General features: G+C 55.4%; 45 protein-coding genes and 4 tRNA genes (1 of these 49 running past the window's edge). 14 read left to right on the top strand and 35 right to left on the bottom strand.

What is annotated here, in order from left to right:
- The 9 genes from corA to CTZ24_RS00850 all read right to left on the bottom strand — a co-directional run.
- Window positions 1-917 carry the 5' portion of a magnesium/cobalt transporter CorA gene (gene corA / locus CTZ24_RS00885; RefSeq protein ID WP_021183798.1) on the bottom strand. Its footprint begins 37 nt before the window's first position, so 917 of the gene's 954 nt are visible here — the first part of the coding sequence; its start codon is at window positions 915-917; its stop codon lies beyond the left edge, outside the window.
- A gap of 184 nt (window positions 918-1,101) precedes the next feature.
- Entirely contained in the window at window positions 1,102-1,158 is a 57-nt protein-coding gene (gene ysgD, locus CTZ24_RS26890) for a YsgD/CorL family protein (RefSeq protein ID WP_367617716.1), read from the bottom strand.
- Between the two features lie 75 nt (window positions 1,159-1,233).
- Window positions 1,234-3,396 (bottom strand): DNA helicase II, encoded by a 2,163-nt coding sequence (gene uvrD, locus CTZ24_RS00880; protein WP_021183797.1) that lies wholly within the window; start codon window positions 3,394-3,396, stop codon window positions 1,234-1,236.
- A gap of 53 nt (window positions 3,397-3,449) precedes the next feature.
- The gene (gene yigB, locus CTZ24_RS00875; protein WP_021183796.1) at window positions 3,450-4,166 is read right to left on the bottom strand and encodes a 5-amino-6-(5-phospho-D-ribitylamino)uracil phosphatase YigB; all 717 of its coding nucleotides are present in this window, start codon (window positions 4,164-4,166) and stop codon (window positions 3,450-3,452) included.
- Window positions 4,166-5,074, bottom strand: coding sequence for a tyrosine recombinase XerC (gene xerC, locus CTZ24_RS00870; RefSeq protein WP_208724546.1), 909 nt, complete (start codon window positions 5,072-5,074; stop codon window positions 4,166-4,168). Before xerC ends, yigB begins: the two co-directional genes overlap by 1 nt.
- Entirely contained in the window at window positions 5,071-5,775 is a 705-nt protein-coding gene (locus tag CTZ24_RS00865; protein ID WP_208724545.1) for a DUF484 domain-containing protein, read from the bottom strand. The genes xerC and CTZ24_RS00865 overlap by 4 nt, the downstream gene beginning before the upstream one ends.
- The gene (gene dapF / locus CTZ24_RS00860; protein WP_036625919.1) at window positions 5,772-6,596 is read right to left on the bottom strand and encodes a diaminopimelate epimerase; all 825 of its coding nucleotides are present in this window, start codon (window positions 6,594-6,596) and stop codon (window positions 5,772-5,774) included. Before dapF ends, CTZ24_RS00865 begins: the two co-directional genes overlap by 4 nt.
- Before the next feature lie 30 nt (window positions 6,597-6,626).
- The gene (gene lptM / locus CTZ24_RS00855) at window positions 6,627-6,830 is read right to left on the bottom strand and encodes an LPS translocon maturation chaperone LptM (protein ID WP_208724544.1); all 204 of its coding nucleotides are present in this window, start codon (window positions 6,828-6,830) and stop codon (window positions 6,627-6,629) included.
- A 121-nt stretch (window positions 6,831-6,951) separates the two neighbouring features.
- Window positions 6,952-9,510, bottom strand: a complete 2,559-nt coding sequence (locus tag CTZ24_RS00850; protein WP_021183791.1) for a class I adenylate cyclase — start codon at window positions 9,508-9,510, stop codon at window positions 6,952-6,954.
- Between the two features lie 314 nt (window positions 9,511-9,824).
- Between CTZ24_RS00850 and hemC the strand changes: the two genes are divergently transcribed.
- The 4 genes from hemC to hemY are packed head-to-tail and all read left to right on the top strand — an operon-like array spanning window position 9,825 to window position 13,859.
- The gene (gene hemC / locus CTZ24_RS00845; RefSeq protein WP_208724543.1) at window positions 9,825-10,766 is read left to right on the top strand and encodes a hydroxymethylbilane synthase; all 942 of its coding nucleotides are present in this window, start codon (window positions 9,825-9,827) and stop codon (window positions 10,764-10,766) included.
- On the top strand, window positions 10,763-11,503 hold the full coding sequence (hemD, locus tag CTZ24_RS00840) for a uroporphyrinogen-III synthase (RefSeq protein ID WP_021183789.1): 741 nt from the start codon (window positions 10,763-10,765) through the stop codon (window positions 11,501-11,503). Before hemC ends, hemD begins: the two co-directional genes overlap by 4 nt.
- 23 nt (window positions 11,504-11,526) lie before the next feature.
- The gene (gene hemX / locus CTZ24_RS00835; RefSeq protein WP_208724542.1) at window positions 11,527-12,660 is read left to right on the top strand and encodes a uroporphyrinogen-III C-methyltransferase; all 1,134 of its coding nucleotides are present in this window, start codon (window positions 11,527-11,529) and stop codon (window positions 12,658-12,660) included.
- A gap of 2 nt (window positions 12,661-12,662) precedes the next feature.
- A complete protein-coding gene (gene hemY, locus CTZ24_RS00830) occupies window positions 12,663-13,859 on the top strand; it encodes a protoheme IX biogenesis protein HemY (protein ID WP_208724541.1) in 1,197 nt (398 codons plus the stop codon).
- Window positions 13,860-14,480: 621 nt separating this feature from the next.
- Here hemY and CTZ24_RS00825 read toward each other — a convergent pair.
- From CTZ24_RS00825 to trxA, 16 genes are all read right to left on the bottom strand, one after another.
- A tRNA-Pro gene (locus CTZ24_RS00825) sits at window positions 14,481-14,557 on the bottom strand.
- Between the two features lie 25 nt (window positions 14,558-14,582).
- Window positions 14,583-14,669, bottom strand: a tRNA-Leu gene (locus CTZ24_RS00820).
- A gap of 16 nt (window positions 14,670-14,685) precedes the next feature.
- A tRNA-His gene (locus CTZ24_RS00815) sits at window positions 14,686-14,761 on the bottom strand.
- Between the two features lie 64 nt (window positions 14,762-14,825).
- Window positions 14,826-14,902 (bottom strand) — tRNA-Arg (locus CTZ24_RS00810).
- 158 nt (window positions 14,903-15,060) lie between these two features.
- A complete protein-coding gene (gene wecG, locus CTZ24_RS00805; protein WP_437180268.1) occupies window positions 15,061-15,810 on the bottom strand; it encodes a lipopolysaccharide N-acetylmannosaminouronosyltransferase in 750 nt (249 codons plus the stop codon).
- Window positions 15,811-15,834: 24 nt separating this feature from the next.
- Entirely contained in the window at window positions 15,835-17,178 is a 1,344-nt protein-coding gene (wzyE, locus tag CTZ24_RS00800; protein WP_208724539.1) for an ECA oligosaccharide polymerase, read from the bottom strand.
- Complete coding sequence (gene wecF, locus CTZ24_RS00795) at window positions 17,175-18,245, bottom strand: TDP-N-acetylfucosamine:lipid II N-acetylfucosaminyltransferase (protein WP_208724538.1); 1,071 nt, start codon at window positions 18,243-18,245, stop codon at window positions 17,175-17,177. Before wecF ends, wzyE begins: the two co-directional genes overlap by 4 nt.
- Window positions 18,242-19,495, bottom strand: coding sequence for a lipid III flippase WzxE (gene wzxE, locus CTZ24_RS00790; protein WP_208724537.1), 1,254 nt, complete (start codon window positions 19,493-19,495; stop codon window positions 18,242-18,244). Before wzxE ends, wecF begins: the two co-directional genes overlap by 4 nt.
- Window positions 19,495-20,625, bottom strand: coding sequence for a dTDP-4-amino-4,6-dideoxygalactose transaminase (gene rffA, locus CTZ24_RS00785; protein ID WP_208724536.1), 1,131 nt, complete (start codon window positions 20,623-20,625; stop codon window positions 19,495-19,497). Before rffA ends, wzxE begins: the two co-directional genes overlap by 1 nt.
- A complete protein-coding gene (rffC, locus tag CTZ24_RS00780) occupies window positions 20,612-21,319 on the bottom strand; it encodes a dTDP-4-amino-4,6-dideoxy-D-galactose acyltransferase (RefSeq protein ID WP_208724535.1) in 708 nt (235 codons plus the stop codon). Before rffC ends, rffA begins: the two co-directional genes overlap by 14 nt.
- Window positions 21,320-21,340: 21 nt before the next feature.
- On the bottom strand, window positions 21,341-22,600 hold the full coding sequence (gene wecC / locus CTZ24_RS00775; RefSeq protein ID WP_208724534.1) for a UDP-N-acetyl-D-mannosamine dehydrogenase: 1,260 nt from the start codon (window positions 22,598-22,600) through the stop codon (window positions 21,341-21,343).
- Window positions 22,601-22,602: 2 nt separating this feature from the next.
- Window positions 22,603-23,727 carry a non-hydrolyzing UDP-N-acetylglucosamine 2-epimerase gene (wecB, locus tag CTZ24_RS00770; protein ID WP_208724533.1) on the bottom strand — a complete coding sequence of 375 codons (1,125 nt, stop codon included), beginning with the start codon at window positions 23,725-23,727 and terminating at the stop codon, window positions 22,603-22,605.
- Window positions 23,728-23,737: 10 nt separating this feature from the next.
- A complete protein-coding gene (gene wzzE / locus CTZ24_RS00765) occupies window positions 23,738-24,787 on the bottom strand; it encodes an ECA polysaccharide chain length modulation protein (RefSeq protein ID WP_208724532.1) in 1,050 nt (349 codons plus the stop codon).
- Between the two features lie 28 nt (window positions 24,788-24,815).
- Window positions 24,816-25,892, bottom strand: coding sequence for a UDP-N-acetylglucosamine--undecaprenyl-phosphate N-acetylglucosaminephosphotransferase (gene wecA, locus CTZ24_RS00760; RefSeq protein WP_208724531.1), 1,077 nt, complete (start codon window positions 25,890-25,892; stop codon window positions 24,816-24,818).
- A 275-nt stretch (window positions 25,893-26,167) separates the two neighbouring features.
- Window positions 26,168-27,427 (bottom strand): transcription termination factor Rho, encoded by a 1,260-nt coding sequence (gene rho / locus CTZ24_RS00755; protein ID WP_021183776.1) that lies wholly within the window; start codon window positions 27,425-27,427, stop codon window positions 26,168-26,170.
- A gap of 347 nt (window positions 27,428-27,774) precedes the next feature.
- Window positions 27,775-28,107 (bottom strand): thioredoxin TrxA, encoded by a 333-nt coding sequence (gene trxA, locus CTZ24_RS00750; protein ID WP_021183775.1) that lies wholly within the window; start codon window positions 28,105-28,107, stop codon window positions 27,775-27,777.
- Between the two features lie 116 nt (window positions 28,108-28,223).
- Between trxA and rhlB the strand changes: the two genes are divergently transcribed.
- Together rhlB and ppx are read left to right on the top strand one after the other, a co-directional pair.
- Window positions 28,224-29,519 (top strand): ATP-dependent RNA helicase RhlB, encoded by a 1,296-nt coding sequence (rhlB, locus tag CTZ24_RS00745; protein ID WP_021183774.1) that lies wholly within the window; start codon window positions 28,224-28,226, stop codon window positions 29,517-29,519.
- A 7-nt stretch (window positions 29,520-29,526) separates the two neighbouring features.
- Window positions 29,527-31,011, top strand: coding sequence for an exopolyphosphatase (gene ppx / locus CTZ24_RS00740; protein WP_208724530.1), 1,485 nt, complete (start codon window positions 29,527-29,529; stop codon window positions 31,009-31,011).
- A gap of 61 nt (window positions 31,012-31,072) precedes the next feature.
- On the opposite strand, the gene rep is transcribed toward ppx, so the two are convergent.
- Window positions 31,073-33,097, bottom strand: coding sequence for a DNA helicase Rep (gene rep / locus CTZ24_RS00735; protein WP_208724529.1), 2,025 nt, complete (start codon window positions 33,095-33,097; stop codon window positions 31,073-31,075).
- Window positions 33,098-33,261: 164 nt separating this feature from the next.
- Here rep and ppiC point away from each other — a divergent pair, with 164 nt between their 5' ends.
- Window positions 33,262-33,543, top strand: coding sequence for a peptidylprolyl isomerase PpiC (gene ppiC / locus CTZ24_RS00730; RefSeq protein ID WP_013507331.1), 282 nt, complete (start codon window positions 33,262-33,264; stop codon window positions 33,541-33,543).
- On the opposite strand, the gene CTZ24_RS00725 is transcribed toward ppiC, so the two are convergent.
- Entirely contained in the window at window positions 33,544-35,604 is a 2,061-nt protein-coding gene (locus tag CTZ24_RS00725) for an AsmA family protein (protein WP_208724528.1), read from the bottom strand.
- A gap of 62 nt (window positions 35,605-35,666) precedes the next feature.
- Complete coding sequence (pdeH, locus tag CTZ24_RS00720; RefSeq protein ID WP_036625915.1) at window positions 35,667-36,440, bottom strand: cyclic-guanylate-specific phosphodiesterase; 774 nt, start codon at window positions 36,438-36,440, stop codon at window positions 35,667-35,669.
- Window positions 36,441-36,687: 247 nt separating this feature from the next.
- Here pdeH and kdgK point away from each other — a divergent pair, with 247 nt between their 5' ends.
- Together kdgK and CTZ24_RS00710 are read left to right on the top strand one after the other, a co-directional pair.
- Window positions 36,688-37,620, top strand: coding sequence for a 2-dehydro-3-deoxygluconokinase (kdgK, locus tag CTZ24_RS00715; RefSeq protein WP_208724527.1), 933 nt, complete (start codon window positions 36,688-36,690; stop codon window positions 37,618-37,620).
- 356 nt (window positions 37,621-37,976) lie between these two features.
- Window positions 37,977-38,849 carry an alpha/beta hydrolase gene (locus tag CTZ24_RS00710; RefSeq protein WP_021183768.1) on the top strand — a complete coding sequence of 291 codons (873 nt, stop codon included), beginning with the start codon at window positions 37,977-37,979 and terminating at the stop codon, window positions 38,847-38,849.
- Between the two features lie 3 nt (window positions 38,850-38,852).
- On the opposite strand, the gene CTZ24_RS00705 is transcribed toward CTZ24_RS00710, so the two are convergent.
- The 6 genes from CTZ24_RS00705 to bcsE form a co-directional block, all read right to left on the bottom strand.
- On the bottom strand, window positions 38,853-40,361 hold the full coding sequence (locus tag CTZ24_RS00705; protein WP_021183767.1) for a M16 family metallopeptidase: 1,509 nt from the start codon (window positions 40,359-40,361) through the stop codon (window positions 38,853-38,855).
- A gap of 244 nt (window positions 40,362-40,605) precedes the next feature.
- The gene (locus CTZ24_RS00700; RefSeq protein WP_208724526.1) at window positions 40,606-41,892 is read right to left on the bottom strand and encodes a dicarboxylate/amino acid:cation symporter; all 1,287 of its coding nucleotides are present in this window, start codon (window positions 41,890-41,892) and stop codon (window positions 40,606-40,608) included.
- A gap of 233 nt (window positions 41,893-42,125) precedes the next feature.
- Window positions 42,126-44,138, bottom strand: coding sequence for a biofilm formation regulator HmsP (gene hmsP, locus CTZ24_RS00695; RefSeq protein ID WP_200864661.1), 2,013 nt, complete (start codon window positions 44,136-44,138; stop codon window positions 42,126-42,128).
- A gap of 240 nt (window positions 44,139-44,378) precedes the next feature.
- Window positions 44,379-46,034: a cellulose biosynthesis protein BcsG gene (bcsG, locus tag CTZ24_RS00690; RefSeq protein WP_208724525.1), complete on the bottom strand. Its 1,656-nt coding sequence runs from the start codon at window positions 46,032-46,034 to the stop codon at window positions 44,379-44,381.
- Entirely contained in the window at window positions 46,031-46,222 is a 192-nt protein-coding gene (gene bcsF / locus CTZ24_RS00685) for a cellulose biosynthesis protein BcsF (protein ID WP_208724524.1), read from the bottom strand. The genes bcsG and bcsF overlap by 4 nt, the downstream gene beginning before the upstream one ends.
- A complete protein-coding gene (gene bcsE, locus CTZ24_RS00680) occupies window positions 46,222-47,769 on the bottom strand; it encodes a cellulose biosynthesis protein BcsE (protein WP_208724523.1) in 1,548 nt (515 codons plus the stop codon). The genes bcsF and bcsE overlap by 1 nt, the downstream gene beginning before the upstream one ends.
- A 197-nt stretch (window positions 47,770-47,966) precedes the next feature.
- Here bcsE and bcsR point away from each other — a divergent pair, with 197 nt between their 5' ends.
- The 5 genes from bcsR to bcsC are packed head-to-tail and all read left to right on the top strand — an operon-like array spanning window position 47,967 to window position 57,295.
- Entirely contained in the window at window positions 47,967-48,161 is a 195-nt protein-coding gene (gene bcsR, locus CTZ24_RS00675) for a cellulose biosynthesis protein BcsR (RefSeq protein WP_021183761.1), read from the top strand.
- Window positions 48,161-48,892: a cellulose biosynthesis protein BcsQ gene (gene bcsQ / locus CTZ24_RS00670; RefSeq protein WP_208724522.1), complete on the top strand. Its 732-nt coding sequence runs from the start codon at window positions 48,161-48,163 to the stop codon at window positions 48,890-48,892. Before bcsR ends, bcsQ begins: the two co-directional genes overlap by 1 nt.
- Window positions 48,889-51,498 carry a UDP-forming cellulose synthase catalytic subunit gene (gene bcsA / locus CTZ24_RS00665; RefSeq protein ID WP_208724521.1) on the top strand — a complete coding sequence of 870 codons (2,610 nt, stop codon included), beginning with the start codon at window positions 48,889-48,891 and terminating at the stop codon, window positions 51,496-51,498. Before bcsQ ends, bcsA begins: the two co-directional genes overlap by 4 nt.
- Window positions 51,499-51,513: 15 nt before the next feature.
- Complete coding sequence (bcsB, locus tag CTZ24_RS00660) at window positions 51,514-53,811, top strand: cellulose biosynthesis cyclic di-GMP-binding regulatory protein BcsB (RefSeq protein ID WP_036625822.1); 2,298 nt, start codon at window positions 51,514-51,516, stop codon at window positions 53,809-53,811.
- On the top strand, window positions 53,804-57,295 hold the full coding sequence (gene bcsC, locus CTZ24_RS00655; protein ID WP_208724520.1) for a cellulose synthase complex outer membrane protein BcsC: 3,492 nt from the start codon (window positions 53,804-53,806) through the stop codon (window positions 57,293-57,295). The genes bcsB and bcsC overlap by 8 nt, the downstream gene beginning before the upstream one ends.
- A gap of 138 nt (window positions 57,296-57,433) precedes the next feature.
- Here bcsC and CTZ24_RS00650 read toward each other — a convergent pair.
- Window positions 57,434-57,671, bottom strand: a 238-nt coding sequence (locus CTZ24_RS00650; RefSeq protein ID WP_208724519.1) for a transposase, incomplete at its 5' end; no start/stop codon positions are given.

The following is a 57,671-nucleotide window of genomic DNA, read 5'->3' as shown; positions in this document are numbered from 1 at the left end:
GCCAGACCCGCGAGAATCATCAACCCAATCGCCGCCGGGTAGCCAAAGCTCCACTTCAGTTCTGGCATAAATTCGAAGTTCATCCCATAGCTGGACGCCACCAGCGTGGGCGGCAGAAACACCACCGACACTACCGAGAAGATTTTGATGATGCGGTTCTGCTCGATGTTGATAAAGCCCATCGCCGCCTGCATCAGGAAGTTAACCTTCTGGAACAGCGATTCGTTGTGCGGCAGCAGAGACTCGATATCGCGCAGGATCTCACGCGCCTGCTCCAGTTGGTTCGCCGGTAGACGCGCTTTGCGCACCAGGAAGTTCAGCGCACGCTGGGTATCCATCAGACACAGACGGACCTTCCAGCCGATATCTTCCAGTTCCGCCAGACGCGACAGCGCTTCGTCGTACTCTTCGCCCTGCTGCCCTTCCATAATCACGCGGCTCAGCTTTTCCAGCGCGCTGTAGATGTTTTCGATCTCATCCGCCAACTGTTCGATTTTGGTTTCAAACAGATCCAGCAGCAGTTCAAACGCATTGCCGTCAATCAGGGTTTGGTTACGGGCGCGCATACGATAGAGACGAAACGCGGGCAGTTCACGCTCGCGCAGCGTATAGAGGCGATCTTCACGGATGGTGAATGCCACGGTCGAGTTACCGGCATGATCTTCCGCATCTTCATAAAAGAAGAAGGAGTGAATATGCAGGCCATCTTCGTCTTCAAAGAAACGCGCCGAGGCTTCGATGTCTTCCAGCTCCGGGCGTGTTGCCAGGCTCTGGCCCAGCTCACTTTGCACCCGTTCGCGCTCGCCTTCATCGGGCTCGATCAAATCGACCCACACGGACGCGTTGAGTTTGTCGTTATGGTCTTCCAGTTCGAGACGCGTCAGGCGGCTGCGATCCAGTTTAAATGCGCTCAGCATAGCAATACTCCCCATTGCAGACTTAATGGGACAAGGCGGTGAACCGTTGCGCTTACGCAAAACGGGCACGGCAAAGCCTGAACACCGAAACTTTCGTTCCAGGGGTAAATCAGTGCTGACTCATGCGACGGGACAAAAAGGGAGGTCGCTGATAACCGCTAAGGCTACCAGCTAAGAGGTAGCCTTAGATGTTATTCCTGTGAACCAGGGGGTTGAGCCAGCATCGACTGGGCGTGTCCAAGGCATTGTCCTCTCATGATAATAGTGGGCGCATGTTACGCTGAGACGAAAAAGTCGTCAAGGCAGCGCAACCGCGCTACACCGTTTCCAGCCGGGCATAGGCAGCAACCAGCCATTTGATGCCCTGTCCCTGAAAAGCGACCTGCAAACGGCTGTGCTCGCCGCTGCCTTCGAGGTTGATAATGGTACCTTCGCCAAATTTGGCATGGCGTACACGTTGGCCCAGCGCGAAGCCGCTGTCGTTTTGCGCGATCGGTGTTCCCATGCGCTGATGATTGACCGGACGGCTCACGCTGGCACGTAAACGTACCTCTTCCACACAATCTTCCGGCAGTTCACCAATGAAACGTGATGGCCGGTGATACACTTCCTTACCATAAAGACGCCGTGTTTCCGCATAAGTCAGCGTCAGCTTTTCCATCGCACGCGTCACGCCAACATAAGCCAGACGACGCTCCTCTTCGAGACGGCCACCCTCATCGAGTGACATCTGACTTGGGAACATGCCTTCTTCCATCCCGACGATAAACACCTGGCTGAACTCCAGACCTTTCGCCGAATGCAGCGTCATCAACTGAACAGCATCCTGCCATTTGTCGGCCTGGCCTTCTCCTGCTTCCAGCGCTGCATGGGAGAGGAAAGCCTGCAACGGCATCAGATCTTCGTCTTCATCCTGGTAGCTGAACTGACGCGTGGCCGTCACCAGTTCCTCAAGGTTTTCGATACGCGCCTGGCCTTTTTCGCCCTTCTCCTGCTCGTACATCAGCCACAGCCCGGAATCTTTGATCACCCGATCAGTTTGTACGTGCAGCGGAAGTTCCGCAGTTTCACTGGCCAACGCATCCACCAGTTCGCAGAAACGTTGTAGCGCCGAGGCTGCACGCCCCGCCAGCACCCGATTTTGTAGCAGTTCACGCGTTGCCTGCCACAGAGTCAGCTGTTGTTCGCGCGCCGTCTGACGTACCACGTCAAGGGTACGATCGCCTACGCCACGGACCGGAGTATTCACCACGCGTTCAAACGCCGCATCATCGTTGCGGTTCGCCATCAGACGCAGATAAGCCAGTGCGTCCTTGATTTCCTGACGCTCGAAGAAGCGCATGCCGCCATAGATCCGGTATGGCATGCTGCCCTGGAGCAGCGCCTCTTCCAGCACGCGTGACTGGGCGTTGCTGCGATACAGAATCGCGCAGTCGGCCAGCGCGTTACCGTTCTCATGCCAGGCTTTAATGCGGTTGACCACGAAGCGCGCTTCATCCAACTCGTTAAAGGCGCAGTAGAGGGAGATCGGTTCGCCATCGCTGCCATCGGTCCACAACTCTTTACCGAGGCGGCCATTGTTGTTGGCAATCAGGGCATTCGCCGCTTTCAGGATGTTATTGGTGGAACGGTAGTTCTGCTCCAGGCGGATGGTTTCTGCGCCAGGGAAATCCTGCAAAAACCGCTGGATGTTTTCCACCTGCGCACCACGCCAGCCGTAGATCGACTGGTCATCATCGCCAACGATAATCACCCGGCCGGTATCACCCGCCAGCATACGAATCCATGCGTATTGAATGTTGTTGGTGTCCTGGAATTCGTCCACCAGCACGTTACTGAAACGCTCGCGGTAATGATTGAGGATATGGGGTTTATTCAGCCACAGTTCGTGCGCACGCAGCAGCAGCTCGGCAAAATCCACCAGACCGGCGCGATCGCAGGCTTCCTGATACGCCTGATAAATCCGCAGCCAGGTTTGCTCCACCGGGTTGCCGTAGCTTTCAATATGTTTGGGGCGCAGACCTTCATCTTTCTTGCCGTTGATGTACCACATGCCCTGACGCGCAGGCCATTGTTTTTCATCGAGGTTCATCGCTTTGATCAGACGCTTCAGCAAGCGCAGCTGATCTTCGCTGTCGAGGATCTGAAAATCCTGCGGCAGCCCGGCATCAAGATGGTGGGCGCGCAATAAACGGTGCGCCAGGCCGTGGAACGTGCCGATCCACATGCCGCCCTGGCTGGTGCCGATCAGTTGATCGATACGATGGCGCATCTCTGCGGCGGCTTTGTTGGTAAAGGTCACCGCCATAATTGAGTAAGGCGAGCAATTCTCTACTGACAACAGCCAGGCAATGCGATGCACCAGCACACGGGTTTTGCCACTGCCTGCTCCGGCCAGCACCAGCAGGTTGCTGCGCGGTGCGGCGACCGCCTCGCGCTGTTTGTCATTTAAGCCGTTAAGCAGATCAGAAACGTCCATAAGCACCGTTTAAAAAAAGAAGATCACCCAATAGCTGGGTAAATATACAGCCATTATAGCAGCGAGGTCAGTGATGCCAACTGCGAAATTTCAACATGCGGCAGCAGACGCGCATCATCAATGTGCATCAGGTTGCCGTCGCGCAGGTTAATCCAGCACGCCTGCATCCCGGCACGTAGCGAACCGGCAACGTCGGTGGTGAGATCGTCACCCACATGCAGAATGTGTTCCGGGGCAATGCCTAAACGTTCCGACGCCAGCTGATACATATCCTGCCACGGCTTCGCGCGGCCATGTGGTCCGGCGCGCAGCGCGAACTCAAAATAGTGTGAGATCCCAAGTTTTTGCGGATCGGCATTGCCATTGGTGATCGCCACCAGCGGGACTTTATTACCGAGCGCGGTCAGGGTCGCATGCGTTTCTTCCGGCATGTCCACTTCGCTGCGCCAGCGGTGAAACACGCTCATCACTTCACTGGCGCCTGCGGTCGCTTCCGCTGTGGATAAACCGATGTTGATCAACGCCAGTTCGACCGAACGACGTCGCCACTCGGACACGTCGTGATAAATCTCCGGCTCGCGCGCCAGCAATTCATCACGCAGCGCCTGATATTCTGCCGGGGTGAAATCGCATAAGGCCGGATGATAAGCCTGTAACGCCGCATGGGATTCTGCGGTGGTTTTGCGGATCACCGGATGGTTGTCATATAAGGTGTCATCGAGATCAAAGGTGATCGCTTTGATCGCACGCAGTGGACGGTAAAACTTCATTACGACTTTCCTCGTTTGGCGCGTGGGTGTGCGGAATCGTACACCGAGGCCAGATGCTGGAAATCAAGATGGGTATAGATTTGCGTGGTCGAGAGATTAGCGTGGCCGAGCAGCTCCTGCACCGCACGTAGATCGCCGCTCGATTCCAGCAAATGCGTAGCAAAAGAGTGGCGCAGCTTATGCGGGTGGATGTGGCTGGCAACGCCTTGTTTGATGCCCCATTCGGCAAAGCGTTTTTGCACGTTACGCGCCGAAATACGACTTCCACGGCTGGAGACAAACACCGCGTCATCCTGCGGTGCAAAGCTGGCTCGCAGCGGCAGCCAGTGCTGTAACCAGGTGACTGCGGTGCCACCAATCGGCACGCGGCGTTCTTTGCTGCCTTTGCCCAGTACCCAGACTTCGCCCGCCTCCAGATCCAGATGGCGGATATCCATATGCACCAGCTCCGACAGACGCAACCCTCCGCCATACATAGTTTCCAGCATGGCGCGATCGCGTACCGCCAGCGGATCGTTGAGGTCAATTTCCAGCAGTTGATTGACCTCGTCGACATCCATATTTTTCGGCAGATGACGCGCATTACGCGGGGTGGCGATGCCTTTGGCCGGATTACCGCTCAGCATCCCCTGGCTGACCTGCCAGTCCAGGAAACTGCGCAACGCTGACAAGCGTAACGCCAGGCTACTGGCACCTAAACCCGCACGGCGACTGCGCGCGGCGATGTTACGTACCTGCGCCGGTTCAAGCTGTGTCCAGGCGGTGATTTTCATCTCATCAGCCATCGGGATGATGGCCTGAAGCTGGCGAGCATAGTTTTGCTGCGTCAACGGGCTAAGCTGGCGCTCGATTTTCAGATAACGCAGGAAGCCCTCAACGGCGGGAAGCAGCGGGCTGTCGCTGCTCATGCACGTTCGACCCAGCGTAACAGCAATTCTGGCAGCATCAGCGCCAGATGTTGCAGCAGCAACGTTCCCATGCCCGCCTGATAATGTTGGTTGTCACGGCTGCTGAAGATCAACACGCCCAGTTCACCGCGATCGCCCATCAGCGACATGGCTACGGAACCGATGGCTTTCGCCTGCGGCAGCAGCAGCAGCAACTCAGGGCCATTGAGATGACCAAGGTAATGGTGTTCATTGCCGAAGCGCTGGATACGCAACGGCTCAAACGCCTGGCGTGACAGGCCCAACTGGGTGAAATCGGACGGTGCGCCGATGTGCCATTTGTCGCTGAACAAGCGTACGTTGGCTCCGGCAAGGCCCAACTCACGCGCCCAGCGATGCAGGCGCGTCAGCATATCTTGCAGGCTATCTGCGGCGGCGAGATGCCCCTGTAACGACAGCAGGCGATCAAACAGTTGATGGTTGGCCGTTGCCTGCTCCATCAACAGCGTGATCTCCTCTTCCAGCTGCTGGATATGGTTGCGCTGCCGCGCCATATGCCATTCCACCAGCGACACGCTGCCGCGTACCGGATGCGGCACCATCATCTGTTCGACCTGGCGCGCATTGCGAATAAAAAAATCGGGGTTCTGACGCAGAAATGCGCTGACCGCCTGATCGTCCAGCAGCACCGCGCTGTCGGTCTGCTCTTCGACATTTTTCATAGATGAATAAACCCATCGTAGACGTGTGTGGCTGGCCCGGTCATAAACAGCGGTTGACCGGCCCCTTTCCAGGCAATATGCAGCGTTCCGCCGGGCAGATCAACGCGGACTTTCTCCGCCAGAATGCCCTGCTGAATACCGCAAGCAACAGCGGCACACGCGCCACTGCCACAAGCCTGGGTTTCACCCGCGCCGCGTTCATAAACGCGCAGACGAATGTGTTCTGGATTGACCACTTCCATAAAGCCGACGTTCACGCGCTCCGGAAAACGTTCATGGCTTTCCAGTACCGGGCCGAGGGTTTCCACCGGCGCGGTTTTCACGTTCTCAACCTGGATAACGCAATGCGGATTACCCATCGACACGGCGCCAAACATCACGGTCTGGTCGGCCACGCGCAGCAGATAGAGATTCTCGGCTTTGTTGGCGCGGAACGGGACCTGCTGGGGTTCGAAGTTTGGCTCACCCATATTGACGCGCACCAGCTCGTCATTGGTGACGCTCAGCACCATCCGGCCAGTTTGGGTACTGACGCGGATATCGCTTTTGTTGGTCAACCCTTTCAGACGCACGAAACGGGCGAAGCAGCGCGCACCATTGCCACACTGCGCCACTTCACTGCCATCAGCGTTGAAAATTCGATAGTGGAAATCAAGATCCGGATCGTAAGGCGGTTCGACAATCAGCAGTTGATCGAAACCGATCCCCAGATGGCGATCCGCCAGACGGCGAATCAGCTCCGGCGAAAAAAAGACGTTTTGCGTCACGGCGTCCACGACCATAAAGTCGTTGCCAAGACCGTGCATTTTCGAGAACTGCATTTTCTGCTCCGCCGGATTACTCATGGGAGATTAATTCCCCTGCATGCCTTGTTTGTCGGTAACTAAACCACCCACATCCGCACTTTTCGCTGCTTGCTGCTGCTGGTCAGTGGGCTGGGTATTGGTTTTTTTCGGTTGTTCCGGAGGCGGAAAATATAAGGGGCCTTTCAGACCACAGCCTGCTAAGCCGACCAGTGCCAGCGCCATTCCTAGCTGACGTATCATTTGTCTCATTCTGTCTGCTCTTTCTGTCCTTTCCTGGATGCTTATCATCGCAGTTGACGTTGTAAAAGCAACAGGAAATACCGGCAAACACGTTACAGGTCCGACACCTGCCACGCGAGCGCGGGCAGGATCAGTGCATTTGATAACGCGGCTGGAAATCGCCGTTGTCGTTGTCAGGCTGTGTGGCACACAGCTGCGTCAGCGTCTGACTGCGGAAGGGGATCACCTGGAAGCGATCGCCAGCATTCACAATCTGATAGAACTGCGGCAAGTTGAAGTTGATAAAGCTGGAACCGTAGGTAAAACGGTCATGCGATGACGAGTAGAAACGGCTGACGTCACGCACCAGTTCTTCTTTGCTGCCTTCGCAATGATGGTACACCTCAACGCGGTTGGTTTCGTCGAGGATATAAATGTTGAAGCCGCGATCATCATTGGTATCTTCAAAGAAGAACTGGATGATGCCTTCGCTGGCATAGCCGTTAACCACCGGTGGCAGCGGCGTCTGGTTCGACTCCACTTTTATCGACAGTCCATGCAGCTTGTTATTGGAAATCGCGCCGTAGAACTCGACCGCATTTTCCAGTTTCTGCACCGACACGCTCATGCGTTCAAAGAACAGCCCCCAGGTCTGGCCCGCCATGCGCAATGCTTTGAAGCGGCCCGGTTCCTGACGGGTACTGGAAAGACGCAACTCGATGCATTCTGACACCAACTGTTGGACGCGAGTACGAATCAGGCCGCGCAGATGCTGGCTGTAGCAGAACACCTCTACCGTATCCGGCGGGGCAGCATCCTGATGCATTTTGCCAAGGATGGTTTTCAGCGCTTCGATCATCGCCTGCTCGCCGCTGAAGTGCAGCGTACGCACCTCATTCCACGAGTTGCGGTACAACAGATCAATGCTGCCAATCAGGCATTGCTGCTGCTGACCGAAACTGAACACGTCCAGTTTACGGAAATCGAAATGCACCACCTGATTGCGGAACGCGGAGGTGGGATCGTGTTCGAGGTTAACGATAATCGCCAGGTGTCGAATTTCACACGGGCTGTAGAGCGCTTTTGGCGTCGGCGCCGGTACGCGCAGCGGGAAATGATGCGAGACATCATTCACCAGCTCCTGCAAACGCGGCAGATCGCAGAGTTCATTGCCCTTGATATGCAGCCGGGTTTTGCTGGTCATCAAACCGTTAAACCACGCCCACGCCACCAGTTTGTTCAGGTAGCGGTTATATTCCAGCGGCTGATGGCTGATGATGGAACTCATGTCCGGCGACTGGTTATACAGATACCAACCTGCGCGATTGGCGCGACCAGCCGGGACGTGAATAAAGGTCAGATTATCTTCCGACAGGTCGGGCGAAATCTGCGGGTTCACCAGCGTCACCTTGCCCGGTAGCGCTTCAAAGGCAGCATACAGTTTACGCGTCAGCACGCCGATGTCCTGCGGGCTGGCGCTGACGCTTAAATTGTTACGGCGTGCGAAACGGATCAGGTTGCGATAGCTCTGCATCATCGCATCCAGCAATTCATTGTGCGCTTCACGCACGCGCTCGATTTTCCACTGCGCGCGATTATCCAGCACCGCCAGCTTCTCGTCGTCCCAGCCCCACTCTTTCACCAGCTGCGACAGGATTTCGCGGCGCCAGCCGGAGCGGTGATGGCTCTCTTCACTGGAGAGTTTTTCACATACTTTGAGGTAGAAGCAGCGACGCACCAGATCAAGACGCGCCAAATCGTCAATGCTGGTGAGATAACGCGTTACGCGTTCCAGCATCATGCAGTAGGGATCAAGACCGAAGCAGACAATTTCGCCGTCGTGCAGGCGCTGCTTGATGTCCATCGCCAGCAGTTGGGTATTGGGATATTCCCAGCTATAGGCTTCCAGCAACAGCGTTTTCAGCACCGCTTTGTACGGTGAATCGATGCTTTTATACAGCTGCCACAGGCTGGCACCGAAATACTCTTCGGCTGACAGGGTGCCGAGGCCACCAAGATCAAGCCATTCGTTCGGTGTCAGCACGCCCTGGGCGTACAGCGACATGACGTAATCGTCGTAATGATGCTCCTCTTCACCGGGCACCATGTTCCACAGGATACGTTTACCGGCCATACGCACAGCGGTACGGTAAAATTCATCCAGCAGCAAAATATGTTGGGTCGAGCCGCAATCTTCTGCACCGAGACTGCCGCTTTCGTTATGACGGAAACGGTTCTCATCGATCAGGAAGAAGCTGACTTCCACCCCCATTGAGACACACCATTTCTGCAACAAGGTACATTTACGTTGCAGGTTGAGGCGCTCTTCATTATCCAACCAGGATTGATGACAAACCCAGATATCAAGATCGGAGACGCTGTTCTGGCCGACAGAGGAGGTGCTGCCCATTGAGTAGATGCCGGTGATCGGCATTTCGCCTTTGGCACCGGTGCTGAGATGCAGCGGCTGTTTACCCGCCAGATCCTGCAACAGTTGCTGTTGGTTTTCATCAGGCGTGTAAAAGCTGATGCCATGTGGAACGTTACCCTCAAGGTAACCCGGCATCAGCGGATGATGATAATGCAGTAATGTTGGCAGCAGACTGTAGACGTGCTGGAAAGCAGGTCCCATCGCAGCCAGCGCGCGATCTACACGCAGCTGGTTGATAGCATCCAGTCTCTGTTTCAGTGTCTCAATGTAGAGGTACAAGACGTTTCGCCTGATTGTCCCAGTGTTAAGCACCCTGTTTCCGAAACCTGCCACTTAATAATAAAGATATCGGGCAAATTATTGCTGGAAACGTGATCAATCTAACACCTGGCAGATTGACCGTAAAGAAAGTTGCGCTACTTAACAGTTTAGCACGTTCCGAACTAACCCCTGCGTTTTCGGACTATGACCTCAGATTATTCCCCGGTGATCGCGGCGAAATCTGACATCAGAGTCTTTTCAATCCGTTGAAACTGACAGCATTCCCCTATCGATGGTAGGATATTCGATGAACGATCAAAACGGTTAACAGCATGTTAGACAAAATTTTCAGAATTGCTACAAGACAAAGTCCCCTCGCACTCTGGCAGGCACAATATGTCCAGCAACGCCTGATGACGGCGCACCCTGGTCTGCGCGTAGAGCTGGTGCCAATGGTCACCAAAGGTGATGTCATCCTTGATACGCCGCTGGCTAAAGTGGGGGGAAAAGGGCTTTTCGTCAAGGAGCTGGAGTTGGCGATGCTGGAAAATCGCGCCGACCTCGCCGTGCATTCGATGAAAGATGTGCCGGTAGATTTCCCTGAAGGACTCGGCCTGGTCACCATCTGCGAGCGCGAAGACCCGCGCGACGCCTTTGTCTCCAATCATTACGATTCTATCGATGCACTGCCACAGGGCGCGGTCGTCGGCACCTCAAGCTTACGCCGTCAGTGCCAGCTCAGCGCACGCCGTCCCGACCTGGTGATTCGCTCGCTGCGCGGCAATGTCGGCACCCGCCTGGGCAAACTGGATGCCGGTGAGTATGACGCCATCATTCTGGCTGCTGCGGGCCTTAAGCGTCTTGGCCTGGAAGAGCGCATCCGCTTCGCGTTACCCGCTGAAATCTCATTACCGGCCGTCGGTCAGGGTGCAGTCGGCATTGAATGCCGCCTTGACGATGCCGAACTGATCGCCCTGCTCCAGGCGCTGAATGACGGCGATACCGCGGTTTGCGTGCGCGCTGAACGCGCCATGAACACCCGTCTGGAAGGCGGCTGTCAGGTACCGATTGGTAGCTTTGCGGTGCTGGAAGGCGATCAGCTGTGGCTGCGTGGTTTGGTGGGTTCACCAGATGGCAGCCAGATGATCACCGGCGAACGTCGTGGCTCGCGTGATCAGGCGGAGCAGATGGGTATTTCGCTGGCGGAAGAGCTACTGGAAAATGGAGCACGCGAGATTCTGCGTGAGGTTTATCAGGGGCAGCCGCCTGCATGACCATTCTCGTGACCCGTCCCGAGCCAGCAGCCAGTGAACTGGTCGCACGTTTGCGAACCCAGGGGAAACTGGCGTGGATCTTACCGCTGATTGAGTTCACACCGGGTCGCGATATTGTTCACTTGCCACAACAACTTGCCGCACTGCAACCCGGTGACCTGGTGTTCTTGTTGTCACAACAGGTGGTGACCTTTGCCCACCCGGCGTTGCAAAGTCAGGGCTTCGCCTGGCCCACGCATCTTGATTACTACGCCATTGGCCGCAGCACCGCGCTGGCGTTGCATACCGTCAGTAATCTGAAAGTAGACTATCCTCATGCGCGGGAAACCAGCGAAGAACTGGTGCGTCTCAACCGTTTACAACAGGTGAACGGCAAACGTGCCTTAATTCTGCGCGGCAGTCCCGGTCGTGAGTTGCTGGCAGATACCCTGACGGAACGCGGTGCCGATGTGCGTTACTGCGAATGCTACCAACGTTGCGAAAAAACCTACGACGGTGCCGTTGAGGGGCGTCGCTGGCGCGATCGCGGAATTACCACGCTGGTGGTGACCAGCGGTGAAATGTTACAACAACTGTTTGCGCTGTTTCCGCCAATCGATCGACGGGAATGGTTATTACACTGTCGGCTGGTGGTCGTCAGTGAACGTTTGGCTACCCTGGCAGCCACACTGGGCTGGCAGGATATTGATGTAGCCGATGGTGCCGATAACGATGCGCTGCTGCGTGCGTTACGCTGAACTTAACATTGGGATGAGCCGCAATGACGGAACAAAAAGCCTCCTCCGCCGTGGTTGACGAAACCACACCAGCGGGCGACAACGCTACTCCTCCAGCTAAAAAATCACCGCGCGACAACAAACGCGATGGCAAGGTGCTGGGTGCGGTGGCGATTGTGATTGCGCTGGCGATTGGCGCGGGCCTTTACCTGAATGGGAAACACCAGGCCGACTTACAGGCTCAGACTAACCAGAATCTGAGTGAGCAACTGAGCGCACTGCAACAGCAACTGGGCAGCGATAAACAACAGCTGACGCAGCAACTGGAAAGCGCCAACAGCGCCTTGCAGGAAGCACGTAACCAACAAGACGCCAGCGCCAAAGAGCTGGAAGCCTTACGGCAAAAAGTCGCCACTATTTCGGGTAACGATACCCGCACCTGGCTGCTGGCGCAGGCCGATTATCTGGTCAAACTGGCGGGGCGTAAGCTGTGGAGCGATCAGGATGTCACCACCGCAGCCGCGTTGCTGAAAAGCGCAGACACCAGCCTCGCGGAAATGAATGATCCGAGCGTAATGAATGTACGTCGCGCCCTGACTCAGGATATCAGCTCGCTTGCAGCCGTCAGCCAGGTCGATTACGACGGCATCATCCTCAAGCTGAACCAACTGTCGAACGGCGTGGATAACCTGCGACTGGCAGATAACGACAACGACGATTCGCCGATGGATGCCGACAGCGGCGAGCTTTCCAGCTCACTGCATGAATGGCGGCAGAATCTGGTGAAAAGCTGGCACAACTTTATGGACGGCTTTATCACCATCCGCCGCCGCGATAACACCGCGCAGCCGCTGCTGGCGCCGAACCAGGATGTCTATCTGCGAGAAAATATCCGTTCGCGTCTGCTGATCGCCGCCCAGGCCGTGCCACGCCATCAGGACGAAATCTACAAACAATCGATTGATGCCGTCTCCACCTGGGTACGTGCCTGGTATGACACCAATGATGCCGCTACCAAAGCCTTCCTTGATCAGTTGGACGAGCTGAGCCAGCAAAGTATCTCGATGGATGTCCCTGATTCGTTGGAAAGCCAGCAACTGCTGGATAAGTTGATGCAAACCCGCGTGCGTAATCTGTTGGCGCAGCCATCGGTTGCGGCTGACCAGCAGGGAGGCTAAGCATGCTAAAAGTATTGGTACTTTTTCTGCTGTTGATCGCCGGTGTGGTGCTCGGCCCAATGTTGGCCGGTCATCAGGGTTATGTGCTGATCCAGACCGACAACTGGAACATTGAAACCAGCGTTACCGGCCTGGCCATCATCCTGATCCTCAGCCTGCTGGTGATTCTGTTCGTTGAGTGGGTACTGCGCCGTCTGTTCCGTACCGGCGCACGTACCCGTGGCTGGTTTACCGGTCGTAAGCGTCGTCGCGCGCAGCGTCATACTCAAACCGCGCTGATGAAGCTGGCAGAAGGCGATTACAAGCAAGTTGAGAAACTGCTGTCGAAAGATGCCGATCACGCCGACCAGCCAGTCGCTAACTATCTGCTGGCGGCAGAAGCAGCGCAGCAGCGTGGCGACGAGCTTCGCGCTAACCAGCATCTGGAACGTGCCGCCGAGCTGTCGCAAAACGACACCATTCCGGTGGAGATTACCCGAGTTCGTCTGCAACTGGCGCGCAATGAAGACCACGCCGCCCGTCATGGCATCGACCGTTTGCTGGAAGTGGCACCACGTCACCCTGAAGTGTTACGTCTGGCTGAGCAGGCCTATATCCGTACGGGTGCCTGGGGCGCGCTGCTGGATATCCTGCCCTCGATGCAAAAAGTGCAGATCAACGATGATACCCAGCGCGCAGCGCTCCAGCAGCAAGCATGGCTGGGCCTGATGAATCAGGCGATGGCCGACCAGGGCAGCGATGGCCTGAAACGCTGGTGGCAAAATCAGAGCCGTAAAACCCGTCAGGAAACTGCGTTGCAGGTGGCAATGGCGGAACATCTGATTGAGTGCGATGACCCGGATACCGCGCAAGCTATCGTGCTGGATGGGCTGAAGCGCCAGTATGACGATCGTCTGGTGCTGCTGATGCCGCGTATCAAAAGCGGCGATCCAGAGTCGCTGGAGAAAGCGCTGCGCAATCAAATTAAACAGCATGGCGCAACACCGCTGCTGCACAGCACGCTGGGCCAGATGCTGATGCGTCACGGCGAGTGGCAGCAGGCAGCAGAAGCCTTCCAGCAGGCACTGGCGCAGCGTCCCGATGCGTTTGATTACGCATGGCTGGCGGATGTCTTCGATCGCATGCACCGGCCGGAAGAAGCGGCGAAGATGCGTCGTGAAGGACTCCTGCTGACGTTGAAGAACAACCCCAGCGCCTGATTTCTCGATTGTTATTTTTGTGCACGCCGGGCTTGCCCGGCTTTTTTTTCGCCAAATTCTATCATCAGGCGAGATAAATCACGCCACTACAGAATGTATGTGATGCATAGCGGCGCGATTTATCGCGTAGATTTTGCAGATAAAAAAACACCTGCCAGAGGCAGGTGTAAGATCAGGTCGGTAAGACAACTGATGGTATCCGACTCAACGTAATGTCCGGGTTTGCAGTAAGGCTTGCGCGATGCTGCCTGGCTGGACAACGGATACCGTAAGGGGCTCTGCATCATTCCCAGGTTTATGCAGCATCAGCAGACATAAGAGGTGGAATGAGCATCTACGAAGATATTATTGCACAAGCCGTGCCAGGTTTGCAGATGACAAATTAAATCTATATTTATCAAATGGTTATTTTAACAGGTATGGTAAAGCCAAACGATGATGTCGGGAAACAGCGACAAACCAGCTTCAGATTGTCTCCGCTGAGCGACAGACAATGCAAGGATATGTAAAATACATATAAATCATTAAGTTGCATGTCTCAGAACAGAGACAATGGCATGAAATCACTTTTCTACGGACGAAAAAAAACCTGCTCTTAGCAGGTTGTTTTTCATATTAAGATGGTCGGCGAGAGAGGATTCGAACCTCCGACCCACTGGTCCCAAACCAGTTGCGCTACCAAGCTGCGCTACTCGCCGATTTTTTTTATCTTAATATTTTGCCTGGTGCGAAGAGAGGGACTTGAACCCTCACGTCCGTTAAGACACTAACACCTGAAGCTAGCGCGTCTACCAATTCCGCCACCTTCGCATGTCCCAGCAAAATCTGGGGTGGCTAATGGGACTCGAACCCACGACAACTGGAATCACAATCCAGGGCTCTACCAACTGAGCTATAGCCACCATAAATCTTTTTACTGCCTAACGCGGTATTTAAAACCACCGAAGCTCTTGCGCACAAACTTAATGGCGCGCCCGACAGGATTCGAACCTGAGACCTCTGCCTCCGGAGGGCAGCGCTCTATCCAGCTGAGCTACGGGCGCGTAGCGCCGTTGCGGATGTGCATACTACGGACCTGATACCAGACTGTCCAGTGCTTTTTTCATAAAAAAACGCGTTTGGTTACGCTTTGTGCATTCCGTCGATAAATACTGCACTTTATGCCTGCCCCAACCAGAAATTGCTGCATTAATCAGCAATATCAGAGATCGCCGCGCCAGTGATAGCCTAAATATTTCAGCAACTTTATTTGGCGTCGCCAGCGCGAAGGCTGACGAATCAAGCGATACAGCCATTCCAGCCCAAGTTTTTGCCAGCTACGGGGCGCGCGCGCCACCCGTCCGGTAAACACATCGTAGGTGCCACCTACCCCCATATACAGCGCGTCGGGCCAATGGGCGCGGCAATCACGCATCAGCAACTCCTGACGCGGCGATCCCAGCGCGACAGTCACAATCTGCGCTTTGCTGGCAGCAATACGCGTAAATAACGCCTCGCGCTCATCCAGGGTAAAATAGCCATCCTGGCTGCCGACAATGTTCACCTGCCACTGACGGCGTAGTTTTTCGCAAGTTTCCTGCAACACGGCGTCACGACCGCCAATCAAAAAGACCGGGATGCCACTGCGGCCAGCACGTTCCATCAATGCCTCCCACAAATCGGCTCCGGCAATTCTGTTTACCCGTATCTGCGGATATTTCTTGCGTAACGAACGCACAATGCTGATGCCATCGGCATATTTAAATTCGGCTTGCTCAATCAACGCACGGACTTGTGCATCGCTTTCCAGCGTCAACATTTTTTCGGCATTGATCGCCACCAGCGTGCCACTGCGCGGCTTCTCGTCAGGCAGAAGAAAGTCGAGAAAGGACGCCCCATCCTGAAAAGCGTAGAGATCGATACCGCGTAGCGAATAACGCGGCTCCTCTTTTTTTATCGTATTCAACGTCAAACGTTTTCCTGTTGTCCCCGGAGGTTAAAAAGGGCTGGGTAACACCGGCTCACCGCGTTGTCGGATCAATCCGGCACGATCCAGCAGCCAGTAAAGCAACTTCGCCACCAATAAGCAGGCGGCAAAAATAACGCAGAAAAACACCACGCGTGAACCGAAGGCATCCAGCCCTTCACGCGCCAGCACGATCATGTTAAACACCGCACCAAAACAAAAACTTTGCAAAATGGCCCCGTTATAACGATTAGTCTCATGACGACCACGCGCGTAAAGCGTATCGAAGCCTTTCATTAACAGGCCCACCGCAACGGCACCCAGCGGAATAAACCACACGCCACCCATCACCAACAGCGACCCAAGTAACGTTGGCGAGATCGCCAGCCCGGAGTGGTTATTGAGCACTTCCCAGGTAAAGTAGTTGGCGCTGTTCAGCACCATCGACGGACGTCCCGGCCACAGCCAGCTGGGAATAAATACGTAAAAATCACGCCACATTGGGGCCAAGCCCTGAAACGAGATTTTGTCGTAATGCTGTAACAACAACGCCAGATTCTCCCACGGAGAGAAGGTATCGCGCGTCAGATAAAGGAAGGTGTAAAACGCCTCATCCCCCATCACATCGAGGTTATAACGTCGCAGCGCCAGCCAGAACATGCCGCCAATCGCCAGCACCCCCGCAGCGGCCAGCATCCACAGCGTGATCCAGCCGCGGGTAATACCGATAAACAGGAACAACGCAAAGGCGATGATGATGTTCGCGCGCGTGCCCCCCACCAACGCATAGGTCAGCAGGCCAAAAGCCACGGAAACCAGCAAAAACAGCAGCCACTGACGCAGTGTCGGGTTGAGGAAGTAACGAATCAACATCGCCGGGATGAAGAAGTAGAAGAAGCGTTTTAGCGCCACACCGGAGACTTCGCTGGAGAAGATCTGGTTATAGGCCGTCAGCCGGAACAGCAGCAGGCCATTATGCAGGAAAAACACCGTTACGGTGCCGATTGCCACCAGCGCCAACAGCAGACAGGTGAGATGGGTTTCCACCCGGTTCATCTGCAACCAGGGTTTGCGCGGCACGCGAGTGGCCGGACGCAAACGGACTTTGTAGCTCACGTAATAGATGGCATAGAAACTGGTGGCAGCCAGTAGCGCCTGCAACAGAAATTCTGCGGGCACCACCGCCATATTGAAGCGGAACACCAGAATGCTGGTCAGTGGAAAGCCAAAATAAAATGTCAGTAAAAACAGAATGGTAAAGAACAGGTGGAAGTTGAAACGCACCCGTTTAAATTCCCGCCAGGTCAGAGTCAGGATAAAACCCAGCGAGAACAAATACACCACCAGCAGACCGCTGAACTGCAAGAGGGTCATAAGTTCTCCGTTTCACTCAGAGTGAGTGCCTCGCGCCACCCTGCCAGATAGCCGGGGGCAAAGAATGCGATGGAGGCAGGATCGCACTGCATCAGCTGGCGCTGTGCCTCTGCGACCCGAGCGCTGTCCAGAGCATCGTCGCTGAACAACACCGGTAATCCCTGCTCACTAAGATCGCGCCAGAACGGGTTTTTGCGGCTGAGAACAAACGGAATGCCAGCCTGAATCAGCAGGCAAAGGGTACCAATCCCCTGCTGGCGTTCAAACATAAAATAACCCAGGTGGCAACGGCTGAGCAGCGCAAGATAGGCGTCAAAATCGATCTTATCGCGCAACAGCGTAACCTGCCCATTGGGGAAAAGTAACGCGGCTTCAGTAGCGACTTCGTTAATATATGTATCATTATTAGCGGGATAGCCAAGCGGTATCACCACCTTTATTTGGTCACCAAACTGTGACTTGATCGCCTGCAAACCCGCGATATGGCGATTGCTGCGATCGCCCGAATTACCCAACAACACGGTAAAATCATGCGGTTCTGTCGCAACAGGCACGGCACATTCCGGCATCCGTGTCGGGAAATAAAGCAAAGATGTCGGCACCCGCGGATGCCGTTGCTGATAATGGTACAGGTCGCCGCGTGTCGCGAACACGCGCGCCATACGTCCTTGGGCGAGACGCCGCAGCAGATAGAACAGCTGATACTTCAGACCGCTGCCCTCTTCATATAAATCTGCGCCCCATACATGCCAGAACGCCTGGTTGCGTCGCAGTTTGCCACTCAACAACGCCAGCCAAAGCCCGGGATTAAATTGCCCGTGGAAAAAGAAGCGCTGCTGCCGGTCTGTCGCACGGTTGATCACCGCCCGTGCCAGCGCCCGCTTGTCGGGAAAGGTTTCAATTTGCAATGCCTGATAAGCCTGTAATGCGTCTGGCGTTGGTGTGACCACCATAAATCGACGAGGCGTCTCCTGCGGCAGTTGCGCGCTGATCACATCATTAAAGAAGCGCAGCACGGTGTGATTATGATGGGGGATATCCGATCCCAGCACATGAGTTAACGTCATTTTCTTCGGCAATAAAGGGTGAAGGCGCCACAGCAGAGCGCAAAGTAGCAAATGTAGGTCGCCATGTAGGCTTGTGCGGCACCGACCGTCCCATGTAGCGGAATCAACCAGTGGGAAAACGCCATCAGTAAGATGAACTGGCTGACTTCCGTCAAAATATAGAAACGCAGCGACGCTTTAGCGATAACCAGGTAACCAAAGACATAGGCACCGACTTTGAACACGTCACCACACAGTTGCCAGACAAACAGATCGCGCATCGCGGCGAACTTTGTGGAGAAAAGCAGCCAGATGGCCACATCACGCAATAACCAGACGCAGAAGCTGGCAGCCGCCACCGCGGGCAAAACAAAGCGCAGCGCGCGCAAAATTTCCCTCGCAATCTGTGGCTTATGCTCCAGCCGGGCCAGGGTTGGCAACAGCCAGACGCTAAAGGTGGCGGTGATAAATTGCAGATACGCATCAGAAATGCTGGTGACACCTTGCCACAACCCGACCTGCGCCCAGCCTTGCTGTTGCGCCAGCAGGTTTCGCATCAACACCCAGGCCACCGGCAGCGTCACCGAGGTGATCAGCGCCATGAGGGTAAACTTCGCCAGATTGCGCACCAGTTCCGGCTCCCAGACCGGTTTTAACCAACGTAGTGGCAACACCTGCTGATGACGTCGCAACATCATCAGCGCTGGGATCACCACCAGCGCAGGCACCAGCGCTAACCCAACCAATGCTCCGGCGTAACCGCCGATCCACCAGCACAGCGCATATGCCACCACGCCAATCAGGCTACCGGCAATCAGCGCCAACGCATTACCGCGTGCATCACGAAAACCTTTCAACAATGCCAGCGTCAGATTCGCCCAAGCGATACCAAGCTGGAGAAATGCCACGATGCGTACCACGCCCTGATAATGATCGTGGCCGAATAACGCCCGGCTAATTGGTGCCGCAGCCAGCAAAAACACCACCGCCAGTAGCGTGGAGAAGCCAAGCACCAGCGCGGATGCCGTTCCGGTGACAGCCCGTAGCGACGCGGGTTGCTGCTGAAATTGCGCCACATAGGTGGTCACGCCGTTAAATATGCCGGCACCGGCCAGCACGCCGAGCACGGTAATCAGCTGACGGAAGTTTCCGGCCTGGCCGACACCTTCCGGGCCGAAACTGACGGCCAGCAATTTGACCACCAGCAACCCGGCAACAATTTTGACCAGCGTGGACGATGCGGTCCACACCGAGGCTTTAGCGAGTGACATCAGGCAAAGAAGCTCAACAGGGAATTGATCACCGTGCGCTGATTGTTGTCCGACAGATTGTAGAACAGTGGCAAACGCAGCAAACGTTCGCTCTCACGGGTGGTGACAACATCATCGCCGTGGAAGCGGCCAAAACGCGCGCCCGCCGGTGATGAATGCAGTGGGATGTAATGAAAAACGGTGAGAATTTCGGCTTCTTTCATCCAGTTGATCAGCGCCTGACGATCGCTGCTGTCACGCAGTTTGATGTAAAACATATGCGCGTTGTGGCGGCAGTCGCCTGGCACCACCGGCAAGGTAAGGCGTCCGGCAGCCGCCAGCGGCTGAAGCGCCGCATAATAGTTATTCCACAGGCGCAGGCGCTGCTGATTGATATGCTCGGCCACTTCGAGCTGCGCCCAGAGATATGCGGCCTGTAAATCCGCCATCAGATAGCTGGAGCCGATGTCGCGCCAGGTGTATTTATCCACCTGGCCGCGAAAGAACTGGCTACGATTGGTGCCTTTTTCCCGGATTATCTCGGCACGTTCGACCATTTTTGCGTCATTGATCAGCGTAGCTCCGCCTTCACCACCTGCGGTGTAGTTTTTGGTTTCATGGAAGCTAAAACAACCAATATGACCGATGGTGCCAAGCGCACGCCCTTTGTAGTTTGACATCACCCCCTGCGCTGCATCTTCAATCACGTAAAGCTGATACTTTGCCGCCAGCGCCATAATGGTGTCCATTTCGCAGGCCACACCGGCGTAATGAACTGGCACGATAGCGCGGGTTTTCTCGGTGATCGCCGCTTCAATCAGGGTTTCGTCGATGTTCAATGTATCGGGACGCACATCCACAAACACGATTGTGGCACCACGCAGCACAAAGGCATTGGCCGTGGATACAAAGGTGTAGCTCGGCATAATCACTTCATCGCCGGGCTGGATATCAATCAGCAACGCAGCCATCTCCAGCGAGGCCGTGCAGGAAGGCGTCAGCAGAACCTTTTTGCTGCCGAAATGCTGCTCCATCCATTGCTGGCAACGCCGGGTAAAGCCGCCATCGCCGCAGAGCTTGCCGCTGGCCATCGCCGATTGCATATATTCAATTTCGCTGCCCACGATCGGGGGCGCATTAAATGGGATCATGTGCGTTCCTGTAGAACCAGTAAGCCGTGCTTTCCAGCCGTGCACCGCTGCGTAAATAGAGACGCATCGCCGTCAGATTGCTGAGTTGGGTAGCAACACGTAGCCGATTAAGCTGGCGCACCCGCCCCCAGTCAGCGGCCGACAGCAGCAAGCGCTGGCCGATACCCTTACCCTGCGCTTCCGGCAACACTGCCAGCAGCCCAATGCGCGCATCACCGTCCTGCTCGCGTATCGAGACAAAACCCTGCAATTCGCCCTGTTCATCGCAGGCAATCAGGCACTGGTTATCAAACGTGCCGCGTACTGCGTTCTCAATCCACTGTGCGTAGAAACGGCTGCTGTCATCCGCCTTAAACCACGGGGTACGAAAGCGGCTCAGACGAAACGCCACTCCGGCGGCGGCACGCAATGCCGGGATCTGCGCTTCACGCGCGATGCGCACGCCAGTTTGCCGCTCGGTACGTTTGATATTGATGGCGAGATCGGCTTCCCCTTCCACCAACTGAAAACCATGCTGGCTGATGGCATCGATCACATCGTTGCGTTCAGCCGCGACCTTGATTTGCCACAAGCCACAGGGCTGCTGCAATGCGTGCGCCAGCGGTGTGTCGCCATCGATTTCGAGGCGCGCGGTATTCAGGCTAAAGAAGCCACTCTCCCACGGCAGTGGGTTAATGCTGACACAGATGGACATCGTCGTTGACCAGAATGTGTTTCATCGCCAAACCCCTTTAGTATCGACAATCCACGCTTGCGTGACCTGCGCGGCATCAATGGCGCGGAACGGCGTGTGATCAACCAGCATCACCAAAATATCAGCCTGTTGGAGTGCCTCGGTGGTCGTTACCAGCGTAGCTTTACCCGCCAGGCGGTTAGGGATCGTGTTGATATGCGGTTCAACTACCCAGGTGGCGCCGCTGTGCCAATCGGCAATCAGTTCTGCCACGGTCATGGCCGGGCTTTCACGCAGGTCATCAATATTGGGTTTAAACGCCAGGCCAAAGCAGGCGATACTCACTTCGCTGGCGCGTTTGCCACTGGCGGTCAGGCATTCGGCTAACGCCTGCTTCACCTGATCCAAAACCCAGAGCGGTTTGGCATCGTTAACTTCTCGCGCGGTGCGGATCAGACGCGCCTGCTGTGGGTTTTGCGCCACGATAAACCAGGGATCGACAGCAATGCAGTGACCGCCCACACCAGGGCCGGGTTGCAGAATGTTGACGCGTGGGTGGCGATTCGCCAGCGCAATCAGTTCCCAGACATTAATTCCCTGTTCAGCGCAGATCAGTGACAGTTCATTGGCAAACGCGATATTAACGTCACGGAAGCTGTTTTCTGTCAGCTTGCACATCTCCGCCGTGCGCGCGTGGGTTTCTACACACTCACCACGCAGGAAGATGCGGTACAACTCGCTGGCACGCGCGGAGCAAGCGGGTGTCATGCCACCGATCACGCGATCGTTTTCAATCAACTCCACCATCACTTTGCCAGGCAACACGCGCTCCGGGCAGTAGGCAATGGCGATATCGGGTGCCTCACCATGCTGCGGAAAACGCAAGTCCGGACGCGCAGCCGCCAGCCAGGCGGCCAGCTGTTCCGTCGTCCCAACCGGGGAAGTGGATTCGAGAATCACTAAATCGCCCGCTTTTAATACCGGAGCGATAGAAGACGCTGCCGCCTGGACATAGCTGAGATCCGGCTGGTGATCACCGATAAAAGGCGTGGGAACCGCAATCAGAAAGGCATCGGCTGCTTCCACCTGGGTCGTGGCGCGCAGAAAACCGCGCTGCACGGCCTCGTGGACCACCTTGTCGAGTTCCGGTTCAACAATGTGAATTTCACCACGATTGATGGTTTCGACTGCGTGGGCATTGATATCAACGCCCACCACTTTAATTTCCCGAGAGGCAAAAACGGCTGCGGTCGGCAGCCCAATGTAACCCAGTCCAATAACGGAAATGGTGTGAAAACTCATGGTTAAACTCTATGATTTTTAAGAACCTGCAAAATGCGCGCGCAGGCCTGGCCGTCGCCATAAGGATTGTGCGCATGGCTCATCGCCTGCCAGACTTCATCGTTGTCCAGCAACAGGCTGACTTCTGCCACAATTTTATCAATATCCGTACCCACCAACCTGACCGTACCAGCAGCAACCGCCTCCGGGCGTTCGGTGGTGTCTCGCATTACCAACACCGGTTTGCCAAGTGACGGCGCCTCTTCCTGAATACCACCAGAATCCGTGAGGATCAGCCATGCGCGGTTCATCAACCAGACAAATGGCAGATACTCCTGCGGCTCGATCAGAACGATATTTTCGATCCCGCTCAGAATACGATTGACCGGCTCGCTGACATTCGGATTGAGGTGCACCGGGTAGACGATCTGCGCCTGCGGGTGCCGACGGGCAATCTGCGCCAGCGCGCTGCAAATGCGTTCAAAACCGTCGCCAAAACTCTCCCGTCGATGCCCGGTGACCAGAATCAGCTTTTTCTCCGGGTCGAGGAACGGATAATGCGCCGTCAGCCGGGCGTTCAGATCGGCGTCGTCCAGTACGCGATCGCGCACCCACAACAAGGCATCAATCACCGTATTGCCGGTGACGAAAATCCGCTGTTCCGGCAGATTTTCGCGCAGCAAATTCTCTCGTGAGTTTTGTGTTGGCGTGAAGTGATAACTTGCCAGGTGCCCGGTCAGGGTACGGTTAGCCTCTTCCGGCCAGGGCGACATCAGATTCCCGGTTCGCAGACCGGCTTCCACATGCCCTACCGGGATTTGGTGATAAAACGCCGCCAGGCTGGCAGCCAGCGTCGTGGTGGTATCGCCATGTACCAGCACCACATCGGGACGGAAATCGGCCAATACGGTTTTCATGCCCTGCAAAATACGGCAGGTGATTTCCGTCAGCCCCTGCTCCGGTCGCATGATATTGAGGTCATAGTCGGGTTGCAGATTGAACAAACGAAGCACCTGATCAAGCATTTCACGATGCTGGGCGGTGACGCACAGGCGCGATTCAAACGCCGAATCCTGGGCCAGCGCTTGCACCAGCGGTGCCATTTTGATTGCCTCAGGACGAGTACCAAATACGGTCAGAACTTTCACGCGGCTTCTCTCAATGACTCGTTGGTGACATCGGGCGCGGACGGCGCACCAATGCAACCCCCGCTCCCACCAGCGCGCCGATGACGCCCCACATGATCATCATAAACAGCCGACGTGGGCTATCACGCTTCACCGGTTCTTCTGGTGTACGCAGATAGCGGTAGGTCTGAAACTGTTTATCCACACGCGGCCCGGCCTGCAATGTACTCAACATTGCTCTGTTTTGATCATAGCTTAAATCGTACGCCGGACCGCTGGCCTGCAAGGTATCGAGCTGCGCCTGCAACATTTGCTGCCCCAGCAGGAAGCGGTCGCTGTCCGGTAGCGTTTCACCCATCACCGGCGCGCGGTTTTCTTTGATACCTTGCTGGCTGGCGATTTTCAGCGCCTGCTCAATACGCTGACGCTGCCGGGCAAATACCGCCTGTGCCACATCTTCCTGACGCTTCACCTGCGCCTGCAACTGTTCGGCTCGCGCCTGCCAGGCACCTTTCAGCTCCGCATTCAAATGGCGCGCGGCCCGTTCGCTGGCGTAAGCAATGTACTGTCGCAGCAGGTTATTGGCATCACTGGCGCTTTCGGCCACCAGCCTGACGCTGTTCAGCGTATTGTGAGCCGGATCGGCAGGTGTGAACTGAATATTGTTGATCTGATCATCAAGTAACGCCGCATCTTTGTGGGCGTTACCGCTTTTGCGGCTTTTATAGTAGTCGGTCTGCAACCAGAAATCCCGTCGAGTGTCCCATGATGCCAGTTGCATGATGAATTCCTGGTAGACATCATCCATGACCGTTGGCCCAGGCGAGCTGAGATTTAGCGTGTTGTTACGCACATCAAGGTTTTTGAGCAGTTGCTGCTGGACGAAGTAATCCCCCAACATGTTGACGGTGGGTCGATCGGTGATCGCCGTGGTGCTCCATGTCTGTTTCATCAGCATAGACACCAGCCATGCCAGCAACGCGAACAGCAACGCCAGACCAACGATCCAGCGTTTACCACGCCATAGCGTACAGCACAGGCCGCGAATATCCAGTTCGTTCTCCACAACTCCAGAGGTCATAACAAGGGATCCTTTTCTGGGTACTGATTTATTTCTTATCATCGCCAACGCTTTGCCAGCGACGTTTGATTCGGCGAACTTTGCGTGCCACACGCCAGGCGTGCTTCAGGCAATAGCCATAGAAGAAAAATGCCAACAAAAACAACAACAGCATCACCCACTCCGGGATGAAGGCCAAATACTCACCGAGGACACCAATACCCGCCAGAATCGCCGCCGCCACGGTAATCAACAGGAACGCCTGTCGTGACGTAAAACCCGCACGCATGATCAGATGATGGATATGCTGGCGATCGGCAGAAAATGGGCTCATCCCTTTGCGCAGACGGCGATACATGATGGCAACCATATCCATCAGGGGAATGGCAATCAGCCACAACGCGGTGACCGGGGTTATCGGATGACTTAATCCCTGGGTGGTTTCCAGCAGGATCCAGATGATGGTGAAACCAATCATGGTACTGCCTGCATCACCCATAAACACTTTATAACGCCGTCCGAGGAAACCAAGGTTAAGCAGGATATAGGGGATGGTGGCGGCAATCATGGCAAAGCACCACATTGACAGGCTGGTTTGCCCGTCAAAGTAAAGAATGATCCCCATCGCACCGAAGGTGACTGACGACAGCCCGCCCAGCAGGCCATCAATCCCATCCACCATATTGAAGGCGTTAATTGCCGCCCAAACGGCAAACAGCGTCAGTACATAGCCAAACGGCCCGACAATCAGTTCGACCGGACCGATAATAAAACCGAGGCTAAGCAGATAGAGTTTGGCTCCGGCCATCATCACTACCGCGACCGTAGCCTGCACCGTAGCACGGATTTTCACGCTGATATCGAAGCGATCGTCCAGCGCGCCAACCAACACCAACACCCCGGCGCAGCCGAGGTACAACAAAGAATGTGGGAGATAGTAATTCGAAATGAGAAACGCGAAGCAGATCCCCGCATAGACGGAAATCCCGCCGACGAGCGGAATCGCTCCATGATGGCGTTTTCTGGAGTTTGGCGTGTCAACCAGTCCGATTTTTTTAGCCACTTTGCGAGCAAAAAACAGGAACGCTAAGGAAAACAGAAAAACTAAACCAAGCTCAGTACTCATAGTGAGTAAATTCACATTAACGCTCTCAGCTAAAATCGTGGACAACAATAGGCGAACTTTTTGCCTTTGCCGTTCATCCTTAGTCCTAATTCTGCTCCAGAGGTGCGCGTTTGGTTAAAAAACCAGCACTTCCGCCACAGTCATTATCAATACTCCCGGCTCGCATAATCCTAATGCCCGAAAATAAAAAACGCCACGTTAAGACGTGGCGTTGGCGATAAATCCTGGCAATTTGTGCGAAAAGTCTGTCTGAGAGACTTTTCGCCACTGACACGTCAGGAACGCTTCATCATATCGAAGAATTCGTCGTTGGTTTTGGTCATTGCCAGTTTGTTGATGAGGAACTCCATCGCGTCGATTTCACCCATCGGATGGATGATTTTGCGCAGGATCCACATCTTCTGCAACTCTTCAGAGGTGGTAAGCAGTTCCTCTTTACGGGTACCGGAACGGTTGTAGTCGATCGCCGGGAACACACGTTTTTCCGCAATTTTACGGGAAAGGTGCAATTCCATGTTGCCGGTACCTTTAAATTCTTCGTAAATCACTTCGTCCATCTTCGAACCGGTATCAACCAACGCAGTAGCGATGATGGTCAGGCTGCCGCCCTCTTCCACGTTACGCGCCGCACCGAAGAAACGCTTCGGACGATGCAGGGCGTTGGCGTCCACACCACCGGTCAGTACTTTACCTGAGGCCGGAACCACGGTGTTGTAGGCGCGAGCCAGACGGGTGATGGAGTCGAGCAGAATGATGACGTCTTTTTTATGCTCAACCAGGCGCTTGGCTTTCTCGATCACCATTTCCGCAACCTGCACATGGCGGGAAGCCGGTTCGTCGAAGGTTGATGCGATAACTTCGCCTTTAACCAGACGCTGCATCTCGGTCACTTCTTCCGGACGTTCGTCAATCAGCAGCACCATCAGCACACAATCCGGGTGATTGTAGGCGATGCTCTGGGCGATGTTCTGCAACAGCATGGTTTTACCGGCTTTCGGCGGTGCCACGATCAAGCCACGCTGACCACGACCAATCGGTGAAGCCAGATCCAGAACACGCGCTGTCAGGTCTTCAGTAGAACCATTACCACGCTCCATACGCAAACGGCTGTTAGCGTGCAGCGGCGTAAGGTTTTCGAACAGAATCTTACTACGCGCGTTTTCCGGCTTATCGTAGTTAACTTCATTCACCTTCAACAGGGCAAAGTAACGCTCACCTTCTTTCGGCGGGCGAATTTTACCGGAGATGGTGTCACCTGTGCGGAGGTTGAAGCGGCGAATTTGGCTGGGAGAAACGTAGATGTCGTCGGGACCGGCGAGGTAGGAGCTGTCTGCGGAACGGAGGAAACCAAATCCATCCTGCAATATCTCCAGCACACCATCACCGAAGATGTCTTCGCCACTCTTCGCGTGCTGCTTCAGAATGGCGAAAATAATATCCTGCTTGCGCATACGCGCCAGGTTTTCCAGCCCCATATTTTCGCCGAGAGTAATCAGCTCAGAAACCGGCGTATTCTTTAATTCGGTAAGATTCATAGTGATGGGTTCTTAAACTCGGGGTAATTCTCGAAATGTTTGTCGTGAATGGTATGGCGAATATTCCATGCCTGTTTAATGGCTCTTTTTCGACTCTGCTCGACGGATATCGTCAGGGATGGCGATAGAAAGCGAGGAGACGGTCGATAATGTTGCCAGGGGTACTAGCCGTCAGATTGCCAAACCACGAAAACGTTCAATGCGAATAGGGTCTGACAAGGGAAATCTTTTAGATGCAAACTACAAGGTAAGTGCGTAATGCAGTATTGACAACTTATCACGCTAAAAGGGAGACGTCCAGCAGTGGAGAAAAAATTCGCCACTGCGGACGAAACACCGCGCCGGGCTTAGCCCAGGTTAGCGTTCAGGAACTCTTTAAGCTGGCCTTTTGACAGCGCGCCAACTTTCGTTGCCGCCACCTCGCCGTTTTTGAACAGCAGCAGGGTTGGGATACCACGAATGCCGTACTTCGGCGCGGTGCCCGGGTTGTCGTCAATGTTCAGCTTGGCGATGGTGAGCTTACCGTCGTACTCTTCTGCGACTTCATCAAGAATCGGTGCGATCATTTTGCAAGGACCACACCATTCAGCCCAGAAATCTACCAGTGTCACACCGTCTGCTTTCAGCACATCGGTGTCGAAACTGTCATCGGTCAGGTGAACGATTTTATCGCTGCTCATGTTTTACTCCAAAGATTATGCCTGGCGAATTGGCGTAATATTTACCAACGTAGGTTGACTTTATTTCATCGGATACGCTTTCGTAAAGCGATAGTAAGCTGATATTCTACCACACTATGAGCAAAACACACTTAACAGAACAGAAGTTTTCCGACTTCGCCCTGCACCCAAAGGTAGTGGAAGCCCTTGAAAAGAAAGGCTTTCATAACTGCACGCCGATTCAGGCGCTCGCGTTGCCTCTTACGCTTTCAGGGCGTGACGTCGCGGGTCAGGCGCAAACCGGTACCGGCAAAACGATGGCGTTCCTGACGTCAACGTTTCATCATCTTCTTACGCATCCTGAGGCTGAAGGCCGTCAGGTGAATCAGCCGCGCGCCTTGATCATGGCACCTACGCGCGAGCTGGCGGTACAGATCCATGCCGATGCAGAACCGCTGGCACAGGCCACCGGCCTGAAGCTGGGTCTGGCCTATGGCGGCGACGGTTACGATAAACAGCTGAAAGTGCTGGAACAAGGCGTGGATATTCTGGTGGGTACCACCGGTCGCCTGATCGATTACGCTAAACAGAACCATATCAACCTGGGTGCGATTCAGGTGGTGGTGCTGGACGAAGCTGACCGCATGTTCGATCTCGGCTTTATCAAAGACATCCGCTGGGTGTTCCGCCGTGTTCCTCCTGCGACGCAACGTCTGAGCATGTTGTTCTCCGCCACCCTTTCCTGGCGTGTGCGTGAACTGGCGTTCGAACATATGAACAACGCCGAATATGTGGAAGTGGAACCGGAGCAAAAAACCGGCCATCGCATCAAAGAAGAACTCTTCTATCCTTCAAACGAAGAGAAGATGCGTCTGCTGCAAACCCTGCTGGAAGAAGAGTGGCCAGACCGTGCCATCGTCTTCGCTAACACCAAGCACCGTTGTGAAGACATCTGGGGCCATCTCGCCGCCGATGGTCATCGCGTTGGCTTGTTGACCGGTGACGTGGCGCAGAAAAAACGTCTGCGTATTCTCGACGATTTCACCAAAGGTGATGTTGATATTCTGGTAGCAACCGATGTCGCTGCTCGTGGTCTGCACATCCCTGCGGTAACCCATGTATTTAACTACGACCTGCCCGACGATCGTGAAGATTACGTGCACCGTATTGGCCGTACCGGCCGCGCGGGTGCCAGCGGTCACTCCATCAGCCTCGCCTGTGAAGAGTACGCGCTGAATCTGCCAGCCATTGAAGAGTATATCGGCCACGGTATCCCGGTGAGCAAATACAATAGCGAAGCGCTGTTGAACGACCTGCCACCACCGAAACGTTTGACCCGTAACCGCTCAGGCAATGGCCCGCGTCGTGGTGGCAATAACACCAACCGTCGCAGTGGCGCACCGCGTAACAACAACCGTAAACGTTCGGGTTAAGCACACCATGCTAAGCGCATCGTCCCTTTATGCTGCGATTGATCTGGGTTCCAACAGTTTTCATATGTTGGTGGTGCGCGAAGTCTCTGGCAGCATTCAGACGGTCGCGCGCATAAAACGCAAGGTGCGCCTGGCTGCGGGTCTCGACAAAGAGAGCCAGCTCTCGGCAGAAGCAATGCAACGTGGCTGGCAGTGCCTGAAACTTTTCTCCGAACAACTCCAGGACATTCCTCCTGAACAGATTCGCGTGGTTGCGACGGCCACGCTGCGCCTTGCTGCCAACGCGCAGGGCTTCCTCACTACCGCAGAAAAGATCCTTGGCTGCCCGGTTAACGTCATCAGTGGCGAAGAGGAAGCACGCCTGATTTATCAGGGTGTGGCGCATACCACCGGTGGCTCCGATCAGCGTCTGGTCGTCGATATCGGTGGCGGCAGTACCGAGCTGGTGACCGGTGAGGGTTCTCATGCGACAACGCTGTTTAGTCTGTCGATGGGCTGCGTCACCTGGCTGGAGCGTTACTTCAGCGATCGTCATCTGGCAAAGGAGAACTTTGCTCAGGCCGAACAGGCAGCGCGTGAGATGATCCGCCCGGTAGCGACGGCACTGCGCGAAAAAGGCTGGCAGATTTGTGTGGGTGCCTCAGGCACCGTGCAGGCGCTACAGGAAATTATGGTGGCGCAGGGGATGGATGAACGCATTACCCTGAGCAAACTGCAACAGTTGAAACAGCGTGCCATTCAATGTGGCAAGCTCGAGGAACTGGAGATTGAAGGGCTGACCCTGGAGCGCGCGCTGGTGTTCCCCAGCGGCTTGTCTATCCTGATCGCCATCTTTCAGGAACTGAATATCGAAAGTATGACGCTGGCCGGTGGCGCACTGCGCGAAGGGCTGGTGTATGGCATGCTGCATCAACCCATTGATCGCGATATTCGCAGCCGTACTCTGCAAAACGTCCAGCGCCGTTTTACCATTGATGTGGATCAGGCCGAACGCGTGCGCCAGTTGGCTGAAAGCTTTTTCCGTCAGGTAAGCGCCGCATGGAAGCTGGATCATCGATGTCGCGATCTGCTGCTGAGCGCCTGTTCGATTCACGAAATTGGCCTGAGTGTTGATTTCCGCCAGGCTTCCCAGCACGCTGCTTACCTGATTCGCCATCTCGATCTTCCCGGCTTTACCCCCGCCCAGAAAAAATTGCTGGCCTGCCTGTTACAGAACCAGAGCGGCAGCATCGATCTGGCGCTACTGACACAGCAGAATGCGGTGCCACCGCGTCTGGCTGAGCGTCTGTGCCGTTTATTGCGTCTGGCGATTATCTTCTCCAGCCGTCGTCGCGATGACACCTTACCAGCGGTACGTTTGCAGGCGGATGATGATGCGCTGCATCTGACGTTGCCTCCGGGCTGGTTGCAGGCGCATCCGTTAAGGGCGGAGCTGCTGGAGCAGGAAAGCCATTTCCAGTCTTATGTGCACTGGTTATTAACCCTGTCCTGATGTACCCCGTAGCGGCGCGATTTATCGCGCTCTTTTAAAACCTGCGCGATAAATCGCGCCGCTACGCGCCTTTTTTTGCATTCTCCAGCATCGCACGTAAACCGGCGACGCGAGTCTGCCTCGTTTTCATTTGCTCCTCAGCGCTCACCACTTTCTTCTCGCGCTCCCATTCCATATCATCCTGCGGCAGTTCCAGTAAAAAGCGGCTCGGCTCCGGTCGCACCAACTCGCCATACTGACGGCGCTCCCGACATAACGTAAAGGTTAGCTCCTTCTGCGCACGGGTAATCCCGACGTACGCCAGACGGCGCTCCTCCTCGATGTTGTTTTCATCAATGCTGCTCTGGTGCGGCAGAAGCCCCTCTTCCATTCCCACCAGATAAACATACGGAAACTCCAACCCTTTTGAAGCATGCAACGTCATCAACTGAACCTGATCGACATCTTCGTCGCTCTCACCACGCTCCATCATATCGCGCAGCGTGAAACGGGTGACCACCTGCGCCAGCGTCATCGGCTCATCCAGCTCACTGCCTTCCAGCATTTCCGTCATCCACTGGAACAACATATTGACGTTTTTCATGCGCATTTCAGCGGCTTTCGGGCTGGGGGAGGTTTCGAACAGCCAGCTTTCGTAATCAATACCGCGAATCAGATCGCGTACCGCATTGATTGGCTCACGCTCAGCCAGTTGAATGATCTCATTCAGCCAGGCGGTAAAACGTTGCAGATGCTCCAGTCCACGCCCGGTCAGGGTCTGTCCCAACCCCATATCGAAACTGGCGTTGAACAAACTCTTGTTGCGCAGCGTGGCCCATTCACCCAATTTTTGCAGCGTGGCAGGGCCAATCTCACGCCGCGGCGTATTCACAATACGCAGAAACGCGCTGTCATCTTCCGGGTTAGTGAGCACCCGCAGGTAGGCCAGCAAATCTTTAATCTCCGGGCGGGAGAAAAATGAAGTCCCCCCCGAGATACGATATGGAATACGGTTCTGCATCAGCAGCTTCTCAAACACGCGCGACTGATGGTTGCCGCGATAGAGAATGGCGTAGTCCTTGTACTGCGTCTTGTTGATAAAGTGATGCGCAATCAATTCGCCGGCCACGCGTTCCGCCTCGTGGTCCTCATTGTTTGCCATCAGCACCTTCAGCTCGCTACCGATCCCCAGCTCAGAAAACAGTCGCTTTTCAAATACATGCGGATTGTTGGCAATCAGGATGTTGGCAGCCTTCAGGATGCGCTGAGACGACCGATAGTTCTGTTCCAGCTTGACCACTTCCAGTGCCGGAAAATCCTCTTTCAGCAGCACCAGGTTTTGTGGCCGTGCGCCGCGCCAGGAATAAATCGACTGGTCATCATCGCCCACTACGGTAAAACGTGCCCGTGCGCCGACCAGCAGTTTCACCAGCTCGTACTGGCTGGTATTGGTGTCCTGATATTCATCCACCAACAGGTAGCGGATGCGCTGCTGCCAGCGTTCCCGGACTTCCTGATTGCGTTTCAGCAGCAGCGTCGGCAACAGAATCAAATCGTCAAAATCCAGCACATTGCAGGCTTTCAGGTGTTGATCGTACAACTGGTAGCAATGGGCAAAAATCTGGTCACGCTGAGATTTCGCCATCCCTGCCGCACCCTGGGGATCAACCAAATCGTTCTTCCAGTTGGAAATGGTCGAAATCAGCTGCTGCAACTGGGTCTTATCTTCTTCCAGCCACTGTTTGGTCAAATCCTTCAGCAACGCCAGCTGATCCTGATCGTCAAACAGGGAAAAGCTCGATTTCATCCCCAACGCGGCATATTCGCGTTTGATAATTTCCAGCCCCAGGGTATGGAAGGTCGAGATCATCAGACCGCGCGCCTCTTTACGCCCCAGCGTCTGCGCTACACGCTCTTTCATCTCGCGCGAAGCTTTATTGGTGAAGGTCACGGCGGCGATATGACGCGCCTGATAGCCGCAGTCGCGGATCAGATGCGCAATTTTATTGGTGATCACACGGGTTTTACCCGAGCCAGCACCGGCAAGCACCAGACAGGGACCGGTGACAAATTCGACAGCACGTTGTTGGCCGGGGTTTAAACGCATAACGGAAATTCACTCAGTTAACATATTGCACATCTCCTTCTCCCGCTGGCGGGAGAAGGTCGGGATGAGGGCATCACACAGCACCTTAACAGCGCGATAAATCGCGCCGCTACCATTCGGTGCAGGCTATAATGCGCGACGATTATACACAACAGGACCGAATCATGGCGAAAACCGCGGCAGCTTTACACATCCTGGTGAAGGATGAAGCAAAAGCAAAAGCGTTACTGGCCCAGCTGGAAAAAGGTGCGAACTTCCAACAGCTGGCAAAGAAACACTCCACCTGCCCCTCCGGACGTAACGGCGGCGATTTAGGTGAGTTCCGAAAAGGTCAGATGGTCCCGGCCTTTGATAAAGCGGTCTTCAGCTGCCCATTGCTGCAACCCTATGGACCGGTGAAAACCGCCTTTGGCTACCACATCATTAAGGTGCTGTGGCGTAACTGATCATTTCTTCTGCTTCATCTGCTGCAACACGTTGCTGCATTGATTGCTGTCGGTATCGCTGGGTGAAACCAACGCCAGCAACGCGGCGGCCGGTGCCACCACCGCGCCTAATGCCAACGCTGCGGCACCGCGAGCAATCAACGGCCCAGCTTTCACCCCGGCATCCGGTTTTTTGAAGGTGCCGCGCACATACAACGGCGAGCGCAGCGTAATGATGCGGATACCTTTACTCTCGGGATCGATGGTCAAATCGAGGCGCTCATTAGCAAAGTTGGCGCTGCCTGACACATTAATCACCGCGTTCTCGGTATCGAAGACAAACAGTTTGGGCGTCGCCAGCCCATTGCGAATGTTGAGATCGGTGGCCGCACAGTTGATACGCACCTCGTCATCGCCAAACAGTTTACCCACCACATAGTTACCGACATTCAGTCCGGCAATCTCCATCAGGCTGCGACTGATCAACCCATCGTTCATCAACAGCTTCAACTCACCATCACTGGTGCCCAGCAAATCAGCCACCGAATTACCGGTGCCGCTTAACGTGGCGTCACCGTTCAACTGACCAAGGCTTTTCTGCATCGCTTGCACATTGGGAAATAACTGCCGCAGCTGAAGTTTACGCACATGCACATCCGCCCGGCCACGCATGGGGCTGCGGTTCCCTTCCAGATGGATGGTGGAGTTAAGCGCACCACCCGCCATACCAAAGCGCAGCGGATCAAGGCGCAAATCACCGTTATTAAGCTGCAAATGGGTATAAAGATCGCTTAACGGCAGCGAATTGCTATGTTCGATGCGCTTACCGCTCAACTTCACATCAGCATCCATCACGTCCCAATTTTTGGTATCGAACTTGTCGTGCGGTAAAACACGATCGGCAGGCTGCGTCGAGGCTTCGCCACGCTGTGCTTTCGCCTGCTGCGTTTTCTCACTGCCCTTACCAGAATTGACCCCAATCAACGGCCCCAAATCGGCCATACGCAGTTGGTTCGACGAGAGATCGCCGGTCAGGCTCGGGCGGGGTTTGCCCTGACGGTACACCAGCGAACCATGAATATCGCTGTCACCGATATGACCATTGAATTTTTCGTAGCGGAACACTGGGCCTTTGTCGTCATTAAAACGCGCAATCAGGTGACCATCGGTTTCATAGGGCGGCGTATCGGGTAACAGCACGCCAGCCAAACCGTACAGATTCGCCAGCGTATCGCCGGAGAAACGCAGCCGTACATCCAACCCACCCAGATTCAGGGGGTCCTGCAATGTCCCTTCGACGCGTACCCGCGTGGTGCCATTGCGTACATCAACCTGTAACGGGAACGGCGTGGTTTGGCTGCGCAGTGACAACATGCCGCCAATTTTGCCCTCGCCCTCTAAGCGCTGATTGTTATAGGTGCCGCTCGCCTGCCAGCCAAAGACAAAGTCACCGGCACCCTGCTGTTTATCATCACCTCCCGCCACCTGCGCATAGGGCACCGGCTTGCCGAGGGGATTGAGGGTGACGCTGACATCCGCTTTGTTAATGGCGTCGCGATAACGTACCTGCCCTTGATCGAACAGGATATTATCGAGACGGAACGTCCAGGCCGAAGGGGCCGCATTGGCCTCGCCGTTGTTATTGCTGGCAAGGTTGAAGGTCCAGTTGTTTTGTTTATCCGCAGTCTGCACCAGGCGTGCATCGGGTTGCTGGAGTTTGATCCACGGCAGATAAACCTGTTTATGCAGCAACGCCAGCGGCGCTAACGTCGCCTCGACGCGCTGTAAATGCACCATGGTGACATCAGGGATAGCGGGCGGATTACCCAGCATAATATCGTCGGCATGCACCTGCGGCCAGGGCACCCAGCTACGCCAGCCGGGTTCTTCACGATTGCGTACCCAGGCTACACCGAGATCGCCGCGAATGGCGAAAGGTCGATTCAATTCTGCCGAGACTTTCTGGTTGATGGTTGGTTTCAGGCGATTCCAGTCAAAGGTCGCAATCACGACCACCATCACCACAACCAGCAACAAAAAAATCCCGATGACCCAACTCAGGACTTTTCCTGTTCGTGACATGCTGCTTCCTCCTTGTCCTTCCACGTCTCATTTAAAGATAGTCGAGACGTTGAGGAACGTTATCAGGGAAGCGCCAGCGCCATGTTTTCCAGTTCGCTAAACGGAACCGGGCGGGAGAAGAAATAACCTTGTGCGGCCATTGCGGGCGAGCTACGCACCTGCTGCCACTCTTCCTCGGTTTCCACGCCTTCGACAATCACCCCGTTGCAATAACGGTTGATTAAGGCCAACAGCATAGAAAACAGGCTGCGACCTTCGTCGGTAGAACGCAGCAGCATAAATAGCTCGCGTGACAACTTAATGTAGTCATAACGCAGCTCGGTCAGGGCGGAGAAATTCGCCATACCGGAACCAAAATCATCCAGCCACAGCGGGCCAAGCTCCGGCATCTGCGCAATCATCTCTTCCTGCGGCAACACATGATGTTCTGTCAGTTCAAAGCGTACCCACGGCAGTTGGGTTATCAGGCTGCGGATTTGCGGATGTTGTTGGATTGCCAGCAGCGTAGGGCCATCGATATTGACCGAAGCCACCAGTTGGCGCTGATTAAAAAGAGCCGACCACTGCATCAGCAGCTCCAACTGTTCCTGCACCACATCGAGACGCTGAGAAATCTCCAGCGCATCAAAATAGATTTCCGGCGAAAGCCTTTTTTCTGGTGCGGATGGATGTGTCACCGCAGTCAGTAATTCAATAGCCAGTAAGTGGCCCGAGACCTGGTAGATCGGCTGGAAAGTATAGAATCGTTGGCACTGCTGCCAGAAGAGACGCGTTTCCTGTTGTTGCTCCAGTTCAATTGAAGAAGGCAGTCGATGACTAAAATTCTTCATCACCATGGTTTTTTCCTGGTAGGTGGTGAGTGCCTGCAAATAGCATCATCATCCTGAGCAGCCACACGAGCTCTTGAGTGTAACAGTGCGTCTCACGCTTAATCGGTAAAACAAGCAACAATTTCGCGGCTAAATTACCCTTAAACCCCCTGTTTCACACCTTAAGTGGAATTAAAACGCCGTTTTGAAAAACATTGACGGCTGCCATACCAGACGCGAGACTAGGGGAAGAATTCACTACAGGCCGAAGACCATGACGCAGAAGAAAATCGCCATCCTTGGCGAATGCATGATTGAGCTGTCCGAAAAAGGTGAGAACATCAAACGCGGTTTTGGCGGCGATACGCTGAATACCGCGGTATATCTGGCGCGTCAGTCTGACATTGAGCAGCTGCGCGTTGATTACGTAACCGCCCTCGGCACCGACAGCTTCAGTGACCAGATGATTGCCGCCTGGCAGCAGGAGAAGGTTCAAACGGGATTGATCCAGCGACTCGACAACAAAATGCCGGGTCTGTACTTCATCGAAACCGACGAGCACGGCGAGCGGGCCTTCTGGTACTGGCGTAGCGATGCCGCTGCGCGCTACTGGCTCGACAGCCCGCAATCTGAGGCCATTTGCCAACAACTGGCCCATTACGATTATCTCTATCTCAGCGGCATCAGCCTGGCGATTTTGCCTGCCGCCAGCCGCGAGAAGCTGATGAACCTGCTCAGCGCGTGCCGCCAGAACGGCGGCAAAGTGATTTTTGATAATAACTATCGCCCGCGCTTGTGGGCCGATAAAGCCAGTGCGCAGCAGGCGTATGCTGCGATGTTGCAGCATACCGATATCGCCTTTCTGACGCTGGATGATGAACATCTGTTATGGGGTGAACAGCCACTGGAAGCGGTGATTGCCCGCACCCGCAACGCAGGCGTGCAGGAGATTGTGATCAAACGTGGCGCTGAATCCTGTTTGGTGGCCGTTGGTGATGCGCCGCTTTACGACGTGCCCGCCATCAAACTGGCAAAAGAGAAAGTGATCGACACCACTGCCGCTGGCGATTCCTTTAGCGCAGGCTATCTGGCGCTGCGTTTACAGGGTGCGGCACCGGATGCCGCCGCCGCCCGCGGTCATCTCACCGCCAGCACCGTGATTCAACATCGCGGCGCGATCATCCCTCTGGACGCAATGCCACAGTAATGCCTCTACGCCCTGCACGTCAGGGCGTCTCAAACATCACGCTGGCTAACAAACAATTGCCAGAAATTTACCTTAAATCAGCACTTCCTCCCGGCAGTTTCCCCTGACGCCTGCTGAGATCCATTTTCCTGCCAATCCATGCCTGACTACTTTAGCCAGGCTTAAGATATGATTTTAAATTCAATACGTTATGGCAACAAAAAGGTGCGCCAGGCATAGTCCGATTCTGTCTGAATTACGGCTTTTCGGCTGGACGATCGCCATAAAAAAGACCATGTTTTAATCAATAACAGCAGGATGCTGTTGATCCGGCCGCGACCACAAAAACGACAACATGATTCGCTCAGGACCGATTTATGCACACAGAAATTATTAATATCTGGCCGCACGGTGATGCACCGGGTGCCAGCGACTCACGCGCACAGCCGCAGATTGTCGATCTCGCCAAAGAATATGAACCCTATGATCGTGCTGCCACCGGAGTACGCTGCCCGGAGATGGCTATCTGGCACCCCGAAAACTCCAACGGTATTACGCTATTGGTGGCTCCGGGCGGCGGTTATCAACGGGTGTTGATCGATCGCGAGGGCAGCGCACTGGCGACGTTCTTTACCTCAATGGGTTACACACTGGCGGTCATGACCTACCGTTTACCTTACGACGGTCATCACGAAGGCCCGGATGCGCCGCTAGCCGATGCGCAGCGTGCCGTGCGGGTACTGCGCGATCGGGCGCAGCGTGCGATGAACGGCAAATATATCGTGATGATGGGTTTCTCCGCCGGTGGCCATGTTGCCGCCAGCCTCGGCACGCGGTTTTCTGAGAAAATCTACCCGGTGCAGGATCAGGCTGACAGCCTCTCGCCCCGACCTGACGCGATGGTGCTGATTTATCCGGTGATCAGCATGCGTGACGGGCTGGCCCATGAAAGTACCCGCACCCGGCTATTGGGTGCCTGGCCGGATCAAAAAACCATAGATGCCTATTCGCTGGAAACACGGGTGCATAGCCAGACGCCGCCGACGCTGCTGATCCACGCGGCTGACGATGAAACGGTATCAATCAATAACAGCATGGTGTTCTTCAGCGCGCTGCGCGAACACAGCGTACCGGCAGAAATCCACTTTTATCAGAAAGGCGGCCACGGATTTGGCATCCGTGGCGTGGCGGATTTGCCCTTAGCCAGTTGGCCGATGCTGGTGACCGAGTGGCTGCGGGCAAAAACCTGAGGCTTATGACGATGGCGGGGCCAGCTCACTGCTGCTGGCATTGCCGTCGTTTTTGACATCATCCGGACTGGCTGGGGTGGTCGGTGTCTCTGGTGGTGTCATCACCTTATCCCAGCTTTCCTGCAACATTTTCACATTGGTTTCCGCTTCACCTTCCGGCTGGATCAACACCATCGTCAGTTCCTGGGTCAATTGCTGACGCAGTTCCTGATTAAGCTGATCACGCGTTAACCCGCCAAGAAATGACTGGCGCAGTTTTTGATATTGCTCCGGAGCGATATCTACCACCGCATTTTGCTGTGAGCGCAGACGCTGCCCCATCAAAATATCGGTGTCGGTACGTGCGTAGGTGGCGAACAACTTGTTCAGCTCCAGCAGCTTTTGCGCCATCAGCGCGTCAAACTCATCCTGCGGCAACCCTTTATCACGCACCGCCGCCAGCTCTTTTGCTACCAGATTCATATTCTGGGGCAGTGAAGCGTTAGGGCTGTCCATATTGATGGCGCACTGGGCGCGTTGATACAGCACACGACAGTCGAAGCCCACCTGAACGCTCTGCGCTTTGCTGTCGGCCAGGGCACGCTGTACATGCCAGAACAAGGCTTCACGCGCCAGATCGCTCTGCCAGTAACGCTCCAGGTTCTGCGAATCGCGAATCGGTTGCCACGGGCTGTCCCACACCAACGACAGACGATCCTGATTTATCGCCCCATTGACCAGGTTCACCGGTTGATGCGGCAACGGCGACAGCGTCGGCATTGCCGCCGGCGATGCCCGTTTACCTTGTAGCGGCGCAAAAGCTTTGTTGATCTGCTCCGCCAGACTGCGGCTGTCAACATTGCCGACCACATATAAGGTCATGGCGTCTGGCGTGTACCACTGCTGATAAAAATTCTTCAGCTGTGCGATATCGACTGGCGCGCGAGGTTGTTCGCCAGGATCGTGCGCCAGCAGCGTTGAGCCTTTCAGGCGATAGCGCCACCAGACATCCTGGGTGTTGGGCGGCCAGGTGGCGATTGGATCGGACGCGCTCAGCGCGGTCGTCACCACCTGTTCATTCAGTGCCATCTTGCCTGCGGTCGCCGACAGCCAGTTCAGTGCTTCTTTCAGCAGCTCCGGACGGTTATTCGGCAGGCTCAGATTGTATTGGGTGAAATCATATGACGATATGGCAGGCGGCAGCGGACGATGCGGATCCATCGCCTGTTGCCATAAAGCGCGTTGCTGATTGGTATCGAGCGCGGTGTTATGCACCAACGCCAGACGCGGTAACAAATGGCTGAAGCCGGTTTGTTGTGCACTCTCCACCAGCGAACCGGTGTTAACGATCAGGCGCAGCTCTATGCGGTCACTGGGACGCTGCGGCGTTGTCAGCAATTGCCAGCTAAAACCATTGTCCAGTTTGCCTTCCTGCCAGGCGGGATCAGGCTGGAGTGTTTCGGCATGCACGCCAAAACCGGATGCTGCCAACAGCAATCCGCCAACCAAAAGCCGAATTCTGGTGCCCTGCATGTGAACCCCTATCAAACAGATCAACACTCGTTATCACGGCGCGTGCGGTCGCTCAGAGGCTGACCGATGCGGCAGTTTGCCGCCACGTTTATTCTTCAACTGACTCTTTGACCACAAGATGGCCGGGATGTCGCGCAACGAGGTGAAAAACCGGGAAAAAAATCAATGGGGTTTATTATGCAAATGCCCGCTGTGAGGGCAAGTCACAGCGGGCATTTCCCGGAAAATTAACGCAATTGTCGCTTTACAGCGAAGATTCCGGTGCGTTTTTCACCTTTTTCGCTGAAGAAAGCGTCTCATTCAACTGGCGCTCGTCCAACTGACCGACCCACTTCGCCACCACCACGGTCGCCACACCATTACCGACCAGGTTAGTCAGGGCGCGCGCTTCGGACATAAAGCGGTCAATCCCCAGAATCAGCGCCAGTCCGGCCACCGGCAGATGTCCCACCGCCGACAAGGTTGCCGCCAGCACGATAAAGCCACTGCCGGTCACACCCGCCGCACCTTTCGACGACAGCAGCAGCACCACCAACAACGTGATCTGATGGATGACGTCCATATGCGCATTGGTTGCCTGCGCAATAAATACGGCGGCCATCGTCAGGTAAATGGAGGTACCGTCAAGGTTGAACGAGTAACCGGTCGGGATCACCAGACCTACTACCGATTTCTTACAGCCAAGCCGTTCCATCTTGTCCAGCATACGCGGCAACGCAGACTCCGAAGAGGACGTGCCCAGCACGATCAGCAGTTCTTCTTTGATATACGCCACGAATTTAAAGATGTTGAAACCTGCCACGCGGGCAATCAGGCCGAGCACCACCACCACGAACAAGATACAGGTGATATAGAAACAAATAATCAACTGACCGAGTTGTACCAGCGAACCGACACCGTATTTACCAATGGTGAACGCCATCGCACCAAATGCACCAATCGGGGCCAGACGCATAATCATATTGATGATGCCAAAGATGACTTTCGAGAAGCTTTCAATCACGTTGAAAATCAACGTGCCTTTGTCACCCAAACGATGCAGGGCAAAACCAAACAGAATCGCGAACAGCAGCACCTGCAAGATGTTGCCGCTGGCAAAGGCACCAATCACGCTATTGGGGATCACATCCAGCAGGAAGGCAACCACGCCCTGCTGTTCCGCCTGCTGTGCATACATGGCAACCGCTTTCGCATCCAGCGTGGCGGGGTCAATGTTCATGCCCGCGCCAGGTTGAATCACGTTGACCACAATCAGGCCAATAATCAGCGCGATGGTGCTGACAATTTCGAAATAGAGCAGCGCCACTGCGCCAGTCCGCCCAACTGCTTTCATGCTCTCCATGCCGGCAATACCGGTCACCACCGTACAAAAAATCACGGGGGCGATGATCATCTTGATCAGCTTGACGAAGCCATCTCCGAGCGGCTTCATCTGCGCGCCTAACTCAGGATAAAAATGGCCTAACAGAACGCCGATGCCAATGGCAACCAGCACCTGAAAGTAGAGGCTTTTAAACAGCGAGGTTTTCATAACAGGTGTCCAGTGAAGACGGATTTATCCGTCATTTATTTAATTTAATGATGTCATGCCATGTAGCGGGTCCGGGAAAGGCCCTGCCGACGTTGAGGAAAATAACATCCGGTTAACGCGATTAATATAGGCTTACATTCCTTACAAAAGTTACAAAACTCTAACTATGAACTGAAACGCTTCAGCAAGCGAGAGTTATGTAAATTCGCAAGGAAAATCAATAAATCAGGTGATTATTTGGTGGGTGATAGCTTGTCAAGCCAGCGTTGATTGAAGATGTTGAGCGGCAGTGCTTCAGCATACAGATAGCCCTGACCGATGGTAATACCGCGTGCCAACAGCCAGTCGCGCTGCTCGGCCGTTTCCACGCCTTCAGCAATAACATCCAGATGGATGATATCGGCGATGGCAGCCACGATACGCACCATAGTGTCATCATCCGGCAGCGCAGCAACAAAGCTGCGATCCATCTTTAACTTGTTGACCGGCAATGCTTTAAACTGATGCAGATAGTTCAGATTGGAGTAACCCATGCCGAAATCATCCAGTGCCACAGCGACACCCGTTTGCTGCAACATGCGCAGCAGCGCTATCGCCTGCTCGGCATCGCCAATCTTGGCGGTTTCGGTGATTTCCAGCACAAAGTTACCCGGCGTAATACGATGACGTTCCAGCAACCCCTGCAAATGAGTCACCACGCTGGCATCCCGTAGCTGAACCGCCGAAATATTCACGCTCAATGGGATGTTAATTCCCTGCTTCTGCCAGGCGGCGATAATGCGACACGCTTCTTCGAACACCCAGCGGCCAATCGAAGCAATCACGCCAATCTCTTCCGCGCTGGCAATAAACTCTTCCGACAATCCCCAACTACCATCCGGCTGACGCATGCGCAGCAAGGCTTCCGCTCCCGCCAGCTCACCGGTGGCCATATTGATTTGTGGTTGCAGATAAAGCGCGAACTCCTCATCCTGCAACCCCTGCAAAATGTCGTGTTCCTGGGTTAAGCGCTTTTGCGCCCGCTCGGTCAGTGCCGGATCGAAAAACAGGATCTGATTTTTACCCTGATGACGTGCCGACATCATCGCTGAAGTCGCACGATCAAGCTGCTCACTGGCGGAGATTGGGGTGTCGTCATGCAGCGCCAGACCCATGCTGGCGTTGGGACGTAACTGAAGTTGTTGCAGATTGACCGGCTGATTGATACGCAACATCAGGTTGCGCGCCAGGCGCATCGCCCGGAACGGGTTGTGCGCACGCTTCAGCAGCAACGCAAAGTCACTCGGTCCGGTTTGCGCCAGCAGCGTATGATCGTCAATCGTGCTGCGAATTTTCTCCACCAACGTCAGCATCAGGGTATCGCGCTGATCGTCACTCAGTACCCCGTTGGCTTCCTGCAACGTATCAATGCGAATCACCATCACCCCCCAGGGGTCAGGGCGATGCCGGTGATGGATATGTTGATCAAGCAGAGCCAGAAACAACGTACGATTTGGCAAATCAGTAACAGCAAAATGGGTAGTCAGTCGGCTCATCTCATCATGAATTGACTCCAGCACCTGCTGATTACGGTTATAGCTGCGAATCAACATGCCAATTTCATCATCGCGATGATTTTCCGGCAGCGTGAGTTTATGCGTCAGAATGGCCTGCGGTGGCAATTCCTGCAAATCACGCGAGATATTACGTAGCGGATGGACCACCAGCCGGTTAATACACCAGCTAATCGACACCGACAAAATCAGCGCCAGCAATAAATAGGTGGTAATCATGGTTGAAAGCGTACTCAGGATAAACTGATACACCCTTGATGAATCCGCCTGAAGGACCAGATAAGCAATCGGTTTTGGCAGCCCGGTTCGCTCAACAGAATAAAGCGGTAAGGTAATTTGCACCGGTAACTCAAATAAACGCGCCACCAGCACCGGCACCGGCTTCTCTACCTCAAAATCGGCATGCAGTGCCTGGAATGCATTGGGTAACACCACATCCGCACGCGACAAAATACCGGCGGGCTTGAGGGTGTTAAGGATATGTTCTGCCTGAGGAATATCGGCTTTCAGGACCGCTTCAGACAGCGGCTGACGCACGGTATGCGCCACATTTTCCATTTGTTGGGCGTAGTCAATCCTGCGCTGCTGCACAAAATGAAATAACTGAATGACGATAAAAATACAGATGGTAACTAACGCCACGGTGGAGACTGTGGCCATCTGCTTTATCGTTAAGGAACGACTGACGCGCAACAAAATCTCTCCTGGCAACTCTAAGCCGTGTTATCAGACAGGAAAATGCGCAGCAAGTATATCCCAGATCACGGTTTTTTTTCGCCGGGAGAAAGTCGCAAAATCGGGGTTCGCGTGGTATCAAACGACGTTATTCGGATAAATACACATCCGTAGCGACGCGATTTATCGCGTGGGTTTTGCTTCACGCGACCAAAAGATTGCGCGATAAATCACGCCGCTTCGGTGTCAGGCCATTATTTATTGCGGATACGCCACCCAATCACCGCCGTTCAGGCGAATCCACGGCTTGCCCTGATACATCATCACCACCGCGTTATCATTCTCCGACACCACTGGCGTTTGCGGCAGATTATCGGTCAACGCGGACATATTCACATTCGGCGCGTTGAACACCTGGCCATCCACCACACGGGAAATGATCTCGGAAAGCGCCAGCATGCTGGTCGGGGTATTAATTGTCAGTGGCTGGCCCTGATGCGGTGCCTTCATACCGATAAAGCTGATGCCCACCGGCACATGGGTAATCGACGGACTGGGGATATCGCGTAGACCTGACATCTGCATCTTATCGCCCTGCAATGCCGCACCATGCTCCGGCACCACCACCACCATCACGCGACGGCCCGATTTCTCCAGATTGGTCAGGAAAGTATCGAGCTGGTCAAACAGCATTTTAGCGCGCGGTTGCCAGGCGGCCGTGCGCGTACTGCCCAGTTCACGGACGCCATCATGCAACGGAATCAGGTTATAGAAAGTGGCGCTGCGTGCATCGTTACTTTTGCTGCGGTCATCCAGCCAGCGCTGCAATAGCTGACCATCATTGTAGATTGGCGAGCTGTCAAACGAGGTCAGTTCTGGCGCGATACCCGCCTGCGACATTAACGGGGCCTGGATATTCCCGTCCTCGCGCATCTCTTTCAGATAGTTGCCGAAGACACCGTTGTGATCCATCACCAGCTCCTGCTTAAAGCCCAGCTTCGCAAGATTATCAAACAGATAGCATCGCTGATCGGCGGGTTTATACAGATCGCTGTGCGAGGTCTGCCCGCAGCTGGCACGCAACAGGCGAATCCCTGCCGGGCCACTGTAACCGGTGGCCGAATTGTAGTTATCCAGCATGATATCGAAGTGGTGCCACAACGGATGATTCCGCAGTTGCGCCACATCCAGATCCGACCAGGACAGCGAACAAATATTCAGCACCAGAATATCGAACGGCTGCGAATCGCCGGGCAGGCTATCCGGGAAATGGGTCACGCGCTGCCGCTCACTGTCATAAAAACGGTTAAGCCACGCGGTGAGGTTGGCACTGGTGGGTGCAGCAGATTGATCGAGCACATCGGGCGTTTTACCGGCCACAGCCGGTTGATCATTCAACACCACTTCCGGCGTCGCAGCTTTGCCCGGCAGCAAATTAAAGGATGGCCCGGCAATGGTAACGATGTTCAGCCAAATCAACAGCAGCGACACCAGCACCGTAATGCGAATCCATTGCGCGACAAACAGATACAGCACCAACAGCACAAAGGCGGCGCCGATCATCTCCCAGTTGATAAAGCGATCGAGCAGGTCCAACAGGTAAGCGGTCGAAAACCCCGCAACCTGATCGCCCTGACTGAGAATCGAGCTAAGACCAGGTAGCCAGGTGTCGTGCCAGAACAGACCAAAGCCAATCGGCAGTGACACCCAGTTACGCAGCCGATGCCAGCGCTGCGAGGGTAGCGGGAACAGCAGAAAGGCAAGAAACACCAGATTGCTCAGGGCGTGAAAGTTCAGGTAGCCATACCACAGCAACCCAAACTTCAGCAGAAAATAGAAGTTCCAGCCGCCAAGGCCACGCCACCAGGAGCCGTGCAGCGACCAGCCGCTTGCCGAAGATTTTTTATCGCTCATGACGGTTTTCTATCCGTTTTCGTCGTATTCCGTTGCCAGACTCCCTCGGACTTCAGCGCACGAGCCGGAAGCAGGCGCATCAGCAGGCTGTTGCTACTACGCGGCAGCCAGCGCACCAACAGGGATTTGAGAAATAGCAGAATCAGTAGCAGCAGGATGATGACCTGCACCCAATCCATTAGTGTCATCAGGACTGCGCTCCATCAATATTCAGGGTAATCGGCTGAGGAAGTGGTGCCGCGCGTTCATGCGACACCGGGTCTGGCGCTGTTGCAGCCAGGGTCACCGGCTCCACCGGCAGATCCTGGTGCGTCACCGGTGTCAGCTGACTGATTTTATTCACTTCCGATACGATTTGGTTGTCTTCGAACCACACCATGCGATTGCTGAACAACTCGTCATGCGGCAGCGAGAAAATGGATTTCAACGCAATGTCCAAATCGTTAAAACGGCATGAGGAGAGGAACAGGTAGAGACGATCATCCAACTGCGTCACCAGGTCACCGAAACGGCGCGGTTTACACAACGTCAACACCTGTTCCGGCTTCAGCTGCGGCACCGGGCGCAGCGCGACCATCAAACCTTTATCGTTTTCCGGTAACAGCGTGTTTTTCATCAGCTTCTGTACCGCGCCACAAAACGCATTCAATGGCAGAAAACCGCGCTGCTGCAACGGCTGTAAAGCCTGCATCAACGCAGGCAAGTCAGCGGGCACATGACGGGTAAACTGCTGCCCCTGAATCCCTTCCAGCGTGGTAAGGAAGCGCGACAAAGTTGCCGCCGTGGGCACAATTGCATTGATGCCGCAGGCCAGCAGCAGGCGCTCATCGCTGTATCGCAAGCTGGTATTCATCTCGCGTACGACAATCTTCAGCGCGTTACCACGCGAGCGTCGCAGGCTATGGACCATTTTTGCCAGGGCGTTGATATCATGGTTATTTGCCAGGCTAAAGATCACCGTCGCGGCGTTGGCCTGTTGCGCGCGCGAGTAAACCCCATCATTGTCGCTAAACAATTGCCACTGCGCGGAAAAAGGTGGAGCGCCTTCCAGCACGCCCTGCTCGGCAAGAAATTGATTCTCATCGTTCAGGCTGAGCGGAATATTTTGTTCCTCTTCGCTGGCAGCAATAAACTGATTTTCGATGTAATTCAGGCGAATCGCGCGATCCGCTAACAGTTGGTCAGCGGAATACCACCAGTTAATGCGATATTGCCAGCTATCCTGTTGATAATCTAAATGAGCGACACCATCAATCTGGCGAAAATAACGCTGGAGATAATTCCGCAGGTTAATTATTGATGTGCCAGAAGTTATCATCAGCAGCGTCATGTTTTTTTCAATTAACTGACGACGCATGCGCTTCAGCCAAATCGCCAGTTCTTCCTGCGATAATTTAACCCAATGTGCGGCGTTGCTATAAAACAACACCAGACCACTGCGCTTATTCATTACACGCGCAAAATCTCCTTGCAGTTGTTGCAGGGAGAGTTTATTGGCCGGCAACGAAAATAAAGGAATACGCGCCGGGCCACCGGTCGGATCGGGCGTCAGCAATGCCTGCGGTTTTTCGTCTGAGCTAATCAGTGTGGCAGCCTGTTGCTGGCTTATCACCTGACGCAGAAACGATCGCGCATCCTCCTGCCGCTGGCAGGTGATCCAGTAAAGTCCGGGCGTTTGCAGTGTAATTAATTCCTGTTGAACCTGTTGCAGGCCGAGCGCATAGTGATTTTTCATATTAGATTCGCGATCTGTACAACCCAGGCTAGTTTATTATAGACGGCGACGATTGGAACTGCTGAAATAAAAAAACGTTGAACTAACTCAAAACGCATTGATCTGTGCGGGTGTTTATCGTTTTCGCCAACGTTAAACTTATATCAATAAATATAATCGTAACTCTTCGATTGTCGTTTTTAGCTGGCAAAAAAGTAATGAAAACAGAAAATGCCTTTTCGCTGGTATCGCGAACCCGTGAAGAACAGGATGACATTAATACCTTAAGTGAGGCCTTTTCATTGCAGGCGTTTCACTACATTGATATTGCCCGGGAAGAGCGCCTGAATACCCTTTTGTCACACTGGCCGCTTTTGCAGGAATTATCCGCCACTCAGGAGTCTGAACACTAATGCCGGTGATTGCTCTTCAGGGACTGCGCGGCGGCTGTGGCGCCACTGCGCTCTGCGCGGCGCTTGGCTGGGCGCTGAACGCGCTACAGGAATCGGTGCTGGTGCTCGATCTTTCCCCTGCGAATCAACTGGCTACCCACTTCAACTTGCCAGTGAATCATGACGCCGGATGGATGCCCGCCCTGCTCAATCAGCAGCCCTGGCAACAGACTGCACAGCGTTACCGCCCGGGGTTAGATTTCTTACCTTTTGGCGCAACAACCCATCAGCAGACATTAAGTATTCGCAGCTTCGACGAAAAATTTGCTGAACCGTTGCTTAATGCTTTCGCTACGCTCAAATCTCAGTACCGCTGGTTGTTGTTGGATTTACCGGCAGACGTGTCTCCCTGGCACCTGCCGTTCCTGCACAGCGCAGACCAGGTGCTTCAGATACTCACCCCTGATGCCAACTGTCAGCTGCGTCTGCATCACCCGCGTTTTCTGCCGCACACGTTGTTTTTGATCAACCAGTTCAATGCCAACAGCAAGCTACAGCAGGATTTGCATCAACTGTGGATTAGCTCACTGCGCAACCTGATTCCGCAGGTCATTCATCGCGATGAAGCGCTGGCGGAAGCGCTGATGATGAAACAACCGCTGGCTGAATATCGCCCGCACGCGCTTGCCAGTGAAGAGGTCAACACCCTGGCAAACTGGCTGTTGCTCAATGTGGCCGGGGCAGGCAAATGAATCCGCTACGCTGGCTGCTCATCCCGCAGGCGTGGCAGGCGTTGCAACAACGCGCCCGCCAGGCGCGTCGCCATGGCACACCCTGGCCGACCCTCATCCTGCATTTGATGTGGTGCATCCTTGCCTGGTCACTGCTGCGACTGGAGACACCGGGTTGGCAGCGCATCCTGCAACAACGTCATCGCTACTTCCCGCAAATCTCCCTGCAACGCCCGCGTCCGCTCGATGTGCTGCGCTATGCACTGCAAAGCCTGTGGCTGTTGCTGGTCTTGCCGCTCGACGATAGCGAACGCAGTGAGCGTAAACGCTTCAATAACGCCTTTAAGCCGCTGTTCCGCTGGCGTCGACAACTCTATCAATGGTTGGGCGCGCTGCCATTGCAGTTGAAAAAACGTGGCGTCATCCGACGCAGCGAACAGCGTCTGCAACGGTTGCCACCACGCGCACGCCAGTTGTTGTTTATCACCGCCGCCATTGCTGCCAGCCTGCTGGCGTTGCTGTGTATCTCGCAACCTTTCGGCATCATGACGCAGTTTGTCTTCGTGCTACTGCTGTGGGGGCTGGCGATGCTGGTTCGCCGCGTACCGGGGCGGCTCTCCACCATCATGCTGATCGTGCTGTCGCTCACCGTCTCCTGCCGCTATTTGTGGTGGCGCTACACCGAAACCCTCAACTGGGACGATCCGATTAGCCTCGCCTTCGGCTTGCTGCTGATTGGCGCGGAAACCTATTCGTGGACGGTGCTGGTGCTGGGCTATTTCCAGACGCTGTGGCCGCTCAACCGCCATCCACTGTCGATGCCAGAGGAGATCACCGTCTGGCCGAGCGTGGATATTCTGGTGCCCACTTATAACGAACCGCTCAGTGTGGTGAAACCGACCATCTACGCCGCGATGGGTATCGACTGGCCGCGCGATAAGCTGAATATCTATATTCTCGATGACGGCACACGCGACGAATTCCGCGAGTTTGCCGCCAGTGTCGGGGTGCAGTATGTGGTGCGTCCCACGCATGAACACGCCAAAGCGGGCAATATCAACCATGCGCTGAAAACCCGTTGCCAGAGCGAATATGTGGCGATTTTCGACTGCGACCATGTGCCGACGCGTTCGTTTCTGCAAATGACGATGGGCTGGTTCCTGAAAGATAAACAGCTGGCGATGTTGCAGACGCCGCATCACTTCTTCTCGCCGGATCCCTTCGAGCGCAACCTCGGCCGCTTCCGCCAGACGCCAAATGAAGGCTCACTGTTTTACGGCCTGGTGCAGGATGGCAATGACACCTGGGATGCGGCGTTTTTCTGCGGCTCCTGTGCCGTTCTGCGCCGCAATGCGCTGGATGAGATTGGCGGCATTGCGGTCGAAACCGTGACGGAAGATGCGCACACCTCATTGCGTCTGCATCGTCGCGGCTATACCTCGGCCTATATCCGCATTCCACAGGCGGCGGGTCTGGCTACTGAAAGTCTGTCGGCGCATATCGGTCAGCGCATCCGCTGGGCGCGCGGCATGGTACAGATTTTCCGACTGGATAACCCGCTGTTTGGCAAAGGCTTAAAACTGGTGCAGCGCCTGTGTTATGCCAACGCCATGCTGCATTTCCTCGCGGGGATTCCACGGCTGATTTTCCTGCTGGCACCGCTGGCATTCCTGCTGTGCCACGCCTACATCATCTATGCCCCGGCACTGGCGATCGCTATTTATGTGTTGCCCCATATGCTGCACACCAGCCTGACCAACTCACGCATTCAGGGCCGCTGGCGTCACTCCTTCTGGAGTGAAGTGTATGAAACGGTGCTGGCCTGGTACATCGCCCGACCGACCACGGTAGCGCTGTTCAATCCGCACAAAGGCAAATTCAACGTGACCGCCAAGGGTGGACTGGTCGAGAAACGCCATCTCGACTGGGTGATCACCAAACCCTATATGTTCCTGGTGCTGCTGAATCTGGCGGGGATTGTGATGGCCTTCTGGCGCATGGCTTACGGCCCATCCAATGAAATCCTGACCATCTGGGTCAGTCTGATTTGGGTGATCTACAACATGGTCATCCTCGGTGGTGCCGTGGCGGTGTCGGTAGAGGCCCGGCAGATTCGCGAAGCGCACCGTGTCGAGATCGCCATGCCTGCCGCCATTGCACGCGAAGATGGTCATATGGTGCCCTGCACGCTGCGCGACTACTCGGACGGTGGCGTTGGTGTTGAGCTGCGCGAAGCAGATGCGTTGCAAGAGGATGAACCGGTGTGGCTGCTGCTGCGCCGCGGTCAGCAGGAGTTCAGTTTCCCCTGCCAGGTACAACGCGTCTTTGGCCGCCGCGCCGGTATCCGCCTGCATCAGCTATCCACTGAACAACACATTGAATTTATTCAGTGTACCTTTGCCCGCGCCGATACCTGGGCGCTGTGGCAGGACGGTTTCCCGGAAGACAAACCGGTACAAAGCCTCGCCGACATTATGGTACTGGGCTTTAAAGGTTACCTGCGTCTGGCGGAGTACGGCCCAACGCCGCTGCGTCGTTTATTCAGCCTGCTCACCACGCTGGTGCACTGGCTGGCCTCACTGCTGCCACAACAACCTGGCCGCGTGAAAATAGAAAACACTCATTAAGTTGATGATATGACCATGACGAAAAAACTGAGTTGGTTCACCGCCCTGCTCCTGAGCACCGCTACACTGGCTCAGGCTGCCCCGCAACCAGCTGCTCCGATTGCGCCCCAGGCGGCGGCACAAAGCCCTCTGCCAGTGGTGAGCGACCAGACACTGCCGGGTGCACCGCTGCGCGACAGCCAACTGCTGTTCAACCTGGTCGCGCCGCCACCGGGTAGCATGACGTTGCGCGGCACCGGTCCGACCGGTCAGATTGAGTTTGGCGTGCGCAGTGATGAGGTGGTGACGCGCGCGCTACTCACCCTCAACTATCGTCCGTCACCGGCGTTAATCCCGACGCTGTCGCAACTTAAGGTATATCTCAACGATGAACTGGTCAGCCTGATCACCATCACCGCCGATCAGCTCGGCAAAGAGAATCAGACTCAACTGGCGATTGATCCGCGCTTTATCACTGACTTCAACCGCGTGCGGCTGGAACTGGTCGGCCATTACGCCAACGTGTGTGAAAACCCGGCCAACAGCACCATCTGGCTGGATATCGGCAAGGAGAGCAAGCTCGACCTGACGCTGCAAAAACTGCCGCTGAAAAACGATCTGTCGCACTTCCCGGAGCCTTTCTTCGACAGCCGCGACAGCCGACCGCTGCAACTGCCGATGGTATTCAGCGCCGCACCTGACCTGCAACAACAACGTGCCGCCGCGATTCTCGCCTCGTATTTTGGCAGCAAGGCGCAATGGCGCGGCCAGACCTTCCCGGTGCTGTATAACCAACTGCCAAAAGAACAACACGCGGTGGTATTCGCCACTAACGATCAGCGTCCTGATTTCCTGAAGGAGATGCCGCCTGTACAAAAACCGACGGTGATGATGGTCAGCCAGCCGGAGAATCCGTATGAGAAGATGCTGCTGATTCTCGGTCGCGACGACAAAGATTTGCTGACCGCCGTCGAAGGCATTGCCCAGGGCGAGCTGCTGCTGCGCGGTGATACCTCAACGGTGGATGACGTCAAATTACTGGCTCCGCGTAAAGCCTATGACGCGCCGAACTGGGTACGCACCGACCGACGGACCACCTTTGCCGAGCTGACGCAGTACCAAAACCAACTGCAATCCGACGGCCTGCAACCCAACCCGATCGCGCTGACGCTCAACCTGCCGCCGGATCTGTTCCTGGTACGTGCTCGCGGCATCGATATGGACCTGATTTATCGCTACACCTCGCCGATGCAGCAGGATGGATCGCGCCTGGCGGTACACCTGAATAATCAGTTTATGCAGGACTATCCGTTGATGCCGAAGGACACCGGCGGCAAGCAACTGCTGCATATCCCGCTGATTCAGGGCTTGCAGGACAGCAGCCGCCAGCTGACCATTCCGGCGCTGCGCCTTGGCGTGGTCAACCAACTGCGTTTTGACTTTGATTACGCCAACACCTTTATTGGCGGTACTGCCGATGGCCGTTGCGAAACCGTCACCGCCGTCGGCCATCATGTGGTGATTGACGATCATTCCAGCATCGATTTCTCCGGCTATCGCCACTACATCGAAATGCCATCGCTGGCCGCGTACGCCAACGCCGGTTTCCCTTATAGCCGCTACGCCGACATGGCGCAGTCGCTGGTGCTGGTACAACCAAAACCAGGCAGCAACGAAGTGACCACCTTGCTGAATGCGCTGGGCAGCATCGGTGCGCAAACTGGCTATCCGGCGTTGCGCGTGCAAATGAGCGACGACTGGAGCAAAGCCAAAAGCAGCGACGCCGATCTGCTGATGATCGGCAGCATCCCGGCCGATCTCCAGGATGACCGCAAGATCAATGCGCTGGTTGAGGCGGCCCGTAGCTGGATCAACATGCCAGCACGCCCCATCGCCGCACCTAACGTCCCGGTTTCTGCCAGCGATCGCGCTGTCGAAAGTCAGACCACCATCAGTTCACGCGGCCCGCTGGGCGTGATTGTCGGCTTCCAGTCGCCGTTCTTTGATCAACGTAGCGTGGTCGCCTTGCTGGCCGACAGCCCGCGTGGTTGGGATCTGCTCAACAACGCGATGCAGGATAGCGGCAAACGCGCGGCGATTTTCGGTTCGGCTTCGATCATTCGCGAGTCTGGTGTCTACAGCCTGCGGGTTGGCGATACCTATTTCGTCGGTCATCTGCCGTGGTGGGAGCGTCTGTGGAATATGCTGGCAACGCATCCGGTCTGGCTGGCGCTGTGTGCTGTGGTGGTAGTGCTGCTGTTTGCCCTGATGGCATGGCGTCTGATGCGTATGGTGAGCCGCCGTCGTCTGGCAGAAGAATACGACGATGAATAAAGCGCGCGCGCTGCGGTTCGGGCTGCTGCTCAGCACCACGCTGGGGATGCTGGCGGGCGCGGTCGCCGCGCCCGCCGGTCCACAGGTTTCGCCGGTCGAATGGCTACTGATGCAGATCCGCACCGGCGAGTCGACCAACAAGTATGACCTGGTGCAGCAATCGCTCTACCGGCTGGAAAAAATCGATCCTGACAACCCGCAGGTGCTGGCGGCGCAAATCCGCATGGCGCTGCGTCAGGGCGATCTGGCGAAGGCACAAACGTTACTGGATGAACTGAAACGTGTGGCACCGCAATCCGCCGCCGCCCATGAATCCGAAGCCGGTATGAAACTGATGTCAGCCGAAGGCCGTCAGCAGTTGCAACAAGCCCGACTGCTGGCGGCCGCGGGTCACATAGCGGAAGCGAAAGAAGCGTGGGACGCGCTGTTTCACGGCGTGTTCCCGGATGTGAACACCGAACTGGAATACTGGCAACTGGTGGCGCGTCTGCCCGGTCAGCAGCAGACGGCCTATCGCCAATTACAGGCGCTGGAACAACGCTACCCCGGTAATATCGGCGTGGAGCTACAACTGGCGCGCATGGCCTTTGATAACAATCAGCCAGCCGCAGCGCTAACGCAACTGCGCAACCTCGCCAAGCGCGATGGTGGCCGCGATGCCGCTTCAGAACTCTGGCTACAGCAGATCCAGAATCAGCCCGTCAGCGACCAGAGTGTCGCCAGCCTGCAACAATATCTCACCGTATTTACCTCTGGCGATGCACAACAACGTGGACAGGAGGAGCTGGCGCGGCAGCAAAAACTGCTGGCCGATCCAGCCTGGCGGCAGCGCATGCGCGGGCTGGCGCTGGTTGATGCCGGAGGCGGCGCAGGGGCGATTGCCTCCCTCAGCGCGGCGCTAAAAGCCACGCCTGATGATGCCGAACTGATGGGGGCGATGGGCCAGGCCCAGGCGCGCGCCAACAACCGTGCTGCGGCCATTATGTGGTTAGAAAAAGCCATCAAACACGGTCAGGCCAGCACCCAGGTGGGGAAATGGCAGTCGTTGCTGCAAACCAACCGTTACTGGCTGGCAATCAACAATGGTGATAACGCGCTGAAAAAAGGCGATCTCAATGGGGCGGAACGTCAGTATCGCAACGCCCAGGTGATTGATAACAGCGACAGTTGGGCGCTGATCGGACTCGGCGATGTGGCGCAGGCGCGCCATAACGAGGCCCAGGCCGAACGCTACTGGCAACTGGCGCTGCGCATTGATCGTGGTAACACCACGGCGGTGCGCCGCCTGGCGGGTTTATACCAGCAACAATCCCCGGCGCGGGCGATGGCGTTTATCAACGCCCTGCCCGCCGCCCAGCAACGCGGATTAGCCGACACGCTGCGTACTCTGCGTAGCGATAGCCTGCGCGCCGAAGCTGATGCGTTAGCGGAACAGGGGCAGTGGCATCAGGCGGTGGTGAAATATCGTCAGGCGGCCCAGGATACTCCCAACGATATCTGGCTGTCGTACCGTCTGGCCGGGGCGTTACGCAACAGTGGCGAAGCCGCGCAGGGGCGCACGGTGATGGAAGCGATGGTGCGCCAGCACCCGCAGGATCCGAGTGCGTTGTATGCCTGGGCGCTGTGGCTGTCTTCCGGCGATGAGGATAACGCGGCGCTGGCGGCGCTCAATCGCCTGCCGCAGGCGCGCTGGGATGACAACATGCATGAACTGGCCGATCGGCTGAATCAGCAAAAAGTCTTTGCCCGCGCCAATGCGCTACGCGATGGCGGCAATGAAGCGGCAGCGATCGCGTTGTTAAAACAACAACCCGCCTCTTCACGCCGTGATATCACGCTGGCCGACTGGGCACTGGAGCGCGGCGATGCGCACACAGCGCTGGCGGGTTACCAGCAGGTGCTGCACCAGGATGCGCATAATAACGACGCCGCCCTCGGGCGTATTGAAGCGTTGATTGCGCTGAAACGCCCACAGGAAGCGCGTCAGGCGTTACAAAGCTTGCCGGATAGCGTGGCAGAAGAAAGTATCAACAGCGGGCGTCGGGTGGCGCTTGCCTGGCAAAACAGCGGCGACAACCTGCGGGCGCAGCGGCTATTTGACACGTTAAAAACCCGCGCCGCCCAGGAAGCGCCCTCGCAAAGTAAAGCGTTGGTGTATCGCGATGCGGCGCGGCTGGAAACCCAGTTACGCCAGCCCGCACAGGCGCAGCAGGATTACCGGCTGGCGATGGCTGCCAGCGGCATCAGCGCAACCGTGCCAGAGGATAACGACAGCTACACCCGGCTGACCCGTAATCAACCACAGGATGACTGGCTGAAGCGCGGTATTCGCAGCGATGCCGCCGATCTTTATCGCCAGCAGGACACCACCGTCACGCTGGAACAGGATTACTCGCGCGACAAGGGCACCGGTGGCCGCTCAGATTTTACTGCGCACACCACCATGTTGCAGGCGGAAACGCCGCTGGCCGATGGTCGTAGTTTTGTCCGCGTCGATCATGTGCTGGTGTCGGCAGGCACCTTTGCCACCGAAAACAACAGCCACAACGATCGCTTCGGTAGTTGTAATGATGCCAATTCCGGCGGCTGTAGCCGTGATTTCACCCAGCGCGATGAAGGTACGGCGATTGGCGTAGGCTGGCATAACGACCGCTGGTCCGGCGATATCGGTACCACGCCGCTCGGCTTTGAAGTCACCAACTGGGTAGGCGGTCTGAGCTGGAAAACCGATGTGGACGATATTGGCGTCACCCTGACGGCCTCCCGTCGCCCGATCTCCAGCTCGCTGCTGGCCTATGCGGGCGCACGCGATCCCGCCACCAACGGCGGCAAAACCTGGGGCGGCGTGGTCGCCACTGGCGGTTCGCTCGGGTTGAGTTATGACCAGGGTGGCGCGCATGGCGTCTGGGCAGATCTCAGCGCGCATCAACTGACCGGGGAAAATGTCGCAGACAACACCCGCGAACGTATGATGGCGGGTTACTACTACAAGTTGATCAACGAGGACAACCGCCGCGCCACCGTTGGCCTGAACAGTATGCTGTGGCACTACCAGAAGGATTTAAGCGATTACACCTTCGGTCAGGGTGGCTACTACAGCCCGCAGCAATATCTGTCGTTCTCGGTGCCGGTGACATATCGCCAGCGTACCGAGAACTGGTCATTTGATCTCGGCGGCTCGGTATCCTGGTCGCATTCCAAAACCGATGCGCAGCAGCGTTATCCGGTCAATCCGGGGTTTGAACTGGCGTCGAATCCCTACTCAGACAGCAGTTCCGGCAGCGGCGTGGGTTATACCCTACAGGCGATTGTGGAGCGGCGCGTAACCCCGCATTGGTTTGTCGGGGTGGCGATGGATATTCAGCAGGCGAAAGATTACACCCCAAGCCACGGCTTGCTGTATGTGCGTTATTCGATGGCGGGCTGGAACGGTGATATGGATATGCCGCCGCAACCGTTGATTCCGTATGCGGATTTTAAATGATGGGTTCGCCTGGCAGTGGTCTGGATCTGAGAAGGTTCCGCCCGCCCCATCGTCTGAAAACCAGGTGCTCTCTTAATTGCGCGATAAATCGCGCCGCTACAAATGGCAGCACGTTACCCGTAGCTACCGTCTTGAACGTCAAGCGGTAGCTGCGTAATTTTCATCCCACTTCATCCGCGTTTTCAGCACCCCGAAGCACTGATGAACCAGCTTGCGCATCACCGCTCCAAGCGCGGCCTTGCTGGCTTTGCCCTTCGCGATTAGCCTCTGGTACAGCGCCTTCGCCGGGGCATTCCACCTGATCGCTACGATCGCCGCCATATACAGTTTCGCCCTTACGTCTGCCGGGCCTGTTTTTGACATCCGCGCACGCCCC

Source organism: Pantoea phytobeneficialis (genome assembly GCF_009728735.1).
Lineage (GTDB): Bacteria > Pseudomonadota > Gammaproteobacteria > Enterobacterales > Enterobacteriaceae > Pantoea > Pantoea phytobeneficialis.
The sequence above is the reverse complement of the archived record's forward strand: the minus strand, read 5'-3'. Positions and strand labels throughout refer to the sequence as shown.

Bases quoted from the DNA above. Each gene is read 5' to 3' on its own strand.
- uvrD (WP_021183797.1), bottom strand. From the start codon at position 3,396: ATGGACGTTTCTGATCTGCTTAACGGCTTAAATGACAAACAGCGCGAG.
- yigB (WP_021183796.1), bottom strand. From the start codon at position 4,166: ATGAAGTTTTACCGTCCACTGCGTGCGATCAAAGCGATCACCTTTGAT.
- xerC (WP_208724546.1), bottom strand. From the start codon at position 5,074: ATGAGCAGCGACAGCCCGCTGCTTCCCGCCGTTGAGGGCTTCCTGCGT.
- CTZ24_RS00865 (WP_208724545.1), bottom strand. From the start codon at position 5,775: ATGAAAAATGTCGAAGAGCAGACCGACAGCGCGGTGCTGCTGGACGAT.
- dapF (WP_036625919.1), bottom strand. From the start codon at position 6,596: ATGCAGTTCTCGAAAATGCACGGTCTTGGCAACGACTTTATGGTCGTG.
- lptM (WP_208724544.1), bottom strand. From the start codon at position 6,830: ATGAGACAAATGATACGTCAGCTAGGAATGGCGCTGGCACTGGTCGGC.
- hemC (WP_208724543.1), top strand. From the start codon at position 9,825: ATGTTAGACAAAATTTTCAGAATTGCTACAAGACAAAGTCCCCTCGCA.
- hemD (WP_021183789.1), top strand. From the start codon at position 10,763: ATGACCATTCTCGTGACCCGTCCCGAGCCAGCAGCCAGTGAACTGGTC.
- hemX (WP_208724542.1), top strand. From the start codon at position 11,527: ATGACGGAACAAAAAGCCTCCTCCGCCGTGGTTGACGAAACCACACCA.
- hemY (WP_208724541.1), top strand. From the start codon at position 12,663: ATGCTAAAAGTATTGGTACTTTTTCTGCTGTTGATCGCCGGTGTGGTG.
- wzyE (WP_208724539.1), bottom strand. From the start codon at position 17,178: ATGACCCTCTTGCAGTTCAGCGGTCTGCTGGTGGTGTATTTGTTCTCG.
- wecF (WP_208724538.1), bottom strand. From the start codon at position 18,245: ATGACGTTAACTCATGTGCTGGGATCGGATATCCCCCATCATAATCAC.
- wzxE (WP_208724537.1), bottom strand. From the start codon at position 19,495: ATGTCACTCGCTAAAGCCTCGGTGTGGACCGCATCGTCCACGCTGGTC.
- rffA (WP_208724536.1), bottom strand. From the start codon at position 20,625: ATGATCCCATTTAATGCGCCCCCGATCGTGGGCAGCGAAATTGAATAT.
- rffC (WP_208724535.1), bottom strand. From the start codon at position 21,319: ATGTCCATCTGTGTCAGCATTAACCCACTGCCGTGGGAGAGTGGCTTC.
- wecC (WP_208724534.1), bottom strand. From the start codon at position 22,600: ATGAGTTTTCACACCATTTCCGTTATTGGACTGGGTTACATTGGGCTG.
- wzzE (WP_208724532.1), bottom strand. From the start codon at position 24,787: ATGACCTCTGGAGTTGTGGAGAACGAACTGGATATTCGCGGCCTGTGC.
- wecA (WP_208724531.1), bottom strand. From the start codon at position 25,892: ATGAGTACTGAGCTTGGTTTAGTTTTTCTGTTTTCCTTAGCGTTCCTG.
- rho (WP_021183776.1), bottom strand. From the start codon at position 27,427: ATGAATCTTACCGAATTAAAGAATACGCCGGTTTCTGAGCTGATTACT.
- trxA (WP_021183775.1), bottom strand. From the start codon at position 28,107: ATGAGCAGCGATAAAATCGTTCACCTGACCGATGACAGTTTCGACACC.
- rhlB (WP_021183774.1), top strand. From the start codon at position 28,224: ATGAGCAAAACACACTTAACAGAACAGAAGTTTTCCGACTTCGCCCTG.
- ppx (WP_208724530.1), top strand. From the start codon at position 29,527: ATGCTAAGCGCATCGTCCCTTTATGCTGCGATTGATCTGGGTTCCAAC.
- rep (WP_208724529.1), bottom strand. From the start codon at position 33,097: ATGCGTTTAAACCCCGGCCAACAACGTGCTGTCGAATTTGTCACCGGT.
- ppiC (WP_013507331.1), top strand. From the start codon at position 33,262: ATGGCGAAAACCGCGGCAGCTTTACACATCCTGGTGAAGGATGAAGCA.
- CTZ24_RS00725 (WP_208724528.1), bottom strand. From the start codon at position 35,604: ATGTCACGAACAGGAAAAGTCCTGAGTTGGGTCATCGGGATTTTTTTG.
- pdeH (WP_036625915.1), bottom strand. From the start codon at position 36,440: ATGGTGATGAAGAATTTTAGTCATCGACTGCCTTCTTCAATTGAACTG.
- kdgK (WP_208724527.1), top strand. From the start codon at position 36,688: ATGACGCAGAAGAAAATCGCCATCCTTGGCGAATGCATGATTGAGCTG.
- CTZ24_RS00710 (WP_021183768.1), top strand. From the start codon at position 37,977: ATGCACACAGAAATTATTAATATCTGGCCGCACGGTGATGCACCGGGT.
- CTZ24_RS00705 (WP_021183767.1), bottom strand. From the start codon at position 40,361: ATGCAGGGCACCAGAATTCGGCTTTTGGTTGGCGGATTGCTGTTGGCA.
- CTZ24_RS00700 (WP_208724526.1), bottom strand. From the start codon at position 41,892: ATGAAAACCTCGCTGTTTAAAAGCCTCTACTTTCAGGTGCTGGTTGCC.
- bcsG (WP_208724525.1), bottom strand. From the start codon at position 46,034: ATGAGCGATAAAAAATCTTCGGCAAGCGGCTGGTCGCTGCACGGCTCC.
- bcsF (WP_208724524.1), bottom strand. From the start codon at position 46,222: ATGACACTAATGGATTGGGTGCAGGTCATCATCCTGCTGCTACTGATT.
- bcsE (WP_208724523.1), bottom strand. From the start codon at position 47,769: ATGAAAAATCACTATGCGCTCGGCCTGCAACAGGTTCAACAGGAATTA.
- bcsR (WP_021183761.1), top strand. From the start codon at position 47,967: ATGAAAACAGAAAATGCCTTTTCGCTGGTATCGCGAACCCGTGAAGAA.
- bcsQ (WP_208724522.1), top strand. From the start codon at position 48,161: ATGCCGGTGATTGCTCTTCAGGGACTGCGCGGCGGCTGTGGCGCCACT.
- bcsA (WP_208724521.1), top strand. From the start codon at position 48,889: ATGAATCCGCTACGCTGGCTGCTCATCCCGCAGGCGTGGCAGGCGTTG.
- bcsB (WP_036625822.1), top strand. From the start codon at position 51,514: ATGACGAAAAAACTGAGTTGGTTCACCGCCCTGCTCCTGAGCACCGCT.
- bcsC (WP_208724520.1), top strand. From the start codon at position 53,804: ATGAATAAAGCGCGCGCGCTGCGGTTCGGGCTGCTGCTCAGCACCACG.